Raw genomic sequence first — 56,278 nt, 5'->3', positions numbered from 1 at the left:
AGCTGTTCGCATTCCTCGGCCGACAGGAGGTCGCCGAACACCACCACGCGAGGCTCGGCCATCGCCTGCAGCACGTGAACCCGCCGGTCGTCCGCGTCGATGTAAAGGGGCGACTCGTCCAGGTCGGGCTGCGGCACCTGCAACGCGGGCGGCAGGCCGGTTGCCACCGCCTTTTGCTCGAGGTGGCCCCGCAGCGTGGTTTCCATCGCCTCGACGGCGACGTCCTCCTTCCAGCCGGAAGAGATCATCGCCTTCAGCACCGCTTCGGCGCTGTGGCCGGCCTGCGCCTGCTCCACGATCCACTGCCTGAGCTCGGGCGTGACGTGCTGTTGTTGGGTCTGAGTACTGCTCATGCTTCGATTGTCCGCCGGTTGCGTCGGGCAGCCACGGTGCGATCCCTTGGTGGCCTCATCGGTTCCACGAACGGCCCACCGCCCACTGGGCGGAGGCCACCGCGACCGCCATGGCCGCATACGTCGCCATCTTGCCGTCGTGGCCGAAATACCCCAGCCCGGCCGCGAGCACCACGAGCCCCGCTATGAAATCGAGAGCTATCGGTGCCCACCAGCGGCCGCCCGAGCGCCGGTCGAGCCCGAGCAGCCGGGCGGCGAGCGCGACTCCGACGGCCACCGCCAAGGCGGGGGCGGCGAAGTTCGCGAGGTGGTCCAGGAAGTCGAGAGGGCTCATGGCGGGGTGTCCGTGGCGAGTCCGTGGGGCGATTGATCTTGCGCAACCGCGCGGCGAAAACGCAAATTTTATAATTCGGCGCATGGCAGTCTGGGCCCTGGGCATCAATCACACGACCGCTCCCGTGGATCTTCGGGGCCGGTTCGCGTTCGCCCTCGACCAGATCGGGCCCACCCTGCGCTCGCTGCGCGGCACGCTTTCGCGCGAACCCGAAGCGGCGATCCTCTCCACCTGCAACCGCACCGAGATCTACTGCGCCGGCCCGCAGCACGAAATGGAGCCCACCGTCGAATGGCTCGCGCATTGCGGCGGCGTGGCGCCGCAGCTCGTGCGGGCCCATTCGTACCTGCTGCAGGACGGCCACGCCGCCCGCCATGCCTTCCGGGTCGCGAGCGGCCTGGACTCCATGGTGCTTGGCGAAGCGCAGATTCTGGGCCAGCTGAAGGACGCCGTGCGCGTGGCCGACGAGGCGGGCGCGCTCGGCACGACGCTCAACCAGCTCTTCCAGCGCTCGTTCGCGGTCGCGAAGGAGGTGCGCACCTCCACCGAGATCGGGGCGCATTCGATCAGCATGGCCGCCGCGGCCGTGCGCCTGGCGGGCCAGCTCTTCGAGGACCTCGGCAAGATCCGCGTGCTCTTCGTGGGCGCGGGCGAAATGATCGAGCTCGCGGCCACGCACTTCGCCGCGAGGAATCCGAAGTCGATCACGATTGCCAACCGCACGCTCGAACGCGGCGAAAAGGTCGCGTCGCGCTTCGGCGGCGAAGTGATGCGTCTTGCCGAGCTGCCTGCGCGGCTGCATGAATTCGACGCGGTGGTGAGCTGCACCGCGAGCCAGTTGCCCATCATCGGACTGGGCGCCGTCGAACGCGCGATCAAGGCGCGCAGGCGCCGGCCGATGTTCATGGTCGACCTCGCGGTGCCGCGCGACATCGAGCCCGAGGTGAAGGCGCTCGAAGACGTCTATCTCTACACCGTGGACGATCTCGCGCACGTCGTGCAGACCGGCCACGCGAATCGCCAGGCCGCCGTCGCGCAGGCCGAGGCCATCGTCGACGCCGGCGTGCAGAGCTTCATGCACTGGGTCGACCAGCGGCAGGCGGTGCCTCTCATCCGCCAGCTCAACGCGCAGGCGGACGAATGGCGCGCGCTGGAACTCGCGCGGGCGCGCCGGGCGCTTGCCCGCGGCGAGAACGTGCAAGCCGTGCTGGAGGCGCTCTCGAAGGGTCTCACGCAGAAGATGCTGCACGGCGCCATGGCGGAGTTGCGCGCGGGCGATGCCGACGCGCGGCACCGCGCGACTTCGGCGATCGAGCACTTCTTCCTGCGCAAGGAACGTTAGCTGAGGTCTGTGGTGCGCCGCGTTTTCTCTTCGACGCAGAGGACGCAAAGGTCGCGCAGAGGACGCAGAGGAAAATGCCTTTCTTCTCTGTGCCATTCTCTTGTTTCTCGGCATCCCTCTGCATCCCTCTGCATCCCTTTGCATCTCTTTGCATCCCTTTGCGTCCTCTGCGTCCCTTTGCGCCCTCTGCGTCCTCTTCGTCCCTCTTCGTCCCTCTTCGTCCCTCCGCGTCCTCCGCACCCCTCTCCGCCCAACCGCGTTCCTTCGATGAAGCCCTTTCTCAGACAACAACTCGAACGCTTCCCCGTGCGCATGAAGGAGCTGGACTTCTTCCTCGCGCAGCCCGAAGTGGTGAACGACATGGAACGCTACCGCGCGCTCACGCGCGAGCACGCCGAAGTGAGCGAAGTGGCGCGCGCGTTCGAAGGCTTCCTGCAGCGCGAACGCGACCTCGCGCAGGCGCGCGAGATGCTGCAAGACCCCGAGATGGGCGACATGGCGCGCGAGGAGATCGCAAGCGTCGAAGCCGAACTGCCGCAGCTCGAAGCGAACCTGCAGTCGATGCTGCTGCCGAAGGACCCGGACGACACGCGCAACACGTTCCTCGAAATCCGCGCCGGCACCGGCGGCGACGAGGCGGCGCTCTTCGCGGGCGACTTGCTGCGCATGTACACGCGCTACGCCGAACGCCAGGGCTGGCGCACCGAGATTCTCAGCGAAAGCGCGGGCGAAGCCGGCGGCTACAAGGAAGTCGTGCTGCGCGTGGCGGGCGCGGGCTCGTACGGCAAACTGAAGTTCGAATCCGGAGGCCATCGCGTGCAGCGCGTGCCCGCCACCGAGACGCAGGGGCGCATTCACACGAGCGCCTGCACGGTCGCGGCCCTGCCCGAGCCGGATGAGGCGCAGGCGGTGCGGATCAACCCGGCGGACCTGCGCATCGATACTTTCCGCTCGAGCGGCGCGGGCGGCCAGCACGTGAACAAGACGGACTCGGCCGTGCGCATCACGCATATCCCGACCGGCATCGTGGCCGAATGCCAGGACGACCGTTCGCAGCACCGCAACAAGGCGCGGGCGATGCAGGTGCTCGCCGCGCGCATCCAGGAGAAGGAGCGCAGCGAGCGCGCCGCGAAGGAAGCGGCCACGCGCAAGGGCCTGATCGGCAGTGGCGACCGCTCCGACCGCATCCGCACCTACAACTTCCCGCAAGGACGGATGACGGATCACCGCATCAACCTCACCCTGTACAAGCTCGGTTTCGTGATGGACGGCGATCTGGACGAGGTGATCGAGGCGCTGCTGCTCGCGCGCAAGGCGGAGCAGCTGCAAGAGCTGGAAGTCGGCCTGGGCGCGCGGACATGATGGACGCGCAGCGCCGTCCACTCCCTCTCCCTCTCCCGCTCGCGGGAGAGGGCCGGGGTGAGGGCCGGGGTGAGGGCCGCGCAGCGTGAAGATCTCCGAAGCGATTCGCGCTGCCGAAGCCACGGGCCTCGCGCGCCTCGATGCGCAACTGCTCCTGCTGCACGTGCTCGGGCGCAACCCGCACGACCGCGCGTGGCTCGCGGCGCACGACATGGACCCTTTGTCGGCCGTGCACGAGGGCGCGTTCCTCATGCTCTGCCGCAGGCGCCACGCGGGCGAGCCGGCGGCCTACCTCGTGGGCACGAAGGAATTCCACGGACTCGAGCTGCACGTGGATGCGCGCGTGCTGGTGCCGCGGCCGGATACCGAAGTGCTCGTGGACTGGGCGCTGGAGTTGCTCGGCGCCGCGCCCGCGCAGGGGGCAATGCCGCACCCGGGCGCACGCCCCGTCATTCCCGCGAAGGCGGGAATCCAGAGCGTCGAAACAGGAAACGCCCTGGATTCCCGCTTTCGCGGGAATGACGGACGGGCAGCAGGCGAGGATCGTCGCGACGCTGTGCGCATCGTCGACCTCGGCACCGGCAGCGGCGCGATCGCGCTCGCCATCAAGAAGTCCTGCCCGTTTGCGCGCGTCGAGGCTGTGGATGCGAGCCTGGCCGCGCTGGAAGTCGCGGCCGCCAATGCCCGCCGCCTGCACCTGGACGTCGACTTCCGCCACGCTTCCTGGCTCGGCGGTTGCGAGGAACGCTACGACCTGATCGTGAGCAATCCGCCCTACGTGGCCGAGAACGATCCGCACCTGGCGGCCCTCGCGCACGAGCCGCAGGACGCCCTGCGCTCCGGACCCGACGGCCTGGACGACATCCGCCAGATCGTCGCGCAGGCTCCGGCGCGCCTGAAGCCCGGCGGCTGGCTGCTGCTGGAGCACGGCTGGGACCAGGCGGGCCGCGTGCGGGCGCTGCTCGCCGCGGCCGGCCTGGGCCGCGTCCAGTCCCGGCGCGACCTGTCGGGCATCGAGCGCGCCACCGGCGGGCAACTCATTGAACTGGGATAATCGGCTCTCATCTACCCTGCTGCAACCTGAATTCCGGAGAGTTCCCATGAGCGACGTCCAGCAACGCATCGATGAGCTCGTCAAGTCCAATGACGTGCTGCTCTTCATGAAGGGCAACGCCAGCTTTCCGCAGTGCGGCTTTTCCGGGCGCGCGATCCAGATCCTGAAGGCCTGCGGCGTCGATCCGCGCCAGGTCGCGACGGTCAACGTGCTGGAGGACGACGAGATCCGTCAGGGCATCAAGGAATACAGCAACTGGCCCACGATCCCGCAGCTGTATGTGAAGGGCGAATTCATCGGCGGCTCGGACATCATGATGGAGATGTACCAGTCCGGAGAGCTGCAGCAGGTGCTCGGGCCCGGCGCCTCGGCCTGACAGACTGTCGGCTCATGCCGACAGCTGAACGAGAAGTGGCGCGCGCCGGTTGAACCCGGGCACGGCTTATGCTGGAATGAATCACAGCAGCAAGTTCAGGAGTGCGCCGCATGGAATCCCGCAACCTCGTTGCGCAAACGCCCGGCCTCAAGCTTCCGATCGCCAACGTTCGCAACGTCTTTCGCCCCCACGACGTGGAGCGCAAGCTGGCCAAGCTGCCCGCGCGCGAACACGAGGCGCTGCGCGCCACCTACGAACGCATGCTGGAACGCGGCCCCGAGCGCTTCCAGGTGAAGCCCGGCGGCATTCCGGACATGGCGGAGCTCTACGGAGAGCTTCCCAACTTCACCGATGCGCTCGATGACGTGAAGCGCCACGTGGCGCTCGCGCAGGATTCGCGCGACGGGCTCGAAGTGACGCCCATGCTTCTGCTCGGGCCGCCCGGCATCGGCAAGACCCACTTCGCGCGCAGGCTCGCCGAGCTCCTCGGCACCGGCATGAACCTCGTTCCGATGAGTTCGATGACGGCGGGCTGGCTGCTTTCCGGTGCGTCGTCGCAATGGAAAGGTGCGAAACCCGGCAAGGTGTTCGAAGCGCTTGTCGACGGCCAGTACGCCAATCCGGTGATCGTGGTCGACGAGATCGACAAGGCGAGCGCGGATGCGCAGTACGATCCGCTCGGCTCGCTTTACAGCCTGCTGGAGCACGACACGGCAGAGGCCTTCATCGACGAATTCGCCGAAATCGCGCTCGATGCGAGCCAGGTGATCTGGATCATGACGGCCAACGACGATCGGCTGATTCCCGAGCCGATACTGAACCGCATGAACGTGTTCGAGATCGAGCCGCCGTGCATCGAGGCGGCGCGGCAGATCGCGCTCAACCTGTACCGCTCGATTCGCGGCGATCATGACTGGGGAGGCCGCTTCGATCCCGAGCCTTCGCAGGCGATCCTGGATCAGCTCGCCGAGCTCGCGCCGCGCGACATGCGCCGTGCGCTCATGACGGGCTTCGGGAATGCGCGCCTCGCGGAGCGTGGCGAGATTCTTGCGCAAGACCTGCCGAAGCCCGCGGCGGGCAGGACGAAGATCGGGTTCGTGCAGTGAGCGGGTAGGGGTTGCCGGTTGCCGGTTCCCGCTTCCCGCTTCCCGCTTCCCCGCTTCCCGCCATGGCCGCCCCACCCCCGTCATTCCCGCGAAAGCGGGAATCCAGGGCGTGCCTCTCTCTGCCCGTGAAGATGAGCATGACCGTCTCCGGCAGCAGAGTGGCCGCCCTGGATTCCCGCCTTCGCGGGAATGACGGGGGTGGGGGGTGGAGGGAATGACGGCGCGCGGGCGCGTGACGGCGTGCTGGGCATGACGCGATACGACCAGAGATATCGACCCGAACGTGCCTGAAGAGGCGAATCACGTCGGCCCCGATGGGGGCCTGTCGACGTACTGCCACCCCTTCGCCGCCGCGAAGACCGCAGTCGGATACTCCGGCCGGCCGCGGCTGCCGTTGTAGCGGCCGAGCGCCATGTAGAGATCGCCACGCTCGCGATCGAGGTAGTACCGCAGGATCACGCAGCCGAAGCGCAGATTCGGCTTCAGGTAGAAGAGCTTGCCCGCGTCCCCGTCGCCGATCAGGCGCGACCAGAACGGCATCACCTGCATGAACCCCCGCGCGCCCGCGCCGCTGATCGCGAACTTGCGGAAGTTGCTCTCGACCTGGATCAATCCGAGCACGAGCTGCGTGTCGAGCCCCGCGCGCTTCGTCTCGTACCACGCCGTCTGCAGGAACTCCTTGCGCTCCTGCCAGGGCGGAATCTTCCTGCGCAGCCGCCCGCTCATGTCGCCCAGCCAGCGCAGGTACGCGAGGCGCGCTTCGGTGTCCTTGAAGTAAGGCTCGGGCGGCGCCGCGTCGGAGACCGACGCACTCAAGGCGGTGCGGACGGAATCCGCGAGCGGCTCTTCGACCTGCGCGCCGGCCATGGAGCGAAGCGGCCAGGCGAGAGCGGAAAGGCCGGCTGCGAGAACGATGCCGCGGCGCGTGCCGCCACCCCAGCCCTCCCCAGGAGGGCGAGGGAGTTCACCCGCCATCACACCTGCAGCCGGCCCTTGACGAAGCCGAACGCTTCGCCGGCCGGCACCTTGGTCGCCGCCGCGTCGCGGCGATGCTGGTATTCGACGGTGCCTTCCTTCAGGCCGCGGTCGGAGATCACCACGCGATGCGGCACGCCGATCAGTTCCCAGTCGGCGAACATCGCTCCGGGCCGCTCGCCGCGGTCGTCGAGGATCACGTCCACGCCCGAGCGCACGAATTCCTCGTGCAGCCGTTCGGCGGTGGAGCGCACCGCATCGCTGCGATCCATGCCGATCGGGCAGATCACCGTCGTGAACGGCGCGATCGCATCCGGCCAGATGATCCCTCGCTCGTCGTTGTTCTGCTCGATCGCGGCCGCGGGCAGTCGCGTGATGCCGATGCCGTAGCAGCCCATCTCGAAGAACTTCGGCTTGCCGTCCTCGTCGAGGAACGTGGCGTCCATCGGCTTCGAATACTTCGTGCCCAGGTAGAACACGTGGCCGATCTCGATGCCGCGCTCGATCGCGAGCGTCCCCTTGCCGTCGGGCGACGGATCGCCCGCGACCACGTTGCGGATGTCGGCCACCACTTCCGGCTCGGGCAGGTCGCGCCCCCAGTTCACGCCGGCGAAGTGGAAGTCGGCCTCGTTCGCGCCGCAGATCCAGTCGGCCATCACCGCGACGTCGCGGTCGGCCACGACCTTCACCGGCAGCTTCGTCGCGATCGGCCCGAGGTAGCCGGGCTTCGTGCCGAAGTGCGCCTCGATCTCCTGCGTCGTCGCGAAGCGGAAGCCGTCCTTCAGGCCGGCGATCTTGCGGGCCTTGATCTCGTTCATCTCGTGATCGCCGCGAACGAGGAGCAGCCACACCTGCGAGGCCGCGACTTCGCCGCGCGCGTTCAGCGAGTCGGTCGCGAGCACGATCGACTTCACGGTCGATGCGAGCGGCACGCTCATAAGGTGCGCGACGTCCTCGCATGTCGCCTTGCCCGGCGTCGGCACCTTGCGCATCGGCATCGCCGGTGCGGCTCGCGGTCCCTTCGGCGCCAGCGCTTCGGCCTTTTCCATGTTGGCCGCGTAGTCGCTTGCGGGGCAGTACACGATCGCATCTTCTCCCGTGGCCGCGATCACCTGGAATTCCTCCGAGAGTTCGCCGCCGATCGCGCCGCTGTCCGCCGCGACCGCGCGATAGCTGAGACCGAAGCGGTCGAAGATGCGCCGGTACGCATCGGCCATCACGCGGTAGCTTTTCTGCGCGGCTTCGGCGTCGCGGTCGAAGCTGTAGGCGTCCTTCATGATGAACTCGCGCCCGCGCATGAGGCCGAAGCGCGGCCTGCGCTCGTCGCGGAACTTCGTCTGCACCTGGTAGAGGTTCTTCGGCAGCTGCCGATAGCTGCGCAACTCCTGCCGCGCGATGTCGGTCACGCATTCCTCGCTCGTGGGCTGCACGACGAAATCGCGCTCGTGCCGATCCTTGATGCGCAGCAGCTCCGGCCCGTAGCCCTGGAAGCGGCCGGCCTCCTGCCACAGCTCCGCGGGCTGCACGACGGGCATGGTGAGTTCGACCGCGCCCGCGCGGTTCATCTCCTCGCGCACGATGGCCTCCACCTTGCGTATGACCCGAAGGCCCATCGGCATGTACGTGTAGATGCCCGCGCCGAGCTTCTTGATCATGCCCGCGCGCGTCATGAGGCGATGGCTCACGACTTCCGCGTCGGCGGGGGCTTCCTTCTGCGTGGAGATGAGGAACTCGGAGGCTTTCATGCGTACGGTCCGAGCCCTTCCCAGCGCGGCGAGCCGGAATGCATAATGGACTCAGTTCAAAAATTGGGGTTGATTATGCTTGACCGGGACGGCTTCAGGCCTAACGTCGGCATCATCCTGCTCAACCAGAAAAACCAGGTGTTCTGGGGCAAACGCATCCGGACACACAGCTGGCAGTTCCCGCAAGGCGGCATCGACCGCGGCGAAAGTCCCGAACAGGCCATGTTCCGGGAACTGCACGAGGAAGTCGGGTTGATGCCGGAGCACGTGCGCATCGTCGCGCGCACACGCGACTGGCTGCGCTACGAAGTGCCCGAACGCTACATCCGCCGCGACGCGCGCGGCCACTACAAGGGCCAGAAGCAGATCTGGTTTCTTCTGCAGTTGCTAGGCAACGACTGGAACCTGAACCTGCGCGCGACCAACCACCCGGAGTTCGACGCATGGCGCTGGAACGACTACTGGGTGCCGCTCGACGTGGTGGTGGAATTCAAGCGCGGCGTGTACGAGATGGCGCTGCGCGAGCTCGCGCGGTTTCTTCCGCGCAGCGATCACCGCAACCGCTATCTGCGCAGCGGCATGCGCGCGCGCGATCATGAACATCACGCACAGGAGACGGCGCTGCCGGCGGCCGTGCCCGGCGGCGGCATCGAATTGCCGCCCGGCGCGACGTTCGAGCCGAATCCGCAATCGGAGCCGCAGCCCGATCCCGAGGGCAAGCATGCGTCCTGAATCGTTCCCGGCGGCGTCCTTCGCCGCGTTCGCGGGCGTACTCGCCACCGTGTTCTCCGCTTGCGTCTTCGCGCAAACCGGCACCTTCGCCGACCCCGACTGGAAGGAGTCGGATGTACCGCCTCCGCCCGCGCTTCGAACGACCGGGCTCGTGCCGATCGAGGTGCCGCGCACGGCGCTTGCCTTCGGAGTCGACCCGCAGTCGGTCGCGATCGGCAGCGACCGCATCGTGCGCTACGTCGTCGTGGCGAAGAGTTCGTCGGGCGCCGTGAACGGCATCTACGAAGGCGTCAACTGCAGCGCGGGGCAGGTGAAGGTCTTCGCGCGCCACAACCCCGATCGCGGCTGGGTCCGCGTGGAAGACGCGCAGTGGGTGCCGATCCACGATGGCATCCACGCGACGTATTCGCTCGCGATCGCGCGCCAGGGCGTCTGCATCGGGGACGCGCCGAACCGGTCGGCGCAAAGCATCGTGCGCGACTTGCGCGCGAGCGACGATCAGAGGTTTCGGACCGACTCGTTTCGCTGAATCGCCGGGGCGCCTTTCGGCGACCTCGGCGTTTCACCGCGAGAGCACGAGGTTCGTGCGATGGATCATCTCGGGCTGCGCGATGTACCCGAGCAGCTTCTCGATTTCCGTCGAGGGCTTGCGGCAGAGGATGCGTGCTTCCGCGGCCGCATAGTTCGCGAGCCCGCGCGCGATCTCCACGCCCGATGGGTCGCGCACCGCGATCACATCGCCGCGCGAGAAATCGCCCTCCACCGCCGTCATGCCGATCGGCAGCAGGCTCTTGCCTTCGGCGCGCAGCTTGCTCGCCGCGCCCGCGTCGACCGTCACCGCACCGCGCAGCTGCAACTGATCCGCCATCCAGCGCTTGCGCGCCTGGCTCTTCTGCGTGGGTGCCACGAGCAACGTGCCGATCTTCTCGCCGCCCGCGAGGCGCAAGAGGCAATCCGGCTCGCGTCCCCATGCGATCACCGTGGACGCGCCGGACTGCGCGGCGCGTTTGGCGGCCAGCACCTTCGTGATCATTCCGCCCTTGCCGATGCCCGAGCCCGCACCGCCCGCCATCGCTTCCAGCGCGGCATCGCCCGCGCGCGCCTCGTGGATGAAACTCGCCGACGGGTCGCGGCGCGGGTCCGCGCTGAAGAGTCCCTTCTGGTCCGTGAGGATCACGAGCAGGTCGGCTTCGACGAGGTTCGCCACCAGAGCGCCGAGCGTGTCGTTGTCGCCGAACTTGATCTCGTCGTTCACGACGGTGTCGTTCTCGTTGATGACGGGCACGACGGCGAGGCCGATCAGCGTGACGAGCGTCGAGCGCGCGTTGAGATAGCGCTCGCGATCCGCGAGGTCCGCGTGTGTGAGGAGCACCTGCGCCGAACCCAGGCCGTTTTCGCGCAGCTTGGTTTCGTACATCTGCGCGAGCCCCATCTGGCCCACCGCGGCCGCGGCCTGCAGCTTGTCGACTTCGTGCGGGCGCGTGGTCCAGCCGAGGCGCTTCATGCCTTCGGCAATGGCGCCGCTCGACACCATGATCACTTCGCGGCCGTCCTGCGCGAGCGCGGCGAGCTGGCGGCACCATTCGCCGATGGCGCCCTCGTCGAGCCCGCGGCCTTCGTTCGTGACGAGGCTCGAGCCGACCTTCACAACGATGCGCCGCGCCTCGCGCAGCACGTCCGAGCCGTTCCTCATGTTGTCTTCGCTCATTGCTTCGGCACGGCCTCGCCGACGAAGCGCGGATCGACTTCCGCGGCCGGCTGCTCCGATCGTTGTTGCGACGCGATGTGCTGGTACACGGCCTGCACGAGCTTTTCGCAGCCCTCGCGCGTGAGGGCCGAGATCTCGAACACCGGCCCTTTGTAGCGCAGGCGCTTCACGAAATCCTTCACGCGCGCCTCGCGTTCTTCGGCCGCCACCATGTCCAGCTTGTTCAGCACGAGCCAGCGCGGCTTCTCGTAGAGCGCCTTGTCGTACTTCTTCAGCTCCTGCACGATCGCCTTCGCCTGCGCCACGGGGTCGACGCCTTCGTCGAACGGCGCGATGTCGACGATGTGCAGCAAAAGGCGCGTGCGCTGCAGATGCCGCAGGAACTGGTGGCCGAGCCCCGCGCCCTCCGAGGCGCCTTCGATGAGGCCCGGCACGTCGGCGACGACGAAGCTCTGCTCGGGGCCGACGCGCACGACGCCGAGATTCGGATGCAGCGTCGTGAAGGGATAGTCCGCGATCTTCGGCCGGGCGTTGGAGACCGCGGCGATGAGGGTCGACTTGCCCGCGTTGGGCATGCCCAAAAGGCCGACGTCGGCGAGCACCTTCAGCTCGAGCTTCAGATTCTTCTTTTCGCCGGGCCAGCCGGGCGTCTTCTGCCGGGGCGCGCGGTTGATCGAGCTCTTGAAGCGCATGTTGCCGAAGCCGCCGTCGCCGCCCTTGGCGATCATGATCTTCTCGCCGGGCACGAGCAGCTCGTACAGCACCTCGCCCGTCTCGGCATCGGTCACGATCGTGCCCACGGGCATCTTGAGCGTGATGTCGTGGCCGGCCGCGCCGAACATGTCCGAACCCATGCCGTGTTCGCCGCGCCCCGCCTCGTGCCGCCGCGAAAAGCGGTAGTCCACGAGCGTGTTGAGGCTCGGGTCGGCCATCGCGTACACGTGGCCCCCGCGGCCGCCGTCGCCGCCGTTCGGTCCGCCGAATTCCTTGTACTTCTCGTGGCGGAACGACACGCAGCCGTTGCCGCCATCGCCCGCGGCGATGTCGATGAAGGCTTCGTCGACGAATTTCATGATGGATTGTCCGGATTAAAACAAAAAGGCCCTGCATGGTTTGCAGGGCCTTCTTTCGCGGAAGACCTGAAAGACTTACGCCGGGACCACGCTCACGGTGTGCTTGCCGAGGGCGCCCTTGGTCTGGAACTTCACGTGGCCTTCGACCAGCGCGAAGAGCGTGTGGTCCTTGCCGACGCCGACGTTCGTGCCGGGATGGAACTTCGTGCCGCGCTGGCGCACGATGATCGAGCCCGCGCTGATGCGTTCGCCGCCGAACGCCTTCACGCCGAGCATCTTGGGCTGGGAATCCCGCCCGTTGCGCGTGGAGCCGCCGCCTTTTTTCTGTGCCATGTGACCGACTCCTTAGATAGCGATGGCGCCGATCTGCAGTTCGGTGAACGACTGCCGATGGCCCTGGTGCTTCTGGTAGTGCTTGCGGCGACGCATCTTGAAGATGCGCACCTTGTCGTGCTTGCCTTGCGCGACGATCGTCGCCTTCACCGTGACACCCGACACCAGGGGAGCGCCGACCTTGAGATCGCTGCCGTTGCCGACAGCGAGCACCTGGTCGAACGTGATTTCCTGGCCGATGTCCGCAGCAATCTGTTCTACTTTGATCTTGTCGCCGGAAGCAACGCGATACTGCTTGCCTCCGGTTTTTATGACCGCGTACATGTTGACCTCTTCTGTTGCTCTCCCGGACGGATTTCCGGGAAGCCCGCGAGTTTAGCATAGTTTGCCTTTACTCACCCGGGCCCACCGGGCCACGGCTGAGGCAGGAAGTCCACTTCCTATAATCGGGCAACCCGCCTGCCCCGGCTCGCCTGCCCGCACTCCGCGGCTTACCTTCCTTGACCGACGCTTCCTCCACCGGTACCGCTTCCGTGCTCGCCCTGATCGCCGACGACATGGCGCAGGTCGACGCGGTCATCGCACGGCGGCTCGAATCCGCCGTGCCGCTCGTGGGGCAGGTCTCGCACTACATCATCGCGGCAGGCGGCAAGCGCCTTCGGCCCGCGCTCCTGCTGCTCGTCGCGGGCGCGCTCGGCTACCGGGGCGAGCAGCGCTTCAACCTCGCCGCCGTCGTGGAATTCATCCACACGGCGACGCTGCTGCACGACGACGTGGTGGACGCATCCACGCTGCGCCGCGGCCGCGCGACGGCCAACGAGACCTTCGGCAACCCGGCGAGCGTGCTGGTGGGCGACTTCCTCTACTCGCGCGCCTTCCAGATGATGCTGGAAGCGCACGACATGCGCGTGATGGAGATCCTCGCCGACGCGACCAACGTGATCGCCGAAGGCGAGGTGATGCAGCTCGTGAACATGCACGACCCGTCGCTCGACGAAGCGGGCTACGTCCAGGTGATCCGCTCCAAGACCGCCAAGCTCTTCGAGGCGAGCGCGCGGCTCGCGGCGGTCCTGGCCCAGGCTCCGCCCTCCGTGGAGCAGTCGTGCGCCGAGTACGGCCAGGCGCTCGGCACCGCTTTCCAGGTGATCGACGACGTGCTCGACTACGACGGCGAGGTCACCGAGATGGGCAAGAACCTCGGCGACGACCTGCGCGAAGGCAAGGTCACGCTGCCCCTCATCGCGGCCATGCGTCTTGGAACGCCCGCGCAGCGCGAACTGCTGCGCCATGCCATCGAGCATGGCGCCGAAGGCGATCTCGCGCGGGTGGTCGCCATCGTGCGCGAGACCGGCTCGCTCGCCGTCGCGCGCGAGGCCGCGGCGCAGGAAGCGCAGCGCGCCATCGATGCCCTGCGGGCGCTTCCCGTCAACCCGTGCACGCAAGGGCTGCTGCGCCTCGCGTCCCAATTGCTCGTGCGCCGCAACTGAAAACACAACCGAGCCACACCAGGAGTTCCATGGCATCCATCTTTGTCGCCACCCCCTGCTACGGGGACCAGATGCTGCGAGGCTACGTGAACTCGCTTCTGCGCAGCATGGTGGTGCTGCACGAGCACGGCCATTCGCTGCACCTCGTCGCGTTCGGCAACGAAAGCCTCATCACGCGCGCGCGCAACAACCTCGCGGCGCAGTTCCTCGGCACGAAGCACGACGCGCTGATGTTCATCGATGCGGACATCACCTGGCAGCCGCAGGCGCTGCTCGAGCTGATCGAATCGAAGTTCCCGGTCTGCGGCATCCCTTATCCCACCAAGCGCTACAACTGGGACAAGATCGTCGAGCTCGTGAACAACCCCAAGCCGAACGCGGCGCCGATGACGTCCGAGAAGCTGAACAACCTCGCCCGGCTCTACACCGTCAATTCATCGAGCGAACCGCCCTCGGTGCCCCTGTCCAAGGGCTGGCACAAGGTGAACGCGCTCGGCACGGGCTTTCTTCTGATCCGGCGCGATGCCCTGGAGAAGATGCGCGATCACTACCGCGAGTCGCTCGCGTACGTGAACGACGTCGGCCACTACCTGAAGGTCTGCCCGCCGGAGCAGTGCGTCGCGGTGTTCGACACGATGATCGAGCCGGAAACGCGCCGCTACCTGTCGGAGGACTATGCGTTCTGCCGGCGCTGGCGCGACATCGGCGGAGAGATCTTCTCCTGCGGCAAGCACCGGCTCATGCACACCGGCACGGCGACGTTCTGATCGACCGGCGAGCGCGCGATTTCATCCGGTCGCGCCAGGCAGTGCCGGGGATGCACCGCACGGTGACGCGCAGTCGCCGATTCGTCCATCACATGTTGCGGCGGTACTGTCCGCCCACCTCGAACAGGGCATGGGTGATCTGTCCGAGCGAGCACACGCGCACGGCATCCATCAGCACCTCGAACACGTTGCGGTTGTCGATCACGGCTTGCCGAAGACGCGCGAGCATCGCGGGCGCCGCCTTCGCGTGGCGCGCATGGAAGTCGCGCAGGCGCTTCAGTTGGCTTTGCTTTTCCTCTTCGGTGCTGCGCGCGAGCTCGAGCGTCTGCGGCATCGAGTCGCCATGCGGATTGCGAAACGTGTTCACGCCGACGATCGGATACTCACCCGTGTGCTTGAGCATCTCGTAGTGCATGCTCTCGTCCTGGATGCGTCCGCGCTGGTAGCCCGTCTCCATCGCGCCGAGCACGCCGCCGCGTTCGCTGATGCGTTCGAACTCCGCGAGCACGGCCTCTTCCACGAGTTCGGTGAGCTCCTCGACGATGAAAGCGCCCTGGCTCGGATTCTCGTTCTTCGCGAGCCCCCATTCGCGGTTGATGATGAGCTGGATCGCCATCGCGCGGCGCACGCTTTCCTCGGTGGGCGTCGTGATCGCCTCGTCGTACGCGTTCGTGTGCAGCGAGTTGCAGTTGTCGTAGATCGCGATCAGCGCCTGCAGCGTGGTGCGGATGTCGTTGAAGGCGATCTCCTGCGCGTGCAGCGACCGGCCCGACGTCTGGATGTGGTACTTCAGCTTCTGGCTGCGCTCGTTGGCGCCGTACTTCTCCTTCATCGCCACCGCCCAGATGCGGCGCGCCACGCGGCCCATCACGGTGTATTCCGGGTCCATGCCGTTGGAGAAGAAAAAGCTCAGGTTCGGCGCGAAGTCGTCGATGTGCATGCCGCGCGCGAGATACGCCTCCACGAACGTGAAGCCGTTGGAAAGCGTGAACGCGAGTTGCGAGATCGGGTTCGCGCCGGCCTCGGCGATGTGATAGCCGGAAATCGACACCGAATAGAAATTGCGCACGTTGTGGTGGACGAAGTACGCCTGGATGTCGCCCATCACCTTCAGCGAGAACTCGGTGGAGAAGATGCAGGTGTTCTGGCCCTGGTCTTCCTTCAGGATGTCGGCCTGCACGGTGCCGCGCACGTTGGCGAGCACCCATTCGCGGATCTTTGCGAGCTCGGTGTCGGTCGGCTCGCGGCCGTTGTCCGCGGTGAACTTCTCGATGTTCTGGTCGATCGCGGTGTTCATGAACATCGCGAGGATCGTGGGCGCGGGGCCGTTGATCGTCATCGAGACCGAGGTCGCGGGATCGCAGAGATCGAAGCCCGAATAGAGCACCTTCATGTCGTCGAGCGTCGCGATCGACACGCCCGAGTTGCCGACCTTGCCGTAGATGTCGGGGCGCGGGTCGGGCTCGTTGCCGTAGAGCGTGACGGAATCGAACGCCGTGGACAGGCGCTTGGCCGGCATGCCGGCCGACAGCAGCTTGAAGCGGCGGTTGGTGCGAAACGCGTCGCCCTCGCCCGCGAACATGCGCGTGGGGTCCTCGTTCTCGCGCTTGAAGGCGAAGGTGCCCGCCGTGTAGGGGAAGCTGCCGGGCACGTTCTCGAGCATGAGCCACTTCAGGATCTCGCCGTGGTCCTCGTACTGCGGCAGCACGACTTTGCGGATCGTCGTGCCCGAGAGCGACTTCGTCGTGAGCTTCGTGCGGATTTCGCGGTCGCGAATCTTCACGACGTATTCGTCGCCCGCATAGGCCTTTCGCATCGCGGGCCACTGCGCGAGCAGCTTCTTCGCCGAGGAATCCTGCAGCGCATCGCGTTGGACGGCGAGGTCTTCCGCGGCCTCCGAAGCGCGCGCCTTGTCGGGCTTGTCCACGCGCAGCATCTCGGCGGCCGCGCGCAGCTGCTGAATCTCGCGCGCGAGCTTTGCCTCGCTGCGCGCCTTCTTCTTGTACGCGCGCACGGTCTCGGAAATTTCGGCGAGATAGCGCGTGCGCGCGGGCGGAACCACCGGCATCTGGTTCGTGCTGTGGCGCACGTCGACCTGCGGCAGGCGGCCGGCCTTCAGCGCGAGGCCGAGTTCCGCAAGACGCGGCTTCATCGCCTGGAAGAGCGCCGTCACGCCGTCGTCGTTGAAGCGCGCGGCCATCGTGCCGAACACGGGCATTTCATCGGGCCGCTGGCGAAAGGCCTCCTTGTTGCGCTGCACCTGCTTCGCCACGTCGCGCAGCGCATCGGCCGCGCCCTTGCGGTCGAACTTGTTGATGGCCACGAACTCGGCGAAGTCGAGCATGTCGATCTTCTCGAGCTGGCTTGCCGCGCCGAACTCCGGCGTCATGACGTAAAGCGGAATGTCCACGTGCGGCACGATGGCCGCGTCGCCCTGGCCGATACCGGAGGTCTCGACGATCACGAGGTCGAATCCGGCCGCCTTGCACGCGGCGATCACATCCGGCAGGGCCTGCGAGATTTCGCTGCCGAAGTCGCGCGTCGCGAGCGATCTCATGTAGACACGCGCCCCCTGCTGCCACGGCCCGATCGCATTCATGCGGATGCGGTCGCCGAGCAAGGCGCCGCCGCTTTTCCTGCGCGACGGATCGATCGAGATCACGGCCACGCGCAAGGCGTCGTCCTGGTCGAGGCGCAGCCTGCGCACGAGCTCGTCCGTGAGAGACGACTTGCCCGCGCCGCCCGTTCCGGTGACGCCGAGCACCGGCACGTGCCGCGTATCCGCATCCATCCGGATCGCCTGGACCAGCTGAGCGTCCGCGCTGCCGCTTTCCAGCGCGGTGATGAGCTGCGCGAGCGCGCGCCAGTGTCTTTCCTCGTGGCCCTGGATCGCCGCGATGTCGTGCGGCGCGTAGGGCGCGAGGTCATGGTCGCAGCGCATGACCATCTCGCCGATCATCCCCTGCAAGCCCATCTTCTGCCCGTCCTCGGGGCTGTAGATGCGCGCCACGCCGTAGTCCTGCAGCTCGCTGATTTCGGAGGGCACGATCACGCCGCCGCCGCCGCCGAAGACCCGGATGTGCTCGCCGCCGCGCGACCTCAGCAGGTCCACCATGTACTTGAAGTATTCGACGTGGCCGCCCTGGTAGGAGCTCACGGCGATGCCCTGCGCGTCTTCCTGCAGCGCGGCGGTCACGACTTCGTCCACGCTGCGGTTGTGGCCGAGGTGGATCACCTCCGCGCCCATGCCCTGCAGGATGCGCCGCATGATGTTGATGGCGGCGTCGTGCCCGTCGAACAGGCTGGCAGCCGTGACGAAGCGCACCTTGTGCGTGGGACGATAGCTGGCGAGCGCCTTGAATTCGGCGGAGAGGTCGGTCATGGGCAGAGCTCCAGGGAACCCGCAGCTTAATTGACGTTTACGTAAACGTCAATTGTGGGTGCGACGTTTGTCCATCCCCGAAGGCGCTCGTCTCTCGCTCTCTTACTTGCCGGCGTAAACCAGGCTCGGCAGCCACAGCACGATCTTCGGGAAGATGATGCAAAGCGACAGGCCGAGCGCCTGAAGGCACAGAAACGGGACCGCGCTGCGGAAGATCATCGCCATGGTGATCTCCTTGGGCGCGACGCTCTTCAGGTAGAACAGGGAGTAGCCGAACGGCGGGCTGAGGAACGCCATCTGCATGTTCACCATGAAGATCACGCCATACCACAGCGGGATGTCGTCGGGCTTCACGCCATCGATGCCGAACACGCCGGAGAACGCGAGGCTCTTCATGATCGGCAGGAAGATCGGCACGGTGAGCAGCAGGATGCCCACCCAGTCGAGGAACATGCCCAGGACGAACAGTACTGCCATCATGAGGAACAGTACTCCGTAGGCGGGCAGGCCCGTCCCGATGATGAGGTCGGACACGTAGGTCTGGCCGCCCTTCACGATGAAGAAGCCGACGAACATCGTGGCGCCGAAGAAGATCCACATCACCATGGCCGTGGCCTTCAGGGTGGCCATGCCTGCTTCGTACAACGCCACCCACGTCAGGCGCCGATGCAGCGCGCACACGATCAGCGCGCCGAAGGTGCCGATACCGGCCGCTTCCACCGGTGTGGCGATGCCGAAGAAGATCACGCCCAGCACCAGCAGGATGACGAGGATGGGGGCGATCGTGTTGCGCAGCAGGCGCAGCTTCTCCTTGAAGTCCACGCGCTCCTCGGGCAGCAGCGCGGGGCCGAGGCTCGGATTGACGTAGCACCGGATAGTCACGTAGCCGATGTAGATGCCAGACAGCAGCAGTCCCGGGAACACGGAGCCGATCAGCAACTCGCCCAGCGACTGCTGCGCGACGACCGCATACACGATGGCCATCACCGATGGCGGGATCAGGATGCCCAGCGTGCCGCCTGCCAGCAGCGCGCCGCACGCGAGCTTGGGGTCGTAGCCGCGGCGCAGCATCGCGGGCAGGGCGATCATGCCCATGGTCACTTCCGTCGCCCCGACCACGCCGACCATCGCCGCGAGGATCGTGCAGGCCACCACCGTCGCCGAGGCGAGGCCGCCTTTCACCGCGCCCAGCCACTTGTAGATGACGTCGAACAGCTCCTCGATGATCCCGGCCTTCTCCAGCACGGCCGCCATGAAGATGAACAGCGGCACGGCCGACAGCTGGTAGTCCGTCATGAACGGGAACACGCGCGAAGGCAGCATGTTGAGCACGCTGCCGTTGCCGAAGACGTACAGGTAGATGACAGCGAGGCTGCCGGTGCAGAACGCCATCGGCAGCCCGAGCGCGAGCAGCAGGGCGAGCGAGCCGAACAGCAGGATCGTGAGCCAGCCGATGCCGATCTCGAAGCCCATCAGGCGATCTCCTCGCGCACGATGATGATGTCCTTGATGAGTTTGGCGACGCCCTGCATGGTGAGCAGCAACGCGCCGATGGGCATGGTGAGCTTGACCGGCCAGTACTGCACGCCCCACTCGGTGAACGAATGTTCGCCGACATTGACGGCGTCCATCGCGAAGCGCGCGCTGGTCCACAGCATGGTAAGGATGAAGATGAAGAAGAACACCGAGGTCACGATGTCGGCGATGGCCTTGCCCCGCCTGGACAGCTGCGCGTAGACCACGTCCACGCGCACGTGCTGGTCCTCCTTGTAGGCGAACGCGCCGCACAGCATGTACTGCATGCCGAACATGAGGAACATGCTCTCGTGCACCCAGTTGGTCGGCGAGTTGAAGATGTAGCGCGCCATCACCTCGTAGTAGTAGGCGAATACCGCGATGACCGCCCACCAGGCGACGAAGGCGCCGATGCGCGTGTTGATGTCGTCGATCCAGTTCGTGAACTTCGTGTGCATGCCCAGCGACGCGGCCTGCCCGACGCCGCCTTCATGCACTTCGTCGGGAGGCAGCTCCACCGTCTGGCGGAAGCGATTCTGCAGTTCATGTTCGCGGCGTCGGCGCACGAGCCCCGGCAGCAGGAAGGCGTCGACCACCAGCATCAGCGCAAGAACCATCGCGACCCGGCCGGTCATTGTGTGCCAGTAGTCCGTGACTCCCTTGGCTCTGTCGAAATCGCGCTGCTTCGCCTCGACTTCGGCCTTGGCCTTTGCCGCGTCCGCCGGGTCGGCCTGGCCGGCTGCATCCTGGACCGCTTCGAGCGCTGCTCGTGTACGCGAAGTCTCGTCACGCACCTGCAGCGTCTGCGCGTTGCAATAGACGATGCCGAGAAAGAACGGAATGAAGACGAATCCCCAGGCACTTCGCAGGTAGAAGCGGTGGATGCCCAGGTAGCCCGCAAGCGCCCAGAACAGGTACGCGATGGGGTAGGTCGGGCGCCCGTCCGGGGGATTCTCCATCTGCCGCCGTGCCAGCCACGCGGCAATGAGGGGAAAGAAGATGAGGCCCGACCAGTAGAGCCAATGCGGGAGGACGAAACTGATGCTCGGCATCGGATCTGGACGGGCCTTGGAGTGATTGCCTCAGGCGTCTATCTTCAGGCCCTTGTACATGTCCGGCGTGACGTAGCCGCAGGTGTGCGACTCCATGACCTCCAGCTGCAGCTTGAACAGGCGCGCGGCGTCCTTGTCCTTGTTGGCCCACTTGAACCAGATCGGCACCGCCACCCGCTGGAACTTCGGCAGGTCCTGCGCCGGCAGCCGCGTGATCTGCGTGCCGGCCTTCTCGAACTTGCCCCAGGCTTCCATGTCCGCCTTCTGGATCGCGGCGTGGTGTTCGTTCGAATAGACCTGGACCTCGTCATCGACCCAGCGCTTCATGGCCGGCGACAGCTTGTTCCACACGTCCATGCGCACGCAGAAGTCCATCAGGTCCACCGGCTGGTAGATCGACTCGAGCCCCGGCGGCCCGGTCCAGATGTACTTCGACACCTGCTGGAAGCCGAGGTCCCAGTTCACCGCCGGGCCCGTGTAGTCGGCGGCCTCGATGGTGCCCTTCTCGAGTGCCGAGAACACTTCGCCGCCGGGCAGCAGCGTCGTCTTCGCACCGATGGCGGCGAAGCCTTCGGCAATCATCCCGCCCGGCACGCGCAGCTTGAGGTCCTTGAAGTCCTCGATGCCGCGGATCGGCTTCTTGCTGTGGATGATGTTCGGCCCGTGATGGATGCGGTTCACGTACATCAGGCCCTGCTTCGCGAAGATCTCGCGCGCCGCCTGCAGGCCGCCCTTGCTGTAGAAGAAGATGTCCCACTCGTGCGGGTAGCGCAGGCCCATGAGGTAGGAAGAAAGGAACGCCGTGGCCGGCAACTTGCCCGCCCAGTAGAGCGTGAAAGAATTCATCGCCTCCAGCACGCCGTTCTTCACGCCGTCGAGCAGCTCGAAGTCCCCCACGACTTCCTTGGCTGCGAACGGCTTGAACTCCAGCTCGCCACCGGTCTTTTCCTTGATGGTGCCGCACCAGTTCTTGAAGGTCTGCAGCCCGACACCCGCCGGCCAGGAAGTCTGCACCTTCCAGACCGTCGTCTCCGCCGCCCGCGCGTTGCGAACGAAGGGCGCGGAGAGCGCCACGGCCGCGCCGGCCGCCGCCACGCCCGATGTCCTGAGGAGCGCGCGCCGCGTGGCGCCTGCGCCGACTGCCGATGGGTGGTTCATCGCACGATCTGTCGCCATATCGTTTCTCCTTCACCGAAAACCCGCTGAACGGGCATGGGGCGTGGGCATGGCGGGGGGATGACCCACCCTGTCCGACGCGCGATCTTGCGCTCCGCGTGTGACGCGACGGACTAGGACAAACGCGAACCCTGCAGTTGAACGCAACGCTTCGGCACGCTATCGTCGCGGTGGGCTGGCATGGCGCCGGCGAGAGGTTCACTCATGAGTCGGTCGTCGAGCGGCGCGGCAGCCGCGGCGCGCAGCATCGCTTCGGGCGAAACGAGCGCCGAACAGGTCGTGCGCGATTGCCTCGATCGAATCCGCGAACGCGAACCCGCTGTCGGGGCGTGGCAGTGGCTGGACGAGCAGCATGCGATCGAACAGGCGCGCGCGTGCGATCGGCTGCGCGATGCGGGCGGCCCGTGCGGTCCGTTGCACGGCGTGCCGGTCGGCATCAAGGACATCGTCGACACCGCCGACATGCCCACCGAGCTCGGCACGGTCGTGCATGCCGGGCGCAGGCCCGCATCGGACGCCGCGGTCGTGTGGGCGCTGCGCGCGGCCGGCGCCGTGATCCTCGGCAAGACCGTCACCACCGAACTCGCGACTTACTCGCCGGGAAAGACGCGCAATCCGCTCGATGCGACTCGCACGCCGGGCGGATCGTCCTCGGGTTCCGCGGCGGCGGTGGCGGCGGGCATGGTGCCGCTCGCGCTCGGCACGCAGACGAACGGTTCGGTGATCCGCCCCGCGGGGTTCTGCGGCGTGCATGCGCTGAAGCCGACCCACGGCGCGCTCACGCTGGAGGGCGTGCTGCGCGTGTCGCCTTCGCTGGATACGGTGGGGTTTTTCGGCACGTCGCTCGAAGACCTGGAGCTCGTGTGCGGCGCGCTGGGTGCGTTCGCGCCCGCGCAACCGCTCGCGGCGCCGCCTCGGCTCGCATTCGTGCGAACGCCGCTGTGGCCTCGCACCGAACCCGCGTTGCGCGCCGCGTTCGACGAGATGCTCGAGCGGCTCGGCGGCGACTGCGAGGAATGGGAACTGCCCGCCGCGCTGGAGCCGGCGTGGGACTGGCACACGACGATCATGGAAGCCGAAATGGCTTTCCACCTGCGCGCCGAATGGGACCGGCGCCATGAGCTCTCGCCCTCGCTGCAAGGCCAGCTCGCGCGCGGGCGCGAGACGAGCGCCTTCGGCTACCAGCGCGCGCAGTCCGGCGCGCAGGCGCTGCGTTCCGCGCTCGGGGAGGTGTTCTCGGTGTACGACGCGATCGTCACGCCCGGCACGTTCGGCGTGGCACCGCTCGGGCTGGAATCGACCGGAGACCCGGCCTTTTGCACGCCCTGGTCGCTCGCGGGCGTGCCCGCGTGCAACGTGCCGCTGCTGAAGAGCCCCGAGGGCCTGCCGATCGGCCTGCAGCTGGTGGGCGCGCGCGGTGCGGACATGCGGCTGCTGCGGATCGCGAGCTGGCTCGAGGGGCGCGTCGGCCCGTGAACTCGGCTGCTTCTCGCCGCGATGAACTCGCGACGCCCTGGATTCCCGCCTGCGCGGGAATGACTGCAGTGTGACTCATCTGCCATCTCGCAGCGCGCTCGCCACGGGGCTGGCAAAATTGGCGGCATGAGCGCGCCAGCACCGCTACCCAGGGACGATCGACTCAAGCCGAGGCCTGCCGAGGGCTATGCGGGCGACGTGACGCCCGAGCTCGCCTGGAAGTGGGCGAGCGAGGGCGAGGCGGTCCTCATCGACATCCGCAGCGACGCCGAGCGCGAGTGGGTCGGCTTCGTCCCCGGCGCCTTGCACCTCGCATGGAAGCAGTGGCCGGGCATGGTGATGAACCAGGACTTCGACTCGGCCATCGTGCGCGCCGCGCAGGGGAAGAAGGCGGTGCTCCTGTGCCGCAGCGGCGTGCGCTCCATCGCGGCCGCGCGCCGCGCGACGGAACTCGGCATCCAGGCGTACAACGTGCTCGAAGGCTTCGAAGGCGAACGCGACCAGGATGGGCACCGCGGCAACCACGGCGGCTGGCGCTTCCGCGGGCTGCCCTGGCGCCAGAACTGAACCACAACGAACCGGGAACTCATGGCCGTCAATCTCACCGCGCCCACCGAGGCGCAGCTTCATCCCGTGCCCGGGGTGCGCATCGGCGTGGCCGAAGCCGGCGTGCGCAAGGCGAACCGCAAGGACCTCACCGTCGTCCTGCTCGATGCGGGCACGCACGTGGCGGGCGTCTTCACGCAGAACCGCTTCTGCGCGGCGCCCGTGCAGGTGTGCCGCGAACACCTGCTGCGCGGCGGCATCCGCGCGCTCGTCGTCAACACGGGCAATGCGAACGCAGGCACCGGCGAGGACGGGCTCGCGCGCGCGCGTTCCACCTGCGCGGCACTCGCGCGGCAACTCGATCTCGCGCCCGAGCAGGTGCTGCCGCTTTCCACCGGCGTGATCATGGAGCCGCTGCCCGTGGACCGCATCGTTGCGGGGCTGCCCGCGGCAGTGGCCGATGCCGCCCCCGGCCACTGGCTGCGCGCGGCCGAAGGGATCATGACCACCGACACGCTGCCGAAGGCGGTGAGCCGGCAGGTGACGATCGATGGCGCGACCGTCACGGTCACGGGCATCGCCAAGGGCGCGGGGATGATCCGGCCGAACATGGCGACCATGCTCGGCTTTGTCGCGACCGATGCGTGCATCGACGCGAAGCTGATGCAGCCGCTCGCGTTCGATCTCGCGGAAGGATCGTTCAACCGCGCGACGGTCGACGGCGACACGTCGACCAACGATTCGTTCATCGTGATGGCGACGAACCAGGCGAGGCATGCGCCGGTGACGTCGTTCGACGGCGACGCGGGCCGCGCGCTGAAAGCCGCGATGCTGGAAGTGGCGCGACTGCTGGCTCAGGCCATCGTGCGCGACGGCGAAGGCGCCACCAAGTTCATCACCGTGCGCGTGGAAGGCGGCGCTTCGAAGGACGAATGCCTGAACGTCGCGTATGCGATCGCGCACTCGCCGCTCGTGAAGACCGCGTTCTTCGCGAGCGACCCGAACCTCGGGCGCATCCTGGCCGCCGTCGGCTATGCCGGCATCGCGGACCTCGACCAGACGAAGATCGACCTGTATCTCGATGAAGTGCATGTCGCGGTGGCGGGCGGCCGGCATCCCGCGTATCGCGAGGAGGACGGCCAGCGCGTGATGAAGCAAAGCGAGATCACGGTGCGTGTGGCACTCGGCCGCGGCGCGGTCGCCGATCAGGTGTGGACCTGCGACCTGAGTCACGACTACGTGAGCATCAACGCGGATTACCGCTCGTGACCTCGCCGCAGTCCGTGACCTCGGCGCCGTTCGTGACCACACGACCATCCGTGATCTCACGACCACCCGTCACCTCGCCCGCATCCCTCACCTCGCCCGCATCCCTCACCTCGCCCGCATCCGTCACCTCGCCCGCATCCCTCACCTCGCCCGCACCCGTCACCTCGCCCGCACCCCTCACCTCGCCCGCATCCGTCATCTCGCCCGCATCCCTCACCTCGCGGCCATTCCCGCCCCCTCCCCGTCATTCCCGCGAAAGCGGGAATCCAGAGCGCCCATGAACGAGAAATTCGAACAGCTCATCGCCCACGCGGGCGAATTGCTGGCCCGCATCGAAGCCATCCTCCCCCAGCCCCTCACCTCGCCCGACTGGACCGCTTCCGTCGCGTGGCGCTACCGCAAGCGCTCCTCCGGCCACGGCGTGCTGGAGCCGGTGCGCAACCTCGCCACGATCCGCCTCGACGACCTGAAGGAAATCGACCCGCAGAAGGAAAAGATCCAGCGCAACACGCAGCAGTTCGTGCAGGGCCACACCGCCAACAACGTGCTCCTCACCGGCGCACGCGGCACGGGCAAATCCTCGCTCATCAAGGCGTGCCTCAACGAATATTCGCCGCAGGGCCTGCGCCTCATCGAAGTCGACAAGACCGACATGGTGGACCTGCCCGATATCGTCGACGTGGTCGCCGCGCGCCCCGAGAAATTCATCGTCTTCTGCGACGACCTGAGCTTCGAGGAGGGCGAGCCGGGCTACAAGGCGCTCAAGTCGATCCTCGACGGCTCGGTTGCCGCGGCCACGCCCAACGTGCTGATCTACGCGACGAGCAACCGCCGCCACCTCCTGCCCGAGTACATGAAGGAGAACCTCACCTACAAGCACACCGACGACGGCGAGGTGCATCCCGGCGAAGCGGTGGAAGAGAAGATTTCGCTGTCGGAACGCTTCGGCCTGTGGGTGAGCTTCTACCCGTTCAACCAGGAGGAATACCTCGCGATCACGGCGCAGTGGCTGCTGCACTTCGGCGTGAGTGCCGATGCCGTGCAGGCGGCGCGTCACGAGTCGCTCGTCTGGGCGCTCGAGCGCGGCTCGCGCAGCGGACGCGTGGCATATCAGTTCGCGCGGGACTACGCGGGAAGACACGAGGCGTGAGCAACTCCACCATCGTGGCCGATGCCGATCGCGCACGCGCGGGCGGCGCGCATCGCGGCGAAGTCGAAGTCGCGGTCGGCGTGCTGATCCGCCCCGACGGCCGCTTCCTCCTCACGAGCCGGCCGCCGGGCAAGGTGTACGAGGGCTACTGGGAGTTTCCGGGCGGCAAGGTCGAGCGCGGAGAGACCGTGGAAGAGGCGCTCAGGCGCGAACTGCAGGAAGAGATCGGCATCACGATCGGCGCGGCGCATCCGTGGCACGTGCAGCGTGTCGACTATCCGCATGCTCTGGTACGGCTGAACTTCCTGAAGGTGTACGAATGGACCGGCGAGCTGCACATGCATGAAGGGCAGGCGTGTGCGTGGGAGGAGCTGCCGGTGAAAGTGGTCCCCGTGCTGCCGGGCACGGTGCCGGTGCTGGAATGGTTTGCCGAGGAGCGCGGATTCGCGGGTGCGACGCACAGCGTCGAGGAGTGAGCCGGCCGGGCACCCGCCTTTCGTGCCCGCCTTTCGTGCCCGCCTTACGTGCCCGCCTTTCGTGCCCGCCTTTCGTATGTCCGCCTCGCGGAACCGGTTTACCCGGATCGTTACCCACTCGGTAACGACCTCGAAAGGAACCTTCATGCGAGTCACCCCGTCGTCCCTCGATGTCAATGGCGACACCGCCGGATCGGTGAGGCCGGCCGATTCCGGTCTGGAGCCCCGCGCGTCGGCTCGGCTCCGAGCGGACGCCGACAAGGCGACGAAGCCGGTGGAGGGACGCGCGCACGTCGCGTCTCCCAAAGAGACGGCGTTCGTCAAGGCCGCGAAGTTCGTGCGGACGCTCACCAAGAGCAAGGTCGAGGGAATGAACGCGGCCGACTTCCTGCTGGCAAACGTCCTCGAAGCGGCCGAGAAGCTTGCGGCGCTCGAAGCCGCGGCCCCGAATTCCATGAGCAACGATCCGGTCCAACGGGGTGAGGCATGCCAGGCAAAACAGGATTTTCTGAACGACCTGGACAAACTCCTGCCGAGATTCGACTCTCGGCAGCTGGTTCGGCTGCAGGACGAGTGGCCCGGGCCCATGCCCCCCGAAGTCGCCGCCGGGATTTGTCGCGCGCAATTCCTGCAATCGGCGGGCGCTCTCGCAACGGCATCGAAGGACGAGTCGGCTTTGCCCCTCGTGAAACCGGCAGTCGAGCATTTGGGTCGCTACCTGGCGTACCAGCCTGACGGACCCGCTCCCACCGATCACGTATTCGCGAACGCACTGGAACAATTCGACAAGGACCTCGTTTCTCAGGTGCCTGCTCTCGAGGTGAATACAGAGCTGGCCCTGCTCGACCTCGATGCACTGGGGCGCCACATTCCGCGATTCGCGCGGGAGATCGAATCCATCGTGGCCCGGCGGGAGAGCGGCCGAGCGGCTACGGGTTCATAGGGACCTCGCAGGAATGACGGCGGCGCGCGGCGTCTCTGTCCGAAGGGACAAGACTTTCGAAGGGAACTCCCCGGCCGCAGCCGTTACCCACCTGCGCATCCACTCACGAAACCACATCATGCATTCAGCCACCGAAACGACCACCACTTCCGCCGGCCTTGCCGGCTTCACGCCCGCTGCCGGCGTGGCGCCCTCGGGGACCTTCACGCCCGAAAAGGCCGCCGAGGCGCGCGGCCCCGGGGACCGACGTCCGTCCGATGTGCGTCCCGTCCCGGGCCGCGCGCGAGAAGACGAAACGAACAGCGGGCCCCGCGTCGTCTTGTCGGAAGCCGAAACTCGATTCAGCCGTTCCGCAAATACCCTGTCGATTTTCCTTCGAGGAAAGAACGAGGGAGGCGGCATCGATTCGGTGATCTGCCGGCTGGTGCGCAATTGCGCGGTCGAACTCGCAGCTCTCGGAAACGACAGCCAGCATCCGAACGTGCACGGCGCGAGGCAGCGCTTCCTGAGTGAGGTGGACAACTTCCTTTCGCGCCTGGGCGATCGCTCCTTGCGGGATCTGCACGAGAAGTGCGTGAAGAAGCACGCCGCAGCCGAGGTGACCGACAGGATCGCCCAGGAGATTTCGCGTCGTCGCGAGGAGATTGCGCGGCAGCGCGGTCTTCGCGCCGAATTCCTCGCGAAGGCGAATGAGCTCGCCGCAGTCTTCGAGCGCCATGCCGGCTCGGTCTCGGGCCCGTCCGATGTGGAATCCGCCAATGCCATTCGTCATGCGATGCAAGCTTGGCAGGCGTACCAGGCAACGAATCCGGACGTCGACGCCGATCAGGAGGTCCGGGAGGCACTCAAGAAAGCCGTAGAGGATGTGGTCCTCCTCTCGCGGTTCCATGGTCAGAACGCCGCCCCGGAAGGGTCGGACTCCGAGGAAGAAACCAAGTAGCAGGAGGCCGATGGTGGCCAAACGCGCCGGCAACGGCGCGTCCCGCCACCTCACCGCGTCTTCGGATCTCCGAACGGCTGATCATCCGGCGGCGTCTCGTCCGGCACGCGAAACCGCTCGTTGCCCCAATCCCCCAGATCGATGCTCTTGCAGCGTTCGCTGCAAAACGGCCGATACGGATTCGAGGGGGCATACACGCTCTCGCCGCGGCAGACCGGGCAGCGCACGATCCGCGCCGCGGCCTGGCCTGCCGTCATCACGAACACAGCGTGAGTTCGAACGACGCGGCGTCGCCGCTCGCCTGCAGCCGCTCGCCTTCCTGCTTCATGAGCCGCACCGAGACCATCAGGCGATTGCCGCTGATTTCCGGCACGAGGCCGAGCTGCGGATCGATGCTGAGTCTGAGAAGCTGGAAGGTGCGCCCCTGCGGGAGGTTCTGCTGCAGCTGGCCGTTGGCCGCCATCACTTTCTGCGGCGAGCCCGAGTCGCGCAGCAGCCTGAGCAGCAGGTGGATGGATTCCGCGAGCGGCCCGAGTGTGGAGGCCCAGCGCTCGAGGTCTTCCTGGCGCGCCTTGGGCGATCGATGCTGCCACGCGAAGTACGAAGGCAAGTCGAACTCGCAAGTGCCGCCGGGGATGTTCACCCGGCTGCGGATGCTCATCAGCCACTCGTTTTCGGCCAGCGGCTGCCCCGCCTTGCCAGGCATGCTGTTCAACGCGGAAAAACATGCGTCGAGCTGGCCGACGACTTCGTCGAGCACCTTTTCGGAAATCGCGGGGTTGCCCCGGTAGCCGTTGAGCACCTGCCGCTGCCGGTCGATGTCCTTCATCACGTCGGACTTGAGATCGGCTCGCGCGCCGACGTCCATGATCTCGAAGATCGTGGCGAGCGCGTAGTGGTGGTCGAGCGCCTCGCCGCGCGACATCAGGGTGCCGAGGCGGCGAAACAGATGTTCCAGCCGCAAATAGGTGCGGATGCGTTCGTTGAACGGATATTCGTAGAGGATCACTCGATGCGGCCCGGTGCCTGCGTTTGGGCAGCCCGCATCATAGCCCGAAGGCCGCGGCCACCTGCGCCACTTCCCCCGCGAGCTCCCCAAGCGGCAACGCTTCGTTGCAAATCACGATGTCCGCGGCCGCGAGGCGCGCCGCGCGCGGCGCCTGCGCGGCGATGATCGCTTCCACTTCCTTCGGCGCGAGGCCGCTGCGCTCGACGACGCGGCTCACCTGCGTCGGGCCCGAGCAGTCCACGACCAGCACGCGATCGAGCTGCGCGCGCCAGCGGCCGGACTCCACGAGCAGCGGGATGTCGAAGACGATCGCGCGGTGTGCCGATGCGACGGCGGATCGCACCTGCCGCTCGATCTCGACGCCCACGAGCGGATGCACGATGGCTTCGAGCTGCCTGCGCGCCGCCGGGTCCGCGTAGACGCGTTCGCGCATCTTCGCGCGATCGAGGGCGCCTTCGGCCGTGACGAAGTCCGCGCCGAACTGCCGCGCGAGCTCGGCAATCGCCGCGCCGCCCGCGGCCGTCGTGGCCCGCGAGATCGCATCGGCGTCGATCGCCGCGGCGCCGTGGCCCACGAGCATCTGCAGCACGGTGCTCTTGCCGCTGCCGATGCCGCCGGTAAGCCCGATCCGCAGGACCATCGCTCCCTTCAGTAGCGCACGCCCAGCACACCCAGGATCGCCCCCGGGCCGAAGATCATGCCCGTGAGCCCCGCGAGCGCGAGAAACGGCCCGAAGGGCACGTACCGCCCTTCGCGCAGCGCATCGGAGAGTTTCATCACGATCCCGATCGCCGCCCCGATCACCGAGGCCATGAGGATGATCGGCACGAGCGCCTGCCAGCCGAACCACGCGCCCAGGGCCGCGAACAGCTTGAAGTCGCCATAGCCCATGCCTTCCTTGCCGGTGAGCAGCCTGAAGGCCTGGTAGACGATCCAGAGCGACATGTAGCCCCACACCGCGCCCCACACCGCGGTGGAAAGCGGCAGCCGCGTCCAGCCGAGCGCCGCCACGATGAGCCCGCCCCACAGCAGCGGCTGCGTGATGTCGTCGGGCAGGAGCGTGGTATCCCAGTCGATCAGCGCGAGCGCGAGGATCGCCGCGGAGAAGACGCACCAGGCGACGCCCTCGAGCCCCAGCCCCCAGTGCGCGATGCAGAAGGCGAAGAGTCCGCCCGTCGCGGCTTCGACGATCGGGTAGCGCAGACCGATCGGCGTGCCGCAGTTCGAGCACTTGCCGCGCAGGACCGCGTAGGAGACGAGCGGGATGTTTTCGTACCAGCGGATCATGTGTGCGCACTGGCGGCAGCGCGAGCGCGGCGTCACGAGGTTGAAGGGCGGCCCCGCGTCCGCCGCCTCCTGGCCCTGCATCTGCGCGCATTCGGCGGCCCACTGCCGCTCCAGCATTTTCGGCAGCCGGTAGATGACGACGTTCAGGAAGCTGCCGACGAGCAGACCGAAGACGCCGGCGATGACGGCGTCCGCCACGGGAGACAACAGCATCAGACGACCTGGCCCAGCTTGAAGATCGGCAGGTACATCGAGATCACGATGCCGCCGATCAGCCCGCCCAGGAACACGATGATGATCGGCTCCATCAGGCTCGAGAGGCCCGCCACCATGTCGTCGACCTCGGCTTCGTAGAAGTCCGCCGCCTTGCCGAGCATGTGGTCGATCGAGCCGGACTCCTCTCCGATCGCGCACATCTGCAGCACCATGGTCGGAAACACGTTCGCGTTCTGCATGGCCACCGTGAGGCTCGTGCCGGTGGAGACTTCCTGCTGGATCTTCTCGGTCGCCTTGATGTAGACCGAGTTGCCCGAGGCGCCGCCCACGGAGTCGAGCGCTTCGACGAGCGGCACGCCGGCCGCGAACATCGTGGCGAGCGTGCGCGTCCAGCGCGCGATCACCGACTTGTAGATGAGGTCGCCGAAAACCGGCAGCTTCAGCATGAGGCGGTCCATGAACTGCTGCACCCGCTCGTTGCGCTTCCAGGCCTGCATGAAGAAGTAGAAGCCGCCGCCCAGCCCGCCGAAGATCAGGTACCAGTAGGAGACGAAGAATTCGCTCATGCCGATCACGAAGAGCGTGGGCGCGGGCAGGTCGGCGCCGAACGAGGTGAACACCTGCTTGAACGCCGGGATCACGAAGATCATGATCACCGTCACCACGATGAAGGCCACGACGACCACGGCGGCCGGGTACATGAGCGCCGACTTGATCTTCGACTTGATCGCTTCCGTCTTTTCCATGTAGACGGCCAGGCGGTCCAGCAGGCTTTCGAGAATACCGGCCGCTTCGCCCGCTTCCACCAGGTTGCAGTAGAGGTTGTCGAAGTAAAGCGGGTACTTGCGAAACGCGGCCGAGAGCGACGTGCCGGTCTCGACGTCGGTGCGGATGTCGTTCAGGAGCTTCGTCACGCTCGCATTCGAGTTGCCGCGGCCCACGATGTCGAACGCCTGCAGAAGCGGCACGCCCGCCTTCATCATCGTCGCGAGCTGGCGCGTGAAGATGGCGATGTCCTTGGCCGCGATCTTCTTGCCCGAACGCATGCGGCGCTTCTTGATCTTGCCCGGCGTGATGCCCTGGCGCCTGAGCGCCGACATCACCTGGTGTTCGCCGCCCGCGCGAGTTTCGCCCCGCACCTGCTTGCCGTTGCGGTCCTTGCCCTCCCACTCGAAGACGAACTCCTGGACCTGGATCTTTCCCGCGGTGCCGCTTGCTGCCGTTGCCATGATCGACTCCTTATTCGTTGGTGACGGCGAGGATCTCTTCCAGGGAAGTGACCCCCGCGCGCACCTTCTGCAGGCCCGATTCGCGCAGGCTGCGCACGCCTTCCTTGCGGGCCTGCGCCGCGATGTCGAGCGCGCTGCCATCGCGCAGGATGAGCTGCTGCATGTCCTCGCTGATCGGCATCACCTGGTAGATGCCCACGCGTCCCTTGTAGCCGTTGTTGCACGCGCTGCAGCCGACCGGCCGGTAGGGCGTCCACGTGCCGTCCACGTCTTCTTCCGTGAAGCCCGCTTCGATCAGGTTCTCGTAGGGGATGTCGGCCGGCTGCTTGCAGTTGGGGCAGAGGCGCCGCGCGAGGCGCTGCGCCGTGATCAGGATCACGCTGGAGGCGATGTTGAACGGCGCGATGCCCATGTTGCGCATCCGCGTGAGCGTGGTGGGCGCGTCGTTCGTGTGCAGCGTGGACATCACCATGTGGCCGGTCTGCGCGGCCTTGATCGCGATGTCGGCGGTTTCGAGGTCGCGGATTTCGCCCACCATGATCACGTCCGGGTCCTGCCGCAGGAACGATTTGAGCGCGGCCGCGAACGTGAGGCCCGCCTTCTCGTTCACGTTCACCTGGTTCACGCCGGGCAGGTTGATTTCCGCCGGGTCCTCCGCGGTGGAAATGTTCACGCCCGGCTTGTTCAGGAGGTTGAGGCAGGTGTAGAGCGACACCGTCTTGCCCGACCCCGTGGGGCCGGTCACGAGCACCATGCCGTACGGGCGGCCGATGGCGTCCATCAGGCGCTTTTTCTCTTCGGGGTCGTAGCCGAGCGCTTCGATGCCCAGCTTGGCGCTGGACGGGTCGAGGATACGGATCACGATCTTTTCGCCGAAGAGGGTGGGCAGCGTGCTCACGCGGAAGTCGATCACGCGGTCGGGCCCGACCTTCAGCTTCATTCGGCCGTCCTGCGGCACGCGCTTTTCGGAGATGTCGAGGCGCGAGATCACCTTGATGCGCGAGGCGAGCTTGTCCTTGATGGCGACGGGCGGAGAGGCGATCTCGCGCAGTTCGCCGTCGATGCGAAAGCGCACGCGGTAGTGGTATTCGTACGGCTCGAAGTGAAGGTCCGACGCGCGCTGGCTGATCGCATCCAGCAGCATCTTGTGCAGGAACTTGACGACCGGCGCGTCGTCGACTTCGGAAGTGGCGGCCTTCTCGTCGTCGTCGACGACCGAGGAGTCCATGCTGCCTTCGTCGAACTCGAAATCGTCGCCGATGATCGAGTCCATCGTCTCCGTCGCGGTGGTGGCCTGCTGCTCCACCAGCTTCGTGAGCTTGTCGTATTCGGCGATGACCCAGTCCACGCCCATCTGCGTGGCGAACTTGATCTTTTCCGCGCAGCCCTGGTCCGACGGATCGGCGGTTGCCACCGTGAGGCGGTTGTTGCGCTTGGACAGCACCACCACGCGATAGGCCTGGCAGATCTTCGTGTCGAGGAGGCTCTTCGGCAGGCGATGGATGTCGATCGCATCCAGGTCGAGCAGCGGCGCGCCGTACGCCGCCGACATCGTGTGCGCGAGGTCGAAGGCGGAAACGGCGCCCGAGCCGGTCAGTTCGGCGATGAAACTCGTGCGGTTCGCCTGCGCCTTGCGGTAGATGTCCTCGGCGGCCTTCTGTCCCAGCTTGCCGGCCGTGACGAGGGCTCGGGCCAAGCCTGGCAGTGCGACCGATGGCGCTTCAGCGGTGGCGGGATCGACGGCGGCCATGAACGAAAAAATGTAACTGGCGTAGACGCGGCTGACAGCCGGAACAGGTCATCAGTGCATCATCGCCGAAAGGGCCCCGGGTGTAAATGTGATGCGGCCCCGCCGCGCCCCGCAAGGCCCTTGCGCGTGAAACGAGCGCAACGCGGCGGCAGCCCCCGGCCGGGCTTCATCAGGCGGCGGGCAGGCCCTCGGCCGAGAGCTTGCGCTTGAGCACCTTGCCCATCGGGTTGCGGGGCAACTCGTCCATGATGCGCACCACGCGCGGGTAGCTGAGGCCGATGCGCTCGCGGCAGTGGCGAATCAGTTCCTGCTCGGTCGCGGGGCTTTCGAGCGTCACCGCCGCGGCCGGCATGTCCTGGGCCTGCGGATGCTTGATGGGATAGGCGGCCGCTTCCTTCACGGCGGGATGCTCGAGCAGGGCATTCTCGATCTCGGCCGGGTAGATGTTCATCCCGTCGCAGATCATCATGTCGTCCTTGCGGCCCTGCAGCACCACGGCGCCTTCGGCGGTCATGAAGGCGATGTCGCCGGGATGGAACCAGCCGTCGCGAAACGACCGGGCGGTGGCCTCCGCGTTGTCGATGTAGCGGGACACGACGCCCGCGCCGCGCGCGCGCACTTCGCCCACGCCGCCCGGCGCGAGCGGCACGCCGTCGGGATCGACCACCTGGATTTCCATCGACGGCGTGGCGACGCCCACCGTGTCGCGCACGCGCGACTGCAGTTCCGGCGAGGCGATGGCGAGCGCTTCGCCTTCGTTCGTGCCGTACACGACGTGAAGCCCCGGGCAGAACTTTTCGCGGAATTCGCGGCGCAGCCGCTCGCTCACGGTGGCGGAGCGGACCTCGAAGGCGCGCAGCGCGGGAAGCGGCTGCGTCTGGTCCACGAGGGCGAGCAGGTTGTGCATCTGCAGCGGTGTGCCGCAGGCGAGCGTGACGCCCGATCTCCGCAGGAAGTCGAGCAGTTCCGCCGTGATGGGGCCGCGCGCCGCGAGACAGACCGCCGCGCCCGCCTGCAGCGCGCAGACGGCGCGCTGCTTGGCCACGACGAACTCGAGCCGCGACACGGGCCAGAACACGTCATCGGGGCCGCAGCCGTACAGGGAAGGGAAGCGTTCGAAGCGGGCCATCGAGAGCGCGTGCGACAGCTCGGCGAATTTCGGCTCGCCGGTCGTGCCGGACGACTGCAGGATGAGCCAGCCCATGTCGGCGTCGCCGTGAGGCGGCGGCACCTCGGGGCGGCTTTTGGCCGGGAATTTCGGCACGCGGTCGAAGAGGAGCCCGTTGGGCTGCGATTCGAGAACGGGTTGCTTGTCGGCGATGACGGCGTCCAGGCGCAGCTTGTCGATGATGCGCTGCCGGGCCGAGTGCAGGTCGCCCGCCGGCAGCGCGACGTGGGCCACGCCGGCTTGCGCGAGGCCGAGCGCGGCCACGAGGTGCAGGAGCGGCCCTTCGCAGCACAGGCCGACGCGCTGGCCCGCGGCGAGCCCGCGGCGGCGGAAGAGCACGGCCGCCGCGTCGATGAATTCAGAGAGTTCGCGCCAGGTGACCCGGCGGTGGCGCAGGAAGACAGCAGGCGCATCGCCCTTGGCGCGCGCATGCTCGTGGATCGGCTCGACGATGTTCACGCGTGGACCGCCCGTTCGCAAGGAAGAAGAAGGAGGAAAGGAAAGCTGGTCGGGGTGAGAGGATTCGAACCTCCGGCCTCTACGTCCCGAACGTAGCGCTCTACCAGGCTAAGCTACACCCCGATTCGCCGCGGCGCGATGCAGGCCAGACGCTGATGCGCTGGTGTTCTCGCTGCGGCGTGAGCCCGGGATTGTAGCAAAGACGGGTGGGCAGCACCGAGAACCGATGATGCATCAGGAATCGGCTGATCGGCACGGCGCGGGCGCCATACATCCGTATGAGCCCTTCGGAGCGTTTGCGACCCAGCCATCGCGCCTTGCGTTTCAGAGGGAGGCGCAACCGCACCTATCGCAGATTCAGATCGAAAAACGCGATCGACTCCTGTGCAAGGCGGTCCAGGAACGCAGCCCGGTCGAAGCCTTCAGGGTCGCGGGCCACGCTGCCGTCCGGCGAGGGCAAGTCCATCGTCGGTGTGTTCATGAACGCATAGTGTCCCGCGTTGGGCACCAGTTGCAGCGTCACGTTGGTGCCGCGCATGTTCTGCATGATCCATTGCGCATGAAAGCGCGGCACGAGATACGTGTCCTTCTCGCCGGCGTAGATGGCCACCGGCACCGTGATCGATGCCAGCGACGACGCACTGAACGCCACGCCCATCGGCGCCAACGCCATCACGGCACGCACGCGCGCATCGGCCTGGACCGGCTCTTCCTGCCCGTCCGCCGCGGCGCCTGCCTGCGCCGCGGCGCCGCCGGCGGCGCGCGACACGCCGCACAGGATGGGGTCGAGCTGCGCTTCGGTTTCGCAATGCGTGCGCAGACGCGAGAGCACCGGCTTGCCGCCCGCAAGCGCCAGCACCGTGTAGCCGCCTGCCGAATGGCCTACCGCACCGATGCGCGGCCGCCCGTCGGCGTCATTGGCGATGCTGTCGCGCCATTGCGGGTCGGCGAGCAGGGCGTCGATCACGCGCGATGCCTGGCGTGGCCGCTCCGAGAAATAGCGCCCGGGTGTCGCGCGCATCGACTGGTCCTGCCACGTATCACCCACGTGCTCGACACTGGCGACGAGGTAGCCGTTGCGCGCCAGAGCCTGCGCCAACGTGGCAAAGCCGATGTCGATGGAGGCCGTGCCATGGCTGATGACGATGAGCCCTTTGAATTTCGACGCCGGCGCTCCGTTGATGGCCACCGTCTGCGGGAACGGCCCCATGGGAATCACCCGCGCCGCATCGGGCGTCGGGTAGTAAAGGGCGAAGTGAGCCGGTTTGCCTTCCGCCCCGATGCTGGTCACCGTCATTTGGCGAAATCCCGCCTCGGTGGCGCCGGCGACTGGCTGAAGCAGCAAGAGGCCGGCTGCTGCAATGACTGACGAGAGGGTACGAAAGCCAGAGATGGAACGGGAAATCATCGGGGACACCTTTCGGATGGGACAGGTCTTCAGGAGAAGCGGCAACCGAAGTATTCCGGCGCTTTGGCACGGCGTCACCGATCGCGCGACGAAATGACGGCCCGGCGGCGCGAGATGCGCAGTGGAGACCGCGAAAGATCGTTTGGTGAGGCGATTTCGCGATGTTGGCAGGCGAGCCATCGGCCGAAAGGCATGCACCGTGGAGAGCGGCGCCCCGCTTTCCTTGGGAATCCTCTGACGGCTGCTTTGGGGTCGGGAGCGGTCATATGGTCCACTTGGCTCGCGATTGACTGCTTCGCAGCGGTTGCCGCCCTTCACTTACGCGTCGTCCAGCGGCGGCTGTATGGCAGTTCGCCGTCACTGATGCCAGTGACCTGCTTGAAAGTCGGAGTTGCAGCATGCGACGCCCTTGACGGGCACGCCTCGCAATCTACGGTCTCGATCCGCTCACTCGAGTTAATCGGTGCCGCACCGGTCTGCTTCCGTCGTCCCGACAAATCCGGTAGACTGCGCAGAATTCTGCAACATGGGAGCTGCCATGTCGATCGCTGCCAAGGACATTGTGCCCTTCACTCAGGCCCGCGCCACCCTGTCCGAGCTCGCCGATGAGGTGAAGCAAGGCAGCGAAAAGGTCATCACCAAAAATGGCGAGAGCTACGTCGCGCTGATCGACGCCGATCGGCTGGATTACTACCACCGCCTGGAGCGCGAGCGCATTCATCTGCTGCTGCTCGAAGACGTGAAGCGTGGGCTGGCTGAGATCGCGGCAGGGCGTACCGAGGACGCGGACATGGCCATTGCCCGCCTGCAACAAGCACGCAAGCCGGTAGCCAAGACCACGAAACGACGTGGCTGAGCCGCGAATTCAGGTCGAACTCACCGCCAGCTTCATCGAACGGCTGGAGTCGGTCGAAACTTTCCTCGCCGAGGCCGATGCACCTCAGGCGTACGACAAGCTGCTCGACGGACTGCGTCGCACGGTCATTCTGAACCTGCGCCGCTTCCCGCGCATCGGACGTCGCTACCTGGACCAGCCGCCACAGTCGGCTGAAGCGATGACGCAACTCGCCGCGCTACCGCCAGGGGCAGCCGATGCTCTGCGCGAGTACCTGCACGGCGACTATCTCATCCTCTACACGCTCACAGGCTCGACTGTCTATCTCCTGTCGATCCGCCACCACCGCCAACTGTCGTTCGCATTTGCGAAACTGTGGGAGCCCTGAAGCAGCGCCATGGACAAGAAGCAGCTGACTGAAACGGACATCCGCACGAAGTTCATCACCCCGGCGCTCGTTGGCACCAGCAGCGCCAAGTGGAACGTGATGACCCAGGTGCGCGAGGAGGTCTTCTTCACCAAGGGCCGGGTGATCGTTCGTGGCAAAACGGTTCGTCGAGGCGAGGCCAAGAAGGCAGACTACATCTTGTACTTCAAGCCGGGCGTACCCATCGCCGTGATCGAGGCGAAGGACAACAACCACTCGGTCGGTGCCGGCATGCAGCAGGCGCTTGAGTACGCCGAAATACTGGACGTTCCGTTCGCCTACAGCTGCAATGGCGATGCGTTCCTCGAGCACGACCGCACCAGCTCAAGTACCGCCGTCGAACGCGAGATCGCGCTCGATCAATTCCCGACACCTGAGGAGTTGTGGTCCCGCTACATCAACTCAAAGGGCTACAACCCGGCGCAAGCGGCCGTCGCGGCGCAGGACTACTACGACGACGGATCAGGCAAGGCGCCGCGCTACTACCAACTCAACGCCATCAATCGCACCATCGACGCGATTGCGCGCGGCGAGAATCGGTTGCTGCTGGTCATGGCCACCGGCACCGGCAAGACCTACACCGCGTTCCAGATCATCTGGCGGCTGTGGAAATCGGGCGCCAAGAAGCGCATCCTCTTTCTGGTCGACCGCAACATCCTCGCCGACCAGACCAAGACGAACGACTTCAAGCCCTTCGGTCAGGCGATGACCAAGATCACGAACCGCACGGTCGACAAAGCCTTCGAGATCTACCTTGCGCTCTACCAAGCCGTTTCGGGCACGGACGATGAGCAGAACATCTACAAGCAATTCTCGCCCGACTTCTTTGACCTCGTGATCGTTGACGAGTGCCACCGCGGTAGCGCCGCCGATGACGCCAACTGGCGCAAGGTGCTCGAGTACTTCTCGTCCGCCACGCAGATTGGCCTCACCGCTACGCCGAAGGAAACCGAGGACGTATCGAACATTGAGTACTTCGGAGATCCGCTCTACACCTACTCGCTCAAGCAAGGCATCGACGACGGTTTCCTCGCCCCGTACAAGGTGGTCCGCATCGGCATCGACAAGGACCTCGACGGTTGGCGCCCCGAGAAGGGCAAGACCGACAAGCACGGCCAGTTGATCGAAGACCGCGAGTACAACGAGACCGACTTCGACCGCAACCTCATCCTCGAAAAGCGCACCGAACTCGTTGCCCACAAGGTCACGCAATTTCTCAAGGCCACCGATCGCTTCGCCAAGACAATCGTCTTCTGCGAGAACATCGACCATGCCGAGCGTATGCGCCAGGCACTGGTCAATGGAAACGCGGACCTCGCCGCCGCCAACAACCGCTACGTGATGCGCATCACTGGCGACAACGACGAAGGCAAGGCCCAGCTCGACAACTTCATCGACCCCGAGTCCACCTTTCCGGTCATCGCTACGACTTCTCAACTGATGTCCACCGGTATCGATGCACAGACCTGCCGCCTGATCGTGCTTGACAAACGCATCGCCTCGATGGCCGAGTTCAAGCAGATCATCGGCCGCGGCACCCGCATCAACGAGGACTACGGCAAGCTCTACTTCACCATCATGGACTTCAAGCGGGCCACGGCACTCTTTGCTGACCCGAAGTTCGATGGCGACCCCGTGCAGGTGTACGAGCCCAAGCTCGACGATTCGCCCGTGCCACCGGACGATCACTCTGCGACTGACAGCCCCCTGATCTGCTACTCCAATGGGGTCGAGCCAGGCACCCCCCTCGAAGCGCGGGAGCCCACACCCAGGTACATCGTTGACGATGTGGAAGTCACTGTTGCGACGGAGCGCGTGCAGTACCTCGATGCTGACGGCAAGCTCATCACCGAGTCTTTGAAGGACTACACGCGCAAGGCAGTACGCAAGGCCTACACCTCGCTCGATGCGTTCCTGAACGCCTGGAACGAAGCCGACCGCAAGCAGGCCATCGTGGACGAACTTGCGACCCAAGGCGTGTTCATCGACGAACTGACTGAGCAGGTGAACCGCGACCTCGATGCATTCGATTTGATCTGCCACGTCGCCTTCGATCAGAAGCCGCTCACGCGGCGCGAGCGGGCCGACAAGGTGCGCAAGCGCAACGTGTTCGGGAAGTATGGCGACAAGACGCGGGCCGTGCTCGAAGCGTTGCTCGACAAGTACGCCGATGCTGGATTGAAAAGCGTCGAGTCGCTCGGCATCCTCAAAGTCGATCCGCTCAGCACCTTCGGCACCCCCATCGAAATCGTCAAACTCTTCGGCGGCAAGCCCAAGTACCTGGCCGCCATTCAAGAACTCGAAGAACAGATTTACAGCGAAGCTGCCTGACCCATGTCCAACGTCTCCAACATTGTCAAGTCCATTCAGGACATCATGCGCAAGGATGCCGGTACCTACGGCGACGCGCAGCGGCTCGAACAGCTCGGCTGGATGTTCTTCCTCAAGATCTTCGACGACCGCGAGATTGAACTCGAACTCATCCGCGACAGCTACAAGTCACCGCTTCCGCAGCACCTGCGCTGGTCCGCCTGGGCCACCGACGCCGAAGGCACTACTGGTGATGCTCTGCTCGACTTCGTCAACAACACCCTGCTGCCTAGGCTCAAGGGGCTGACCGGCGGCGCGAACAAGATCGCCGGCCTGATCCGCATGGTCTTTGAGGATGCCAACAACTACATGAAGAACGGCACGTTGATGCGGCAGGTGATCAACAAGATCAACGGCATCGACTTCAACGCCTCCGATGACCGTCACATGTTCGGCGACATTTACGAGAAGCTGCTCAGAGACCTTCAGTCCGCTGGCAACGCGGGCGAGTTCTACACCCCGCGCGCGGTCACTCAGTTCATCGTCGATCAGGTCAACCCTCGCCTCGGCGAGACCATCCTGGACCCCGCTTGCGGCACCGGCGGCTTCCTCACGTGCGCCATCGAGCATCTTCGCAGGCAGGCGAAAACCGACACCGACGAACGCACGATTCAGGATTGCATCGCCGGCATCGAAAAGAAGCACCTGCCGCACATACTGTGCATGACCAACCTGCTGCTGCACGGCATCGACGTGCCATCCAACGTCCGGCACGACAACACGCTAGCGCGCCCGCTGCGCGACTGGAGCCCGAAGGAACGCGTCGACGTCATCGTCACCAACCCGCCCTTTGGCGGCATGGAGGAAGACGGCATCGAGGCCAACTTCCCCGCGGAGTTCCGCACGCGCGAGACCGCGGACCTGTTCCTTGTGCTCCTCATGAAGGTGCTCAAGCCCGGAGGCCGTGCCGGCCTGGTGTTGCCCGACGGCACGCTGTTCGGCGAAGGCGTGAAGACCCGCATCAAGGAAGCACTGCTGACCGACTGCAACCTGCACACCATCGTCCGGTTACCCAACGGCGTCTTCAACCCGTACACCGGCATCCGCACGAATCTCCTCTTCTTCACCAAAGGCGCGCCCACCACCGCCGTGTGGTACTACGAGCACGCGTATCCCGCCGGGGCCAAGAGCTACAACAAAGGCAAACCCATCCGCATCGAGGAGTTCGAGGGCGAGAAGGTCTGGTGGGGCGACGAGGCCAATGGCTTCGCCGCTCGCGTGGAAAACGAGCAGGCCTGGCGCGTCTCGATCGGCGAGATCAAGGCTGGCAACTTCAACCTTGACCTCAAGAACCCGCACAACCCCGACACCGGCCCTGGCGACGTGGATCACCTGCTGCCAGAGTACGAAAAGCTGCTCGCCCAGATAGCCGCCACCCGCGCCGCGCTGAAGGCTGAACTTCAGAACGCGCTCACGGTCCAGGCCGGAAAGGCTCGATGAGACTCGCGACCTTCTTTGAGAAGTTCGACCTCTTCGCTGACGCGCCCGATGCCGTGGCGAAGATGCGTGAGCTCATTTTGCGAATGGCAACAAGCGGTCGCATCGCAGCGCAGGATCCGTCAGACCCGCCTGCGTCGGAGCTGATTGATGAAATCTACGCTGAACGGGACAGGTTGATCGCGAGAGGAGTCGCGAAGAGTCGAGTCGAAGGGAGCCCAATTTGGGCAGGCGACATCGTAGACATCCCGGCCTCTTGGGCGCGCTGCATGATCTCAGAAGTGTGCGACCTCCAAACGGGCGCAACGCCGAGCCGCCAGGAGCAGAGCTACTTCGGAGGCAATGTCCCCTGGGTGGTGTCTGGCGATGTCAATAGGGGCGAGATCACCGAGTGCGATGGGCGGATAACCGAGGCAGGACTTGAGAACAGCAACTGCAAGCTTGTTCCTCCGAACTCCGTCCTGATCGCGTTGAACGGCCAAGGAAGGACGAGAGCAACGGTGGCCATGTTGCGAATCTCAGCCGCCTTGAATCAATCTCTTGTCGCAATGATTCCGTACTGTGAAGAGCGACTGCTGCCTGAGTACATCTTTTGGAACCTTCGTGGACGCTACTACGCCATTCGGGACATCACCGGACAGGATCAACGCCGCGGCCTGAATATGAAGCTGGTGGGGCAACTAAGCCTACCAATTCCGCCCCTGGCCGAGCAGCAGCGGATCGTGGCGAAGGTAGATGAGTTAATGGCGTTGTGTGATCGGCTGGAGGCGCAGCAGCAGGAACGGGAGACGCGACACGCCGCGCTCGCCCGCGCGTCGCTGGCCCGCTTTGCCGACGCGCCCACGCCAGCCAACCTCGAACTTCTCTTCCGCAAGTCCTACAGCATCCCTCCAGCCGACCTCCGCAAGTCCATCCTCACCCTCGCCGTCCAAGGCAAGCTTGTCCCGCAGGACCCCAGCGACGAACCGGCGGCAAAGTTGCTAGAGATCATTGGGATGCAACGAGACAAATTGCTTGGCTCAAATTTGCTTCGGAAGAGCAAGCGGTGCCGTCAGTTCACTTCAGATGAAGCTCCTTACGATGTCCCCGCGACCTGGACTTGGACGATGCTTGGTGAGATCACCGATATCGGGACTGGAAGCACGCCGTCGAGAACAGAGGCTTCGTTCTGGATAGACGGAACGGTCCCGTGGATTACAAGCGGATCGACGTCGCGCTCGCGAATTGTCGAAGGGGACGAGTTCGTAACGCCGGCCGCCGTGAAAGCGCACCGGCTGAGGGTTTATCCGACAGGTACCCTTCTGGTGGCACTTTACGGTCAGGGGAAGACGCGAGGCCAAGTTGCCTTGCTGGACATACCTGCAACGATCAACCAGGCGTGCGCCGCGGTTTGCTCTCTTGATGGCATTCCTTCGATGCAGGGCTACCTGAAGCTACTGTTGGAAAAGCAATACGATGAGATGCGCTCGTTGTCTGCGGGTGGCGCGCAGCCGAACCTCAATGTTCAGAAAATCAAAGAGGTGTTCGTCCCCCTCCCACCGCTCGCAGAGCAACGCCGGATAGTGGCGAAGGTGGGCGAGCTGATGGCCTTGGTGGACCAGCTTGAGAAACAACAGGAAGCCGCCAAGTCAAGAGGAGCAGCTCTTCTTGAGGCGGTCATCCAGGAGCTGCTAAATCCCACCGCCAAGATCATTCTCTTTCCGGTCTTAGAGCGTGACTCCTTGCCCGACCGCACCGCAATCGGCTGCTATGCCATCCAACGTCTCAGCGACCAGCGCACTTTCGGGCGAACGGCCGAGGTCAAGGTGCTTTACATGGCAGAGGCGCATCTGGGCCTCGACCTTGGCGGAAGATACATGCGAGATGCTGCCGGCCCGCTGGATAAGTGGATCTACAAGTTCGAAGAAGAGGCTGCCCGCGAGCAATGGTTCAGCGTGGTCGAGGGAGCAACCAAGGAGGGGCATAAGAAGATCGAGTACCGCAAAGGACCCAATCTTTCGGCGAAGGCGCAAGAGGCGCCGTCTCGGCTCTCCGCGGCGCAACGCAGCGAGTTCGATCGCATGCTCGCACTGTTGGCGCAGAAGCCGACGGTCGAGGTGGAAATCATCGCGACGCTGTTCGCCGCCTGGAATGACTTTCTGATCGATGGCCGTCAACCCAACGACGACGAAATCGTGAGGGAGGTGCGAGAGAACTGGCACCCAAGCAAGCAGCGCTTCTCTCAAGCTGAATTGAGAAGTTGGCTGGCATGGCTGCGCCAGCATGCGCTGGTGCCGCAGGGCAAAGGGCCGCACACGCTGGGCCAACAAGGCAAGCTGCAGTTGCACTGACGAAGGCAGCCCCTCACATGCCGATTCAGCACGCCATTTGGACGGTCGCAGACAACCCGATGCCGCTGGCCGCAACGCGCTTGCCCAGCGAGCAGAAGCTGGAAGAGATGATCGTGCGCGATCCGCGCATCCTCTCCGGCGAGTGGATGCTGATCGGGCAACAGGAAGCCACCAGCCACGGTGGCCGCATCGACTTGCTCGCCATCGCGCCCGACGGCTCGCTCGTGCTCATTGAACTGAAGCGCGACCGCACACCGCGCGAAATCGTCGCCCAGGCGCTGGACTATGCATCTTGGGTGGAGCAACTGACGGCAGAGAAAGTCGCGCAGATCTACCAGCGCTTCTCCAACGGCGGCAGCTTGGATGCGGCGTTTGTACAGCGCTTCGGCACTGAGTTGGACGCGGACGAGCTCAACCGGTCACACCAGATCATCATCGTCGCAGCCGAACTCGACGCGGCCACCGAGCGCATCATCAAGTACCTGAACGAACGCGACATCGCCATCAACGTCGTCTTCTTTCAGGTGTTCGACCACGGTGGGCAGCAGCTCCTGAGTCGGGCCTGGCTCATCGACCTGAGCGAGACGCAGGCCAACGTGGCCACGTCGAGCAAGATCGTTGGCGAGCGCGAGCCCTGGAATGGCGAGTACTACGTGTCCTATGGGGACGCTGTGTCGCGCAGTTGGGAGGACGCTCGCAAGTACGGCTACATCAGCGCCGGCGGCGGTACCTGGTACAGCCAGACGCTGAAGCTGCTCTCGCCAGGCGACCGCGTTTGGGTGAAGATTCCGAAGACCGGATATGTCGGCGTCGGCCGTGTCACCGGCGGAGTGTTTCCAGCGAAGGAGTTCATGGTTTCGACGCCGGATGGCCCACGGCCGGCGCTGGACGTGCTTTCACATGCCGAACGCTACAAGGCGAGCGCCGACGATCCCGAGAAGACCGAGTACTTCGTGCCTGTCACGTGGCTCGACACCGTGCCGCGCGAGAAAGCGGTGAACGAGCTTGGACTGTTCGGTAACCAGAACACGGTGTGCCAGCCCACGGCGCCCCAGTGGCGCCACACGGTGGAGCGACTCAAGCTCGCGTTTTCTAAATGGGCCGGCTGAGATGCAGCTGGGTCAAGGCTGATCGACCATGCTAGAGCGCGTCGCGGGCTACCTGATTCGCTTCGATGAGGATCGCCGCAATGCCTTTCTGCGCGAAGTGCGCGACCTCACCGAAGGCTTCTCCGATGCGCTGAGCAGCGAAGACTGGTCGATTCGGCAATGGCAGGTCTGCGGCCTGCTCTTCGAGCCTGGAGAGATCACGCACTGGGCGTTGGCTCGCAAGGGCAACCGCGTTGCAACGGGCAAAGTACGTGTTGAGTTCACAGAAGTAACTCCGACAAGCATTGCCATCAGCGACGTTGAGCGCCGAGTTGGCGAGACAGTTCAGCGGAACATCATCAGCAGCCGGTCAGGGCACGGAGGCGCCATTCCGCAAACGACATGGCTCAGGCTGAAGCAGGCCGTCGGAGAGATCGATCCGAGTTCGCTCGAAGCGCTGCTGCGAATCGAGCGCTTGCGAGATCAAAGCCGAGAGCTGATCCGACGACCAGGCATGGAGGTTGTGGCACAGCAACGTGATGCCGTTGGTGTGGCGCTGGATGTGTTCGATCAGACCGGACGACTGCGCAAGGCAACGCTGCAAGGTTGGACCGCACCGGAGGGCGATGGACTGACATCCTTCTTGGATGGCCTTGCGGGTGTGCGCACGGTCGAGGATCAACTGATTGCGCGGGACGCTGCAGCCTTTCCTGACGCGGATCTAGCCCAGCCGACTGTCGTGGGTGCAGTTTTCAGTGTTGCAGGTCGAAAACTGGAAGTCTTCAACGTCAATCGGACGGCCGTCGAGCATGCCCTCGGTGTGGACATGCTTTACTTTCACGAAGAGTTCGATGCCTGGACGATGGTGCAGTACAAGTTGATGGAGCGATCAGCAGGTACGTCCGATCGCTCCGCGATTTACCGGCCGGATGCCACCTTTGATGCCGAGCTTGCGCGCATGGTGCAGTTTCGGGCTTCCTGCGCCGATAGCTGGCACATTGCTGACGGCAAGTCTGCATACCGACTGTCGGGGGATGGCTTCTACTTCAAGTTCTGTTCGCGGATTCAGCTGGAAGTGCTGTCGGAAGGGTTGCTTCCAGGCATGTACTTGCCACGCGAGTACTTGCAGTCAGCTTTAGCAGACCCCGCCGCGCTCGGCCCGCAGGGAGGGCGGAAGCTCACGTTCGAGAACGCTGGTCGCCACCTTAGCAACACGCTCTTTGCAGACCTGCTCCGTGCTGGTTGGATCGGGACGCGAACCGTATCGTCGGAGCGAATCGCGGAGATCGTCCGCACAAGCCTCACTGCATCGCGATCAGTCGTTGTGGCTCGCGCGCGCCCATCAGGCAGCCCTGCGAACCCGAGCGAAACGCTCGCGACGTTGGGCTTGTAGTAGGTGCCCTGCAGGAACTGCGACTTCGTGACTGTGAACGTCAGGTCTCGGTCGCTCGGCGGCCGCACGGCCACCGAACCCGAATGTCAGCAACCAGTCTTCAGCAGACATTCACTCACCTGAGCCTGACACCACGGTCAACGCCCGCTCCCGTCCAAAAGCATCAATCAACCCCGAGCAGCGCACCCGCCCGCGACACCGGCACCACCTCGACACCCGCAGCGAGCGCAAACGGCCGTTCCACGGGCGCCATCACAAATGCCTTGTCGAGACGCAGATCGTCCGCCGCCTGCCAGAAGCCTTTCGCTGGCTTGGGCGCCGCCGCGAATTTGATCTCGATGCCGACCCGGCGAGAGCGTTGCTCGATCACGAGGTCGATCTCGGCCCCTGCCGCAGTGCGATAGAACCCCACGTGCGCATCGGCAGGCAGGTGCGACAGGACTTGTTCGACGACGAATCCTTCCCACGACGAGCCGGCGATGGGGTGGCCTTGAAGATCGCGCACGGTCGCCAGCCCCAGCTGTGCAGGTCGAGGCGCAGGAAGGTGCCGACGGAGTCCTGGCGCCACTGGAACGAGCTCGCGTGGTCGATGCAATATCCACGCAAATTGATCGTGACACGATCAATTTGCAAGGAAACAACTGGGCACTGCTCCCCGCCGGCCGCGAAACGTCTTGCGATTTCGCAGCCCCATGTGCCTCACTCCCGCCCCCGCCGCCACACCGCCATCAACGCCGCCAGCTTGTACTTCACCGGCAGCCTCTCGTCCGACAGCGCATCCAGAAAGTCCGACAGCCGCTTCGACTTCGCGATCGTATAGAACGTGAGCGCGATCGTCGGCACGAAAACGATCAGGAAATAAAACAACTTCGCAAGAAACGGCGCTTCCGCTTCTGAAATCAGGTTCATGCCGAGAAAGCCCGTCGCCACCGTGCCGATCAGGCCGAAGATCGTCACCACCGTGAGCCGCACCACCGTGTTCGCCTGCCGGCGCAGGCTGTCCGCCTCCAGATAGCTGCTCATCTCGGCGATCCGCTCCTTCACCTCCGCATACAGCGGATCGATGTCGAGATGCTGCGAGCACATGTGCCACAGCGCCCGCACATGCGCCTGCTCGGAAATCTCGTGGAACCAGTAGCGGTGCGTGAAGCGCAAAAACCCCTCGAACGCCTGCCGGATCGACCGCTTGAAACGGCGCACGCTTTCCGGATCGTCCACCGAAAGCGCCATGAGTGCCTGCGCGAGCCCGTCGGAGAACATGAGGAGCGCCGCCTTCTGGAAATGCGCGATCAGGAACATGAGGAAATGCTGGTGGCGAAACTGCGCGAGCACGCCACGGTCGCGATCCACGAAAAAAGGCGACGCCGCGTCGCCCACGACCACGAGCGAATGCCCGCTGCACAGGTAGCGCGTGTTCGGCGCCTCGCCCCCGGCACACCAGAAGCGGTCGAAGCAGTAGCGCCTCTCGAAGTCGTCCAGGTGCGCTTCGGAATACGGCAGGCTCGCGTCGTCGCTGCGCGGCGCGGCCGTCACGAGCCCCAGGCACGTGAAGTCCGCGCGCGTGAGCTCGCGCGGCCTGTCCAGCGCGAGAAACACCATGAGCGGCATGCGGTAGTACTCGATCTGCCGGTAGCGCAGCACGCCCTCCTCGGTCGAATAATCGGGGACGAGCGGCTGCAGCAGATAAGCCCAGTGGCCCGAGATTCGTGGCGCGCGATGCTCGCTCACGTGCTTCAGGAAGAGCTCGCTTTCGCCGGAGTCCGAAGCGTGCAGCACGCTGCCGTCCGCGGCGAGCCACTCCACGCTCGCCATGCAGTGCAGCGGGCAGCCTTCCTCGTCCCACCCGCCCGGGTAGCCGCGGCCGAAGCGGTACATCACCTCCTGCGCTTCGCGAAGCGTCAGGTCCGTCGCGCTCACCTCCACGTTCAGAAGCACGAGGTCCACGTCGTAGAAGAAATAGAGGTCCACGTGCACGATGTCGAGCGTGAGCGGCGCATCGCCCGGCTGCGCCACCGTGCGCACGCGCGCGATGTCGTTGCGGCGGAACACGCGCATCGGCGAGCCGCCGTCGCCCGTGCCGCGCCGCGTGCGGCCTTCTCCGTACAGGAAGCGCTGCACGTACGGCAGGAAGGCGACGAATTCGCGGTAGTGCCGCTCGTGGAAGTCGGTCGCCGCGCCCGTGTACTCGTCCACCACTTCCCGCCACGGCGACGCGGGGCCCAGCGCTCGCAGCCAGTGCCATGGCGGCTCGCGCCGCCCCTGCGACTGCATCAGGCGCAGCGGCCACAGGAGCGCCTGGCGGAACTGGCGGGCTTGCAGCATCGGCGAAAGTGTCTCCTCTCAGGGCTCGCGGCCGGCCGCCGTGTAGAGCTCGGCGGCCGGAACGACGCGGCCGTGCAGCGGCACGACGCGCTCGACGTCGAGATGCAGCCGTTCGATGTTGGCGACGAGGTTGGCGGCCGCGCCGTCCGGCTGCGCCGCCGCGGCAGCGGGCTGCGCGCGCGGCGTGAATGCATCGGCTTCGATGAGCAGGCGCTCCTTCGGAAGCCACACGATCATCGAGCCCCGCGCGTGCAGGCTGTCCTCGATCTGGAACAGGTCGACCTCGCGCATCGCGTCGCTGAAGGTGCGCTGGCCGTTCACCGCGAGGAACACGGGCTTGCGCCCGGATTGCGCGAGCGCATCCGGATGCACCGTATTCGCCTGCGCGAATGCGCGCTCGAACCACCCTCTCGCCTCTTCGCTCACGACGAGCGTCGCGCCTTCGGCCGCCGCGGCGCGCAGGCCGCCCGAATGATCGAAGTGGTGATGCGTGTTGACGGCGTAGGCGATGCGCTTGCCCGGCACGAGTTCCTTGGCTGCGGCGATCACCGCCTGCGCGCGGCCGTCGTAGAGCGGGCTTTCCACGAGCATCAGGTGATCGGAGAATTCGACGAGGACGCTGTTGTGCGAGCCGCCGCCCAGGAACCACACGCCCTCGGCCAGCTTCTGCACGTCCACCCTTTCCTTGAACGCGCTCACCGCCTGCGGCACATCGATCGCGACCGGCGCGCCGCCTTCGACTTGCTCCACGGCGAGGTCGAGCACCTGAAAGCCGCCCTTGTACTGGACGATGCGGGTCGGAAACTTGAGGCCCGAGAAGTCGCGCCAATCGCTGTAGAGCGTCGTGACGGGCGTGTCGCCGCTCACGGGGTTGGAGAGCACGGAGTCGACGCGCCGCACGAGGCCGTCCGCGCCGATCCAGACGGTCGCGCGCAGCCGCCCCGGGTCGGCGAACGTCACGACCTGCAGGTCACCTTCCGTTCGCAGGCTGCGGCCCGCGCTTCGCGCAAGCGCGGCCTTGATCACGCCCTGGGGTGTCGTCCACAAGTCGTGCACGCGGGCATCCAGTGCCGCGGGTGCGGCCGTCGCGGTCGTTCCCGACACGTTCCACGCGTGGTCGCCCTTCAGCCATGCCGACGTGCGCCGCTCGCCCGCGCCCATCGGCGGCAGGCTGCCGCCGCCGGTGGGTTCGGCGCGGCGCAGCGCGGTGTCTTCGCGCAGCGCGCCGTGCTCGTAGTCGACCCAGCGCGCGTACATCGTGATGTCGATGCGCGGCCAGGCCATCCCGGCCTGGTACGCCTGGCCGAACGTGGACCCCGTGCCGGTGGCTGTGTACTGCAGCGTCTTCAGCCGCGCGGAGCGCATGGCGAGTTCGCAATGGCGCAGGACGGCTTCGACGGGGTCGATGCGTCCAGCGCACGCGGCCGCCAGCGCGCACGCGGCCAGGACGGCCAGCAGGACCCGGCGCTCCATTCGATGCCTCCATCGCCCTCTTCGGGCATGCGTTCTCGTGTGTGGCGGCCATGGTAGCAACGGCCGCGCGCCGTGTCATGCAGGTGATTGGCGTGCGTTGCGCGCCGAGCTAATCTGCACGCCTCGAAAGGACCGAATCGATGAACGATCTTTTTTCGCTGGAGGGCCGCGTGGCCCTCGTCACCGGCGGCTCCCGGGGCATTGGCCGCATGATCGCCGCGGGCTTCCTGAAGCAAGGCGCGAAGGTCTACATCTCGGCTCGCAAGGCCGAGGCGTGCGACGCGACCGCGCGCGAGCTTTCGGCTTTCGGGCCGTGCGTGTCGCTGCCCGCGGATGTCTCCACCGTCGAAGGCGCGCGCGCGCTGGCCGATGCGTTCTCGGCGCGCGAACCCGCGCTCGACATCCTCGTGAACAACGCGGGCGCCGCCTGGGGCGAAGCGTTCGACTCGTTTCCCGAGAAGGGCTGGGACAAGGTCGTCGACCTGAACATGAAGACGCCGTTTTTCCTCACGCAGGCGCTGCATGGCGCGCTGAAGATGGCCGCCGGGCGCCGTCCCGCGAAGGTGATCAACATCGCCTCGATCGACGGCATCGGCGTCAATCCGTGGGAAACGTATTCGTACGCGGCGAGCAAGGCGGGCCTCATCCACCTCACGAAGCGCATGGCGCTGCGCCTCGCGCAGGACAACATCGTCGCCAGCGGCATCGCGCCCGGGCCGTTCGCCTCCGAGATGAACAAGGCCGCTCGCGATCACGGCGACGAGATCGCGAAGCGCACCCCGGCAGGCCGCATCGGCTGCGACGACGACATGGCCGGCGCGGCGATCTATCTCGCGTCGCGGGCGGGGGACTACGTGGTGGGAACGACGATCGTGGTCGACGGCGGCGTGACCCTCTCGCGCTGACACGAATCAGGCGGGCGCCCGGGGCGCCCTTCGGTCACTCCGGCCGGTGGAGTTCGACCGGATTCCAGTTCTGCGTTCCCCGGCTCGCGATCTTGACCGCGCCCACCCGGTTGCCGAGTTCGGCGCATCTCGCAAGCGTCCAGCCCTGCTCCAGCCCGTACAGCAGCGCGCCGCGCCAGGCGTCGCCGCAACCTGTGGGGTCCACGATCTCCTTCGCGGCCACGCCCGGCACGTGAGTGCGCTCGCCTTCGATCCACACTTCGCAGCCTTCGCCGCCCAGCGTGACCACGAGACCCCGCGTGCGCCGCGATATCTCCGCGTTGTCGAGGCCGGTGCGCTCGCAAAGCATCTTGCCCTCGTAGTCGTTCACCGTGACCCAGGTCGCCTGAGCGATGAACGTGCGCAGCTCGTTGCCGTCGAACATCGGCAGGCCCTGCCCCGGATCGAAGACGAAGGGGATCGCAGCGTGCGCGAACTGTTCGGCATGCTGCAGCATCGCGTCGCGCCCGTCCGGCGAGACGATGCCCAGGCGCACGTCCGCGCGCGGACCGATCCGGGTCGTGTGCGCCTGCATCATCGCGCCCGGGTGGAACGCCGTGATCTGGTTGTTGTCGCGGTCGGTCATGATCATCGCCTGCGCCGTGTAGGCGCCTTCGATGCGCCGCACGAATTCGGTCGCGATGCCGAGCGCGCTCAGGCGCTGGAGGTAGTCGCCTCCGTCGTCGCCGAGCGTCGCCACCGGCAGCGGCTCGCCTCCCAGGCGCTTGAGGCTGTACGCGATGTTGCCCGCGCAGCCGCCGAAGTCGCGCCGAAGCGCCGGCACGAGAAACGACACGTTCAGGATGTGCAGCTGCGCGGGCAGGATCTGCTCGGCGAAGCGGCCTTCGAAGTTCATGATCGTGTCGAATGCGAGCGAGCCGCAGATCAGTGCTGCCATGGTGGATTCGTGGATGCTTGGAGTCGGGCGGGGGTTCAGGGATAGAAAGCGAGCAGCCGGTAGCCCGACACGCGCCCGCCGGCCACGGCGGAGCTCACGGCCAGCGTGACGGAAGCGGTCCAGTCGCCGCCGGGATTCATGACGGGCGCCGCCCCGCCGAGGTCCGCGGGCGAGAGCACGCGCCGCACGACGGGCTGGTCCTGGCCGTCGGTCAGCGTGAGCTCCAGCGACGGCAGGGCCACGGGAAGCGGAGCGTTGTTCCTCAGCACGAAATTCAGCCGGTACGTGTCGGGCCGCAGCTTGTTGAAGGAAGACGATTCGATCGCGAGCGTCTCGATCTGGCGCGGCGGCCGGATCACGCAGCCGATGGGCTCGCACAGGCGCGCGAGCCAGGGCTTCAACTCGGGCTGCAGGACCGCGAGGCGGTCGCGTTCGTTCACGGCGACCTGCAGCACGAGCAGCAGCACGAGACACGCGGCGGCGAACGTGAGCAGGCGGCGCACGCCCGGCCGCTGCCAGAAAGCCTTCCGCCGCGCGTTGCGCAGGAAGGTGACGTCTTCGATTTCCTCGTCGTGCTGCGCGAGCGGCGCGGGCTTCGACGGAGGCGGTTCGGCCGCGGAATGCGAAGGCGGCAAAACGGAAGGCAGGTCGTCGCCATGCCCGAGGTCGGAGCGGCGAAAGACGAACGGCTGATCGAGCGGAGACGAATCGAGTGTCGAATCCGCCGCGGGCGCATGGGCATGGGCATGGGCATGCGCATGCGCATGGGCATGCCCGGGCCCGGGCGCATGCGCCGGCGAGGGCCGGGAGGATGCCACGGAAGGCGGCAGATCGGCGAAGCCCGAGGGTTCGGTGTCGGCCTCCAGCGGCGGCGGCGGCGGCGGGAGCTCGTCATCCTGCACTTCGGCCGGGTCGGGTCCCAGCATGTTGGCCTGCGCATCGAACACTTCGGCGCAATGGCCGCAGCGCACCCAGCCCTCGGAGATCTTGAGCTGATCGGGCACGACGCGAAACATCGTGCCGCACGCGGGGCAGCGGGTGATGAGGCTCACGATGCTCCCGTCATGAGGACCCACCCGTCCTCTTCGTCGCTCGTTTCGAGGCGGCACCACGGCGCGTAGGCCTCTCGCAGCTCGGCCGCCTGGCGCGCCAGGATGCCCGCGAGCACGAGATGCCCGCTCTCTTCGACATGCGCGCACAGGAGCGGCGCGAGCACCTTCAGCGGCGTCGCGAGGATGTTCGCGAGCACGATGCCGTAGCGGCCCGCCGCCAGCTCGGGCAGACCGGCCATCAGTTCGACCGAGTTCACTCGCGCATTGTCCAACGTCGAGCGGACGGCCGCAGCGTCGATGTCGACCGCGAGCACTTCGGCTGCGCCGAACTTCGCCGCCGCGATCGCGAGGATGCCCGAGCCGCAGCCGTAGTCGAGAACGCGCTTGCCCGAGGGCGGATGCGAGGCGATCCAGCGCAGGCACATGCGCGTGGTCGGATGCGTGCCGGTGCCGAAAGCGAGGCCGGGATCGAGCCGGATCACGCGCCGCGCTTCGGCGGGGGGTTCATGCCAGCTCGGCACGATCCAGAAATCGGGCGTGATCTCCACGGGAGCGAACTGCGACTGCGTGAGCCGCACCCAGTCTTCCTCGGGCACCTCGCGGATGTCGAGCAGCCTGCATTCGCTAAAGAACGCCTGCGGCTCGATGAGGCGCGCGGCGTCGCGCGCTTCGGCTTCGGTGCCGAAAAGGGCGACGATGAGCGACCGGTTCCAGCCGCCGCGCGGCGGCGGCATGCCCGGCTCGCCGAAGAGCGCCTGCTCCGCGGGCGTCTGCGCGTCGGCATCCTCGACGGAAACGCTCAGCGCGTCGAGCGCCTCCAGCGCCTCGCTCACGGTCTCGACCTCCACTTCCGGGCACAGCAGACGCAGTTCGTGCATGGCGGCGCAGCGCGGCTCTGTCAGCGCTTGTGATGCGACAGCCACTCCTCGAGGTAGTGGATGTTCGTGCCGCCGTCCATGAATTTCGCATCGACCATCAGCTCGCGGTGCAGCGGAATGTTGGTGTTGATGCCTTCGACCACCGTCTCGGCGAGCGCGGTGCGCATGCGCGCGAGCGCCTGCTCGCGCGTGTCGCCGTGCACGATGATCTTGCCGATCATCGAGTCGTAGTTCGGCGGCACGAAGTAGTTGGTGTAGACGTGCGAGTCGACGCGCACGCCGGGCCCGCCAGGCGCGTGCCACATGGTGATGCGCCCCGGGGACGGCACGAAGGTGTACGGGTCCTCGGCGTTGATGCGGCATTCGATCGCGTGGCCGCGCAGCACGATGTCGGCCTGCTTCCAGGGCAGGCGCTCGTCGGCGGCCACCATGATCTGCGCCTTCACGATGTCGATGCCGGTGATGAGCTCGGTCACCGGGTGCTCCACCTGCACGCGCGTGTTCATCTCGATGAAGTAGAACTCGCCGTTCTCGTAGAGGAATTCGAACGTGCCCGCGCCGCGGTAGCCGATGCGCTTGCACGCGTCGGCGCAGCGCACGCCGATCTTCTCGATCAGCTTGCGCACGATGCCCGGCGCCGGCGCTTCCTCGATGACTTTCTGGTGGCGGCGCTGCATCGAGCAGTCGCGCTCGCCCAGGTACAGCGCGTTCTTGTGCTTGTCCGCGAGCACCTGGATCTCGACGTGCCGCGGGTTCTGCAGGAACTTCTCCATGTACACGGCGGGGTTGCCGAACGCCGCCTGCGCCTCGGCCTTGGTCATCTGCACCGCGTTCACGAGCGCGGCTTCGGTGTGCACGACCCGCATGCCGCGCCCGCCGCCGCCGCCGGCGGCCTTGACGATCACCGGATAGCCGATGGACTTGGCGATGCGGCGAATCTCCGCCGGGTTGTCGGGCAGTTCGCCCTCGGAGCCGGGCACGCAGGGCACGCCCGCCTTGATCATCGCCTGCTTGGCCGAGACCTTGTCGCCCATCAGGCGGATCGATTCGGGCGTGGGGCCGATGAACTGGAAGCCGCTTTTTTCCACGCGCTCGGCGAAGTCGGCGTTTTCGGAGAGGAACCCGTAGCCGGGATGGATCGCTTCCGCGTCCGTCACCTCCGCCGCCGAGATGATCGCGGGCATGTTGAGGTAGCTCTGCGGCGAGGGGGCCGGGCCGATGCACACGGCCTCCTCGGCGAGCTTCACGTACTTCGCCTCGCGGTCGGCTTCGGAATACACCATCACGGCGCGCACACCGAGCTCGCGGCAGGCCCGCTGGATGCGAAGTGCGATTTCGCCGCGATTGGCGACCAGGATCTTCTTGAACATTCAGCGGGCTTATTCGATGACGAACAGCGGCTGGCCGTATTCCACCGCCTGGCCGTTCTCGCACAGGATCTGCGTGATGGTGCCGCTCTTGTCGGCCTCGATTTCGTTCAGGATCTTCATCGCCTCGATGATGCAGACGGTCTCGCCTTCCTTCACCTGGCTGCCCACCTCCACGAATGCCTTCGCGCCCGGCGCGGAGGAGCGGTAGAACGTACCGACCATCGGCGACTTGACCACATGGCCCGCGGGGGCCTGCGGCGAGG

Annotated in this window: 53 protein-coding genes and 1 tRNA gene (1 of these 54 cut by a window edge); 24 read left to right on the top strand and 30 right to left on the bottom strand. The window is 66.0% G+C overall.

What is annotated here, in order from left to right; genetic code table 11:
* Together VHA82_RS05855 and VHA82_RS05850 are read right to left on the bottom strand one after the other, a co-directional pair.
* On the bottom strand, positions 1–353 hold the start of the coding sequence (locus VHA82_RS05855) for a 2OG-Fe(II) oxygenase (RefSeq protein ID WP_325541170.1). The gene continues 514 nt to the left of window position 1, outside the view; 353 of the gene's 867 nt are visible here — the first part of the coding sequence; the start codon lies at positions 351–353; the stop codon falls past the left edge of the window.
* Positions 354–408: 55 nt separating this feature from the next.
* Entirely contained in the window at positions 409–687 is a 279-nt protein-coding gene (locus VHA82_RS05850) for a hypothetical protein (RefSeq protein ID WP_325541168.1), read from the bottom strand.
* 82 nt (positions 688–769) lie between these two features.
* Here VHA82_RS05850 and hemA point away from each other — a divergent pair, with 82 nt between their 5' ends.
* The 5 genes from hemA (at position 770) to VHA82_RS05825 (ending at position 5,927) form a co-directional block, all read left to right on the top strand.
* Complete coding sequence (hemA, locus tag VHA82_RS05845; protein WP_325541166.1) at positions 770–2,029, top strand: glutamyl-tRNA reductase; 1,260 nt, start codon at positions 770–772, stop codon at positions 2,027–2,029.
* A 267-nt stretch (positions 2,030–2,296) separates the two neighbouring features.
* The gene (gene prfA, locus VHA82_RS05840; protein WP_325541164.1) at positions 2,297–3,391 is read left to right on the top strand and encodes a peptide chain release factor 1; all 1,095 of its coding nucleotides are present in this window, start codon (positions 2,297–2,299) and stop codon (positions 3,389–3,391) included.
* A gap of 85 nt (positions 3,392–3,476) precedes the next feature.
* A complete protein-coding gene (locus VHA82_RS05835; protein ID WP_325541162.1) occupies positions 3,477–4,445 on the top strand; it encodes a HemK/PrmC family methyltransferase in 969 nt (322 codons plus the stop codon).
* Between the two features lie 46 nt (positions 4,446–4,491).
* The gene (gene grxD / locus VHA82_RS05830) at positions 4,492–4,821 is read left to right on the top strand and encodes a Grx4 family monothiol glutaredoxin (protein WP_325541160.1); all 330 of its coding nucleotides are present in this window, start codon (positions 4,492–4,494) and stop codon (positions 4,819–4,821) included.
* 110 nt (positions 4,822–4,931) lie between these two features.
* Entirely contained in the window at positions 4,932–5,927 is a 996-nt protein-coding gene (locus tag VHA82_RS05825) for an AAA family ATPase (protein WP_325541158.1), read from the top strand.
* Between the two features lie 300 nt (positions 5,928–6,227).
* On the opposite strand, the gene VHA82_RS05820 is transcribed toward VHA82_RS05825, so the two are convergent.
* Both VHA82_RS05820 and VHA82_RS05815 read right to left on the bottom strand, forming a co-directional pair.
* Positions 6,228–6,902, bottom strand: coding sequence for a lytic transglycosylase domain-containing protein (locus VHA82_RS05820; RefSeq protein WP_325541156.1), 675 nt, complete (start codon positions 6,900–6,902; stop codon positions 6,228–6,230).
* Positions 6,902–8,647 carry a proline--tRNA ligase gene (locus tag VHA82_RS05815; protein ID WP_325541154.1) on the bottom strand — a complete coding sequence of 582 codons (1,746 nt, stop codon included), beginning with the start codon at positions 8,645–8,647 and terminating at the stop codon, positions 6,902–6,904. The genes VHA82_RS05820 and VHA82_RS05815 overlap by 1 nt, the downstream gene beginning before the upstream one ends.
* A 75-nt stretch (positions 8,648–8,722) precedes the next feature.
* Between VHA82_RS05815 and VHA82_RS05810 the strand changes: the two genes are divergently transcribed.
* Together VHA82_RS05810 and VHA82_RS05805 are read left to right on the top strand one after the other, a co-directional pair.
* Positions 8,723–9,379, top strand: a complete 657-nt coding sequence (locus VHA82_RS05810; protein ID WP_325541153.1) for an RNA pyrophosphohydrolase — start codon at positions 8,723–8,725, stop codon at positions 9,377–9,379.
* The gene (locus VHA82_RS05805) at positions 9,369–9,908 is read left to right on the top strand and encodes a CNP1-like family protein (RefSeq protein WP_325541152.1); all 540 of its coding nucleotides are present in this window, start codon (positions 9,369–9,371) and stop codon (positions 9,906–9,908) included. The genes VHA82_RS05810 and VHA82_RS05805 overlap by 11 nt, the downstream gene beginning before the upstream one ends.
* 33 nt (positions 9,909–9,941) lie before the next feature.
* Here the strand turns inward: VHA82_RS05805 and proB are convergent, their stop codons facing one another.
* The 4 genes from proB to rplU all read right to left on the bottom strand — a co-directional run bounded on the left by proB (position 9,942) and on the right by rplU (position 12,817).
* Positions 9,942–11,087, bottom strand: coding sequence for a glutamate 5-kinase (proB, locus tag VHA82_RS05800; RefSeq protein WP_325541151.1), 1,146 nt, complete (start codon positions 11,085–11,087; stop codon positions 9,942–9,944).
* Complete coding sequence (cgtA, locus tag VHA82_RS05795) at positions 11,084–12,160, bottom strand: Obg family GTPase CgtA (protein WP_325541150.1); 1,077 nt, start codon at positions 12,158–12,160, stop codon at positions 11,084–11,086. Before cgtA ends, proB begins: the two co-directional genes overlap by 4 nt.
* A 75-nt stretch (positions 12,161–12,235) precedes the next feature.
* Entirely contained in the window at positions 12,236–12,493 is a 258-nt protein-coding gene (gene rpmA, locus VHA82_RS05790) for a 50S ribosomal protein L27 (protein ID WP_325541149.1), read from the bottom strand.
* 12 nt (positions 12,494–12,505) lie between these two features.
* Positions 12,506–12,817, bottom strand: a complete 312-nt coding sequence (gene rplU, locus VHA82_RS05785; RefSeq protein ID WP_325541148.1) for a 50S ribosomal protein L21 — start codon at positions 12,815–12,817, stop codon at positions 12,506–12,508.
* A gap of 233 nt (positions 12,818–13,050) precedes the next feature.
* Here rplU and VHA82_RS05780 point away from each other — a divergent pair, with 233 nt between their 5' ends.
* Both VHA82_RS05780 and VHA82_RS05775 read left to right on the top strand, forming a co-directional pair.
* Positions 13,051–13,980 (top strand): polyprenyl synthetase family protein, encoded by a 930-nt coding sequence (locus VHA82_RS05780; RefSeq protein ID WP_325541288.1) that lies wholly within the window; start codon positions 13,051–13,053, stop codon positions 13,978–13,980.
* A 29-nt stretch (positions 13,981–14,009) separates the two neighbouring features.
* Positions 14,010–14,747 carry a hypothetical protein gene (locus tag VHA82_RS05775; RefSeq protein WP_325541146.1) on the top strand — a complete coding sequence of 246 codons (738 nt, stop codon included), beginning with the start codon at positions 14,010–14,012 and terminating at the stop codon, positions 14,745–14,747.
* 88 nt (positions 14,748–14,835) lie between these two features.
* Here the strand turns inward: VHA82_RS05775 and icmF are convergent, their stop codons facing one another.
* The 4 genes from icmF to dctP all read right to left on the bottom strand — a co-directional run bounded on the left by icmF (position 14,836) and on the right by dctP (position 21,872).
* On the bottom strand, positions 14,836–18,129 hold the full coding sequence (icmF, locus tag VHA82_RS05770; protein ID WP_325541144.1) for a fused isobutyryl-CoA mutase/GTPase IcmF: 3,294 nt from the start codon (positions 18,127–18,129) through the stop codon (positions 14,836–14,838).
* A gap of 102 nt (positions 18,130–18,231) precedes the next feature.
* The gene (locus tag VHA82_RS05765; RefSeq protein ID WP_325541142.1) at positions 18,232–19,602 is read right to left on the bottom strand and encodes a TRAP transporter large permease subunit; all 1,371 of its coding nucleotides are present in this window, start codon (positions 19,600–19,602) and stop codon (positions 18,232–18,234) included.
* Positions 19,602–20,696: a TRAP transporter small permease subunit gene (locus VHA82_RS05760; RefSeq protein WP_325541140.1), complete on the bottom strand. Its 1,095-nt coding sequence runs from the start codon at positions 20,694–20,696 to the stop codon at positions 19,602–19,604. The genes VHA82_RS05765 and VHA82_RS05760 overlap by 1 nt, the downstream gene beginning before the upstream one ends.
* A 30-nt stretch (positions 20,697–20,726) precedes the next feature.
* Positions 20,727–21,872: a TRAP transporter substrate-binding protein DctP gene (gene dctP / locus VHA82_RS05755; RefSeq protein WP_325541139.1), complete on the bottom strand. Its 1,146-nt coding sequence runs from the start codon at positions 21,870–21,872 to the stop codon at positions 20,727–20,729.
* Positions 21,873–22,076: 204 nt separating this feature from the next.
* On the opposite strand from dctP, the gene VHA82_RS05750 reads away from it, so the two are divergent.
* The 3 genes from VHA82_RS05750 (at position 22,077) to argJ (ending at position 25,163) form a co-directional block, all read left to right on the top strand.
* A complete protein-coding gene (locus tag VHA82_RS05750) occupies positions 22,077–23,348 on the top strand; it encodes an amidase (RefSeq protein WP_325541137.1) in 1,272 nt (423 codons plus the stop codon).
* 126 nt (positions 23,349–23,474) lie between these two features.
* Positions 23,475–23,915 carry a rhodanese-like domain-containing protein gene (locus VHA82_RS05745; RefSeq protein WP_325541136.1) on the top strand — a complete coding sequence of 147 codons (441 nt, stop codon included), beginning with the start codon at positions 23,475–23,477 and terminating at the stop codon, positions 23,913–23,915.
* A gap of 21 nt (positions 23,916–23,936) precedes the next feature.
* Positions 23,937–25,163 carry a bifunctional glutamate N-acetyltransferase/amino-acid acetyltransferase ArgJ gene (gene argJ / locus VHA82_RS05740; RefSeq protein WP_325541134.1) on the top strand — a complete coding sequence of 409 codons (1,227 nt, stop codon included), beginning with the start codon at positions 23,937–23,939 and terminating at the stop codon, positions 25,161–25,163.
* Here the strand turns inward: argJ and VHA82_RS05735 are convergent.
* Positions 25,141–25,362, bottom strand: coding sequence for a hypothetical protein (locus tag VHA82_RS05735; RefSeq protein WP_325541132.1), 222 nt, complete (start codon positions 25,360–25,362; stop codon positions 25,141–25,143). The two genes, argJ and VHA82_RS05735, sit on opposite strands and share 23 nt — an antisense overlap.
* Positions 25,363–25,440: 78 nt before the next feature.
* Here VHA82_RS05735 and VHA82_RS05730 point away from each other — a divergent pair, with 78 nt between their 5' ends.
* The 4 genes from VHA82_RS05730 (at position 25,441) to VHA82_RS05715 (ending at position 28,672) form a co-directional block, all read left to right on the top strand.
* Positions 25,441–26,313, top strand: coding sequence for an ATP-binding protein (locus VHA82_RS05730; RefSeq protein WP_325541130.1), 873 nt, complete (start codon positions 25,441–25,443; stop codon positions 26,311–26,313).
* Positions 26,310–26,789 (top strand): NUDIX domain-containing protein, encoded by a 480-nt coding sequence (locus VHA82_RS05725; RefSeq protein ID WP_414708631.1) that lies wholly within the window; start codon positions 26,310–26,312, stop codon positions 26,787–26,789. Before VHA82_RS05730 ends, VHA82_RS05725 begins: the two co-directional genes overlap by 4 nt.
* A 145-nt stretch (positions 26,790–26,934) precedes the next feature.
* Entirely contained in the window at positions 26,935–27,732 is a 798-nt protein-coding gene (locus VHA82_RS05720; protein ID WP_325541128.1) for a hypothetical protein, read from the top strand.
* Positions 27,733–27,850: 118 nt separating this feature from the next.
* Complete coding sequence (locus VHA82_RS05715; protein WP_325541126.1) at positions 27,851–28,672, top strand: hypothetical protein; 822 nt, start codon at positions 27,851–27,853, stop codon at positions 28,670–28,672.
* Between the two features lie 50 nt (positions 28,673–28,722).
* Here the strand turns inward: VHA82_RS05715 and VHA82_RS05710 are convergent, their stop codons facing one another.
* The 9 genes from VHA82_RS05710 to VHA82_RS05670 all read right to left on the bottom strand — a co-directional run bounded on the left by VHA82_RS05710 (position 28,723) and on the right by VHA82_RS05670 (position 37,198).
* On the bottom strand, positions 28,723–28,929 hold the full coding sequence (locus tag VHA82_RS05710) for a DNA gyrase inhibitor YacG (protein ID WP_325541124.1): 207 nt from the start codon (positions 28,927–28,929) through the stop codon (positions 28,723–28,725).
* A complete protein-coding gene (gene zapD, locus VHA82_RS05705; RefSeq protein WP_325541122.1) occupies positions 28,929–29,681 on the bottom strand; it encodes a cell division protein ZapD in 753 nt (250 codons plus the stop codon). Before zapD ends, VHA82_RS05710 begins: the two co-directional genes overlap by 1 nt.
* Positions 29,682–29,718: 37 nt before the next feature.
* Positions 29,719–30,321: a dephospho-CoA kinase gene (gene coaE, locus VHA82_RS05700; protein WP_325541120.1), complete on the bottom strand. Its 603-nt coding sequence runs from the start codon at positions 30,319–30,321 to the stop codon at positions 29,719–29,721.
* An 8-nt stretch (positions 30,322–30,329) separates the two neighbouring features.
* Entirely contained in the window at positions 30,330–31,181 is an 852-nt protein-coding gene (locus tag VHA82_RS05695; protein ID WP_325541118.1) for an A24 family peptidase, read from the bottom strand.
* Positions 31,181–32,413 (bottom strand): type II secretion system F family protein, encoded by a 1,233-nt coding sequence (locus tag VHA82_RS05690; RefSeq protein ID WP_325541116.1) that lies wholly within the window; start codon positions 32,411–32,413, stop codon positions 31,181–31,183. The genes VHA82_RS05695 and VHA82_RS05690 overlap by 1 nt, the downstream gene beginning before the upstream one ends.
* 10 nt (positions 32,414–32,423) lie before the next feature.
* Positions 32,424–34,163: a type IV-A pilus assembly ATPase PilB gene (gene pilB / locus VHA82_RS05685; protein ID WP_325541114.1), complete on the bottom strand. Its 1,740-nt coding sequence runs from the start codon at positions 34,161–34,163 to the stop codon at positions 32,424–32,426.
* Positions 34,164–34,332: 169 nt separating this feature from the next.
* A complete protein-coding gene (locus tag VHA82_RS05680; protein WP_325541112.1) occupies positions 34,333–35,790 on the bottom strand; it encodes a class I adenylate-forming enzyme family protein in 1,458 nt (485 codons plus the stop codon).
* Between the two features lie 46 nt (positions 35,791–35,836).
* Positions 35,837–35,913, bottom strand: a tRNA-Pro gene (locus VHA82_RS05675).
* A gap of 223 nt (positions 35,914–36,136) precedes the next feature.
* The gene (locus VHA82_RS05670; protein WP_325541110.1) at positions 36,137–37,198 is read right to left on the bottom strand and encodes a dienelactone hydrolase; all 1,062 of its coding nucleotides are present in this window, start codon (positions 37,196–37,198) and stop codon (positions 36,137–36,139) included.
* A 538-nt stretch (positions 37,199–37,736) separates the two neighbouring features.
* On the opposite strand from VHA82_RS05670, the gene VHA82_RS05665 reads away from it, so the two are divergent.
* The 7 genes from VHA82_RS05665 to VHA82_RS05635 are packed head-to-tail and all read left to right on the top strand — an operon-like array spanning position 37,737 to position 47,078.
* Positions 37,737–38,054, top strand: coding sequence for a type II toxin-antitoxin system Phd/YefM family antitoxin (locus VHA82_RS05665; RefSeq protein WP_325541108.1), 318 nt, complete (start codon positions 37,737–37,739; stop codon positions 38,052–38,054).
* Positions 38,047–38,421: a type II toxin-antitoxin system RelE/ParE family toxin gene (locus VHA82_RS05660; protein ID WP_325541106.1), complete on the top strand. Its 375-nt coding sequence runs from the start codon at positions 38,047–38,049 to the stop codon at positions 38,419–38,421. Before VHA82_RS05665 ends, VHA82_RS05660 begins: the two co-directional genes overlap by 8 nt.
* A 9-nt stretch (positions 38,422–38,430) precedes the next feature.
* Complete coding sequence (gene hsdR / locus VHA82_RS05655) at positions 38,431–40,791, top strand: EcoAI/FtnUII family type I restriction enzme subunit R (RefSeq protein WP_325541104.1); 2,361 nt, start codon at positions 38,431–38,433, stop codon at positions 40,789–40,791.
* A gap of 3 nt (positions 40,792–40,794) precedes the next feature.
* The gene (locus VHA82_RS05650; protein ID WP_325541102.1) at positions 40,795–42,270 is read left to right on the top strand and encodes a class I SAM-dependent DNA methyltransferase; all 1,476 of its coding nucleotides are present in this window, start codon (positions 40,795–40,797) and stop codon (positions 42,268–42,270) included.
* Positions 42,267–44,597, top strand: coding sequence for a restriction endonuclease subunit S (locus tag VHA82_RS05645; protein WP_325541100.1), 2,331 nt, complete (start codon positions 42,267–42,269; stop codon positions 44,595–44,597). The genes VHA82_RS05650 and VHA82_RS05645 overlap by 4 nt, the downstream gene beginning before the upstream one ends.
* Positions 44,598–44,614: 17 nt before the next feature.
* The gene (locus tag VHA82_RS05640; RefSeq protein WP_325541098.1) at positions 44,615–45,706 is read left to right on the top strand and encodes an endonuclease NucS domain-containing protein; all 1,092 of its coding nucleotides are present in this window, start codon (positions 44,615–44,617) and stop codon (positions 45,704–45,706) included.
* A 28-nt stretch (positions 45,707–45,734) separates the two neighbouring features.
* Positions 45,735–47,078, top strand: a complete 1,344-nt coding sequence (locus VHA82_RS05635; RefSeq protein WP_325541097.1) for a hypothetical protein — start codon at positions 45,735–45,737, stop codon at positions 47,076–47,078.
* 163 nt (positions 47,079–47,241) lie between these two features.
* Here VHA82_RS05635 and VHA82_RS05630 read toward each other — a convergent pair whose 3' ends face one another.
* From VHA82_RS05630 to VHA82_RS05620, 3 genes are all read right to left on the bottom strand, one after another.
* A complete protein-coding gene (locus VHA82_RS05630) occupies positions 47,242–47,646 on the bottom strand; it encodes a DUF4143 domain-containing protein (RefSeq protein WP_325541096.1) in 405 nt (134 codons plus the stop codon).
* A 131-nt stretch (positions 47,647–47,777) separates the two neighbouring features.
* Entirely contained in the window at positions 47,778–49,400 is a 1,623-nt protein-coding gene (locus tag VHA82_RS05625) for a hypothetical protein (RefSeq protein ID WP_325541094.1), read from the bottom strand.
* A gap of 18 nt (positions 49,401–49,418) precedes the next feature.
* Complete coding sequence (locus VHA82_RS05620; protein WP_325541092.1) at positions 49,419–50,873, bottom strand: MBL fold metallo-hydrolase; 1,455 nt, start codon at positions 50,871–50,873, stop codon at positions 49,419–49,421.
* A 140-nt stretch (positions 50,874–51,013) separates the two neighbouring features.
* Here VHA82_RS05620 and VHA82_RS05615 point away from each other — a divergent pair, with 140 nt between their 5' ends.
* Positions 51,014–51,778, top strand: coding sequence for an SDR family oxidoreductase (locus VHA82_RS05615; protein WP_325541090.1), 765 nt, complete (start codon positions 51,014–51,016; stop codon positions 51,776–51,778).
* 34 nt (positions 51,779–51,812) lie between these two features.
* Here VHA82_RS05615 and VHA82_RS05610 read toward each other — a convergent pair whose 3' ends face one another.
* From VHA82_RS05610 to accB, 5 genes are all read right to left on the bottom strand, one after another.
* Positions 51,813–52,715, bottom strand: coding sequence for a carbohydrate kinase family protein (locus VHA82_RS05610; RefSeq protein WP_325541088.1), 903 nt, complete (start codon positions 52,713–52,715; stop codon positions 51,813–51,815).
* A 35-nt stretch (positions 52,716–52,750) separates the two neighbouring features.
* On the bottom strand, positions 52,751–53,767 hold the full coding sequence (locus VHA82_RS05605) for a DUF3426 domain-containing protein (protein ID WP_325541086.1): 1,017 nt from the start codon (positions 53,765–53,767) through the stop codon (positions 52,751–52,753).
* Positions 53,764–54,645: a 50S ribosomal protein L11 methyltransferase gene (prmA, locus tag VHA82_RS05600; RefSeq protein ID WP_325541083.1), complete on the bottom strand. Its 882-nt coding sequence runs from the start codon at positions 54,643–54,645 to the stop codon at positions 53,764–53,766. The genes VHA82_RS05605 and prmA overlap by 4 nt, the downstream gene beginning before the upstream one ends.
* A gap of 20 nt (positions 54,646–54,665) precedes the next feature.
* The gene (gene accC / locus VHA82_RS05595; protein ID WP_325541081.1) at positions 54,666–56,015 is read right to left on the bottom strand and encodes an acetyl-CoA carboxylase biotin carboxylase subunit; all 1,350 of its coding nucleotides are present in this window, start codon (positions 56,013–56,015) and stop codon (positions 54,666–54,668) included.
* A 9-nt stretch (positions 56,016–56,024) separates the two neighbouring features.
* On the bottom strand, positions 56,025–56,278 hold a 254-nt coding region (accB, locus tag VHA82_RS05590), incomplete at its 5' end, for an acetyl-CoA carboxylase biotin carboxyl carrier protein (RefSeq protein ID WP_325541079.1).

Source organism: Ramlibacter sp., assembly GCF_035548915.1.
Lineage (GTDB): Bacteria > Pseudomonadota > Gammaproteobacteria > Burkholderiales > Burkholderiaceae_C > Ramlibacter.
This window is presented reverse-complemented; position numbering and strand designations above follow the sequence as displayed.

Excerpts from the sequence above, each read along its gene's own strand:
- VHA82_RS05670 (WP_325541110.1), bottom strand. The coding sequence starts at position 37,198 with ATGATTTCCCGTTCCATCTCTGGCTTTCGTACCCTCTCGTCAGTCATT.
- rpmA (WP_325541149.1), bottom strand. The coding sequence starts at position 12,493 with ATGGCACAGAAAAAAGGCGGCGGCTCCACGCGCAACGGGCGGGATTCC.
- argJ (WP_325541134.1), top strand. The coding sequence starts at position 23,937 with ATGGCCGTCAATCTCACCGCGCCCACCGAGGCGCAGCTTCATCCCGTG.
- VHA82_RS05780 (WP_325541288.1), top strand. The coding sequence starts at position 13,051 with ATGGCGCAGGTCGACGCGGTCATCGCACGGCGGCTCGAATCCGCCGTG.
- VHA82_RS05815 (WP_325541154.1), bottom strand. The coding sequence starts at position 8,647 with ATGAAAGCCTCCGAGTTCCTCATCTCCACGCAGAAGGAAGCCCCCGCC.
- VHA82_RS05820 (WP_325541156.1), bottom strand. The coding sequence starts at position 6,902 with ATGGCGGGTGAACTCCCTCGCCCTCCTGGGGAGGGCTGGGGTGGCGGC.
- grxD (WP_325541160.1), top strand. The coding sequence starts at position 4,492 with ATGAGCGACGTCCAGCAACGCATCGATGAGCTCGTCAAGTCCAATGAC.
- VHA82_RS05850 (WP_325541168.1), bottom strand. The coding sequence starts at position 687 with ATGAGCCCTCTCGACTTCCTGGACCACCTCGCGAACTTCGCCGCCCCC.
- VHA82_RS05775 (WP_325541146.1), top strand. The coding sequence starts at position 14,010 with ATGGCATCCATCTTTGTCGCCACCCCCTGCTACGGGGACCAGATGCTG.
- VHA82_RS05650 (WP_325541102.1), top strand. The coding sequence starts at position 40,795 with ATGTCCAACGTCTCCAACATTGTCAAGTCCATTCAGGACATCATGCGC.
- VHA82_RS05750 (WP_325541137.1), top strand. The coding sequence starts at position 22,077 with ATGAGTCGGTCGTCGAGCGGCGCGGCAGCCGCGGCGCGCAGCATCGCT.
- proB (WP_325541151.1), bottom strand. The coding sequence starts at position 11,087 with ATGAGCGAAGACAACATGAGGAACGGCTCGGACGTGCTGCGCGAGGCG.
- VHA82_RS05665 (WP_325541108.1), top strand. The coding sequence starts at position 37,737 with ATGTCGATCGCTGCCAAGGACATTGTGCCCTTCACTCAGGCCCGCGCC.
- VHA82_RS05720 (WP_325541128.1), top strand. The coding sequence starts at position 26,935 with ATGCGAGTCACCCCGTCGTCCCTCGATGTCAATGGCGACACCGCCGGA.
- VHA82_RS05690 (WP_325541116.1), bottom strand. The coding sequence starts at position 32,413 with ATGGCAACGGCAGCAAGCGGCACCGCGGGAAAGATCCAGGTCCAGGAG.
- VHA82_RS05640 (WP_325541098.1), top strand. The coding sequence starts at position 44,615 with ATGCCGATTCAGCACGCCATTTGGACGGTCGCAGACAACCCGATGCCG.
- VHA82_RS05735 (WP_325541132.1), bottom strand. The coding sequence starts at position 25,362 with ATGACGGATGCGGGCGAGGTGAGGGGTGCGGGCGAGGTGACGGGTGCG.
- prfA (WP_325541164.1), top strand. The coding sequence starts at position 2,297 with ATGAAGCCCTTTCTCAGACAACAACTCGAACGCTTCCCCGTGCGCATG.
- VHA82_RS05695 (WP_325541118.1), bottom strand. The coding sequence starts at position 31,181 with ATGCTGTTGTCTCCCGTGGCGGACGCCGTCATCGCCGGCGTCTTCGGT.
- VHA82_RS05625 (WP_325541094.1), bottom strand. The coding sequence starts at position 49,400 with ATGCTGCAAGCCCGCCAGTTCCGCCAGGCGCTCCTGTGGCCGCTGCGC.
- cgtA (WP_325541150.1), bottom strand. The coding sequence starts at position 12,160 with ATGAAATTCGTCGACGAAGCCTTCATCGACATCGCCGCGGGCGATGGC.
- VHA82_RS05610 (WP_325541088.1), bottom strand. The coding sequence starts at position 52,715 with ATGGCAGCACTGATCTGCGGCTCGCTCGCATTCGACACGATCATGAAC.
- pilB (WP_325541114.1), bottom strand. The coding sequence starts at position 34,163 with ATGGCCGCCGTCGATCCCGCCACCGCTGAAGCGCCATCGGTCGCACTG.
- VHA82_RS05710 (WP_325541124.1), bottom strand. The coding sequence starts at position 28,929 with ATGACGGCAGGCCAGGCCGCGGCGCGGATCGTGCGCTGCCCGGTCTGC.
- VHA82_RS05645 (WP_325541100.1), top strand. The coding sequence starts at position 42,267 with ATGAGACTCGCGACCTTCTTTGAGAAGTTCGACCTCTTCGCTGACGCG.
- VHA82_RS05825 (WP_325541158.1), top strand. The coding sequence starts at position 4,932 with ATGGAATCCCGCAACCTCGTTGCGCAAACGCCCGGCCTCAAGCTTCCG.
- VHA82_RS05805 (WP_325541152.1), top strand. The coding sequence starts at position 9,369 with ATGCGTCCTGAATCGTTCCCGGCGGCGTCCTTCGCCGCGTTCGCGGGC.
- dctP (WP_325541139.1), bottom strand. The coding sequence starts at position 21,872 with ATGGCGACAGATCGTGCGATGAACCACCCATCGGCAGTCGGCGCAGGC.
- VHA82_RS05635 (WP_325541097.1), top strand. The coding sequence starts at position 45,735 with ATGCTAGAGCGCGTCGCGGGCTACCTGATTCGCTTCGATGAGGATCGC.
- VHA82_RS05765 (WP_325541142.1), bottom strand. The coding sequence starts at position 19,602 with ATGGGCTTCGAGATCGGCATCGGCTGGCTCACGATCCTGCTGTTCGGC.
- coaE (WP_325541120.1), bottom strand. The coding sequence starts at position 30,321 with ATGGTCCTGCGGATCGGGCTTACCGGCGGCATCGGCAGCGGCAAGAGC.
- VHA82_RS05615 (WP_325541090.1), top strand. The coding sequence starts at position 51,014 with ATGAACGATCTTTTTTCGCTGGAGGGCCGCGTGGCCCTCGTCACCGGC.
- prmA (WP_325541083.1), bottom strand. The coding sequence starts at position 54,645 with ATGCACGAACTGCGTCTGCTGTGCCCGGAAGTGGAGGTCGAGACCGTG.
- hsdR (WP_325541104.1), top strand. The coding sequence starts at position 38,431 with ATGGACAAGAAGCAGCTGACTGAAACGGACATCCGCACGAAGTTCATC.
- VHA82_RS05715 (WP_325541126.1), top strand. The coding sequence starts at position 27,851 with ATGCATTCAGCCACCGAAACGACCACCACTTCCGCCGGCCTTGCCGGC.
- VHA82_RS05760 (WP_325541140.1), bottom strand. The coding sequence starts at position 20,696 with ATGCCGAGCATCAGTTTCGTCCTCCCGCATTGGCTCTACTGGTCGGGC.
- hemA (WP_325541166.1), top strand. The coding sequence starts at position 770 with ATGGCAGTCTGGGCCCTGGGCATCAATCACACGACCGCTCCCGTGGAT.
- accC (WP_325541081.1), bottom strand. The coding sequence starts at position 56,015 with ATGTTCAAGAAGATCCTGGTCGCCAATCGCGGCGAAATCGCACTTCGC.
- rplU (WP_325541148.1), bottom strand. The coding sequence starts at position 12,817 with ATGTACGCGGTCATAAAAACCGGAGGCAAGCAGTATCGCGTTGCTTCC.
- VHA82_RS05730 (WP_325541130.1), top strand. The coding sequence starts at position 25,441 with ATGAACGAGAAATTCGAACAGCTCATCGCCCACGCGGGCGAATTGCTG.
- VHA82_RS05620 (WP_325541092.1), bottom strand. The coding sequence starts at position 50,873 with ATGGAGCGCCGGGTCCTGCTGGCCGTCCTGGCCGCGTGCGCGCTGGCG.
- VHA82_RS05745 (WP_325541136.1), top strand. The coding sequence starts at position 23,475 with ATGAGCGCGCCAGCACCGCTACCCAGGGACGATCGACTCAAGCCGAGG.
- icmF (WP_325541144.1), bottom strand. The coding sequence starts at position 18,129 with ATGACCGACCTCTCCGCCGAATTCAAGGCGCTCGCCAGCTATCGTCCC.
- VHA82_RS05810 (WP_325541153.1), top strand. The coding sequence starts at position 8,723 with ATGCTTGACCGGGACGGCTTCAGGCCTAACGTCGGCATCATCCTGCTC.